General features: G+C 39.3%; 42 protein-coding genes and 1 other RNA gene (1 of these 43 running past the window's edge). 20 read left to right on the top strand and 23 right to left on the bottom strand.

Annotated elements, in window-relative coordinates:
* The 4 genes in view from BM291_RS17880 to BM291_RS17865 are tightly spaced (at most 37 nt apart) and all read right to left on the bottom strand, a layout consistent with a single transcriptional unit that may run on beyond the window.
* A protein-coding gene (locus tag BM291_RS17880) for a phage tail protein (protein ID WP_092899982.1) crosses the window boundary here: on the bottom strand, positions 1–340 show its 5' portion. Its footprint begins 116 nt before the window's first position; 340 of the gene's 456 nt are visible here — the first part of the coding sequence; its start codon is at positions 338–340; the stop codon falls past the left edge of the window.
* 37 nt (positions 341–377) lie between these two features.
* The gene (locus BM291_RS17875; RefSeq protein WP_092899980.1) at positions 378–1,964 is read right to left on the bottom strand and encodes a phage tail sheath family protein; all 1,587 of its coding nucleotides are present in this window, start codon (positions 1,962–1,964) and stop codon (positions 378–380) included.
* Positions 1,965–1,993: 29 nt separating this feature from the next.
* Positions 1,994–2,977 carry a hypothetical protein gene (locus BM291_RS17870; protein WP_092899978.1) on the bottom strand — a complete coding sequence of 328 codons (984 nt, stop codon included), beginning with the start codon at positions 2,975–2,977 and terminating at the stop codon, positions 1,994–1,996.
* A gap of 9 nt (positions 2,978–2,986) precedes the next feature.
* Entirely contained in the window at positions 2,987–3,604 is a 618-nt protein-coding gene (locus BM291_RS17865) for a Pvc16 family protein (RefSeq protein ID WP_092899976.1), read from the bottom strand.
* A gap of 276 nt (positions 3,605–3,880) precedes the next feature.
* On the opposite strand from BM291_RS17865, the gene BM291_RS22180 reads away from it, so the two are divergent.
* Positions 3,881–4,090 carry a hypothetical protein gene (locus BM291_RS22180; RefSeq protein WP_217647345.1) on the top strand — a complete coding sequence of 70 codons (210 nt, stop codon included), beginning with the start codon at positions 3,881–3,883 and terminating at the stop codon, positions 4,088–4,090.
* On the opposite strand, the gene BM291_RS17855 is transcribed toward BM291_RS22180, so the two are convergent.
* Both BM291_RS17855 and BM291_RS17850 read right to left on the bottom strand, forming a co-directional pair.
* Positions 4,085–5,443, bottom strand: a complete 1,359-nt coding sequence (locus BM291_RS17855; RefSeq protein ID WP_092899972.1) for an ATP-binding protein — start codon at positions 5,441–5,443, stop codon at positions 4,085–4,087. The two genes, BM291_RS22180 and BM291_RS17855, sit on opposite strands and share 6 nt — an antisense overlap.
* A gap of 85 nt (positions 5,444–5,528) precedes the next feature.
* Positions 5,529–7,439: an eCIS core domain-containing protein gene (locus BM291_RS17850; protein WP_092899970.1), complete on the bottom strand. Its 1,911-nt coding sequence runs from the start codon at positions 7,437–7,439 to the stop codon at positions 5,529–5,531.
* A 311-nt stretch (positions 7,440–7,750) separates the two neighbouring features.
* Between BM291_RS17850 and BM291_RS17845 the strand changes: the two genes are divergently transcribed.
* From BM291_RS17845 to BM291_RS17835, 3 genes are all read left to right on the top strand, one after another.
* On the top strand, positions 7,751–8,686 hold the full coding sequence (locus BM291_RS17845) for an FAD-binding oxidoreductase (protein WP_217647344.1): 936 nt from the start codon (positions 7,751–7,753) through the stop codon (positions 8,684–8,686).
* 26 nt (positions 8,687–8,712) lie between these two features.
* Entirely contained in the window at positions 8,713–9,096 is a 384-nt protein-coding gene (locus BM291_RS17840; protein ID WP_092899968.1) for a cupin domain-containing protein, read from the top strand.
* Between the two features lie 807 nt (positions 9,097–9,903).
* Positions 9,904–10,350, top strand: a complete 447-nt coding sequence (locus BM291_RS17835; RefSeq protein WP_092899966.1) for a hypothetical protein — start codon at positions 9,904–9,906, stop codon at positions 10,348–10,350.
* Between the two features lie 210 nt (positions 10,351–10,560).
* Here BM291_RS17835 and BM291_RS17830 read toward each other — a convergent pair whose 3' ends face one another.
* From BM291_RS17830 to BM291_RS17805, 6 genes are all read right to left on the bottom strand, one after another.
* Positions 10,561–12,516, bottom strand: a complete 1,956-nt coding sequence (locus tag BM291_RS17830; RefSeq protein ID WP_092899964.1) for an OmpA family protein — start codon at positions 12,514–12,516, stop codon at positions 10,561–10,563.
* 12 nt (positions 12,517–12,528) lie between these two features.
* Positions 12,529–13,500: a PorP/SprF family type IX secretion system membrane protein gene (locus BM291_RS17825; RefSeq protein ID WP_092899962.1), complete on the bottom strand. Its 972-nt coding sequence runs from the start codon at positions 13,498–13,500 to the stop codon at positions 12,529–12,531.
* A gap of 5 nt (positions 13,501–13,505) precedes the next feature.
* A complete protein-coding gene (locus BM291_RS17820; RefSeq protein WP_092899960.1) occupies positions 13,506–25,517 on the bottom strand; it encodes an Ig-like domain-containing protein in 12,012 nt (4,003 codons plus the stop codon).
* Complete coding sequence (locus BM291_RS22175) at positions 25,501–25,797, bottom strand: hypothetical protein (RefSeq protein WP_092899958.1); 297 nt, start codon at positions 25,795–25,797, stop codon at positions 25,501–25,503. The genes BM291_RS17820 and BM291_RS22175 overlap by 17 nt, the downstream gene beginning before the upstream one ends.
* A 193-nt stretch (positions 25,798–25,990) precedes the next feature.
* Complete coding sequence (locus BM291_RS17810) at positions 25,991–28,189, bottom strand: T9SS type A sorting domain-containing protein (protein WP_139229132.1); 2,199 nt, start codon at positions 28,187–28,189, stop codon at positions 25,991–25,993.
* A 381-nt stretch (positions 28,190–28,570) separates the two neighbouring features.
* Positions 28,571–30,943, bottom strand: a complete 2,373-nt coding sequence (locus BM291_RS17805) for an ATP-binding protein (protein WP_092899954.1) — start codon at positions 30,941–30,943, stop codon at positions 28,571–28,573.
* 91 nt (positions 30,944–31,034) lie between these two features.
* Here BM291_RS17805 and BM291_RS17800 point away from each other — a divergent pair, with 91 nt between their 5' ends.
* A complete protein-coding gene (locus BM291_RS17800) occupies positions 31,035–31,775 on the top strand; it encodes a LytR/AlgR family response regulator transcription factor (RefSeq protein WP_092899952.1) in 741 nt (246 codons plus the stop codon).
* A 293-nt stretch (positions 31,776–32,068) separates the two neighbouring features.
* Here BM291_RS17800 and BM291_RS17795 read toward each other — a convergent pair whose 3' ends face one another.
* Together BM291_RS17795 and BM291_RS17790 are read right to left on the bottom strand one after the other, a co-directional pair.
* A complete protein-coding gene (locus BM291_RS17795; RefSeq protein ID WP_092899950.1) occupies positions 32,069–32,632 on the bottom strand; it encodes a DUF3109 family protein in 564 nt (187 codons plus the stop codon).
* A gap of 39 nt (positions 32,633–32,671) precedes the next feature.
* Positions 32,672–33,151, bottom strand: a complete 480-nt coding sequence (locus tag BM291_RS17790) for a DUF4442 domain-containing protein (RefSeq protein WP_092899948.1) — start codon at positions 33,149–33,151, stop codon at positions 32,672–32,674.
* Positions 33,152–33,270: 119 nt separating this feature from the next.
* Here BM291_RS17790 and rnpB point away from each other — a divergent pair.
* Positions 33,271–33,709: RNase P RNA component class A (gene rnpB / locus BM291_RS17785), an RNA gene on the top strand.
* A gap of 17 nt (positions 33,710–33,726) precedes the next feature.
* A complete protein-coding gene (locus tag BM291_RS17780) occupies positions 33,727–34,884 on the top strand; it encodes a sigma-54-dependent transcriptional regulator (RefSeq protein ID WP_092899946.1) in 1,158 nt (385 codons plus the stop codon).
* A 188-nt stretch (positions 34,885–35,072) separates the two neighbouring features.
* On the opposite strand, the gene BM291_RS17775 is transcribed toward BM291_RS17780, so the two are convergent.
* Positions 35,073–36,068 carry a LuxE/PaaK family acyltransferase gene (locus BM291_RS17775; RefSeq protein ID WP_092899944.1) on the bottom strand — a complete coding sequence of 332 codons (996 nt, stop codon included), beginning with the start codon at positions 36,066–36,068 and terminating at the stop codon, positions 35,073–35,075.
* Positions 36,069–36,136: 68 nt separating this feature from the next.
* Here BM291_RS17775 and BM291_RS17770 point away from each other — a divergent pair, with 68 nt between their 5' ends.
* Entirely contained in the window at positions 36,137–36,814 is a 678-nt protein-coding gene (locus tag BM291_RS17770; RefSeq protein ID WP_092899942.1) for a hypothetical protein, read from the top strand.
* Between the two features lie 18 nt (positions 36,815–36,832).
* On the opposite strand, the gene BM291_RS17765 is transcribed toward BM291_RS17770, so the two are convergent.
* Genes BM291_RS17765 through BM291_RS17750 form a run of 4 tightly spaced genes read right to left on the bottom strand, consistent with a single transcriptional unit; the run spans position 36,833 to position 39,708 of the window.
* Complete coding sequence (locus BM291_RS17765) at positions 36,833–37,075, bottom strand: (2Fe-2S) ferredoxin domain-containing protein (RefSeq protein WP_092899940.1); 243 nt, start codon at positions 37,073–37,075, stop codon at positions 36,833–36,835.
* Positions 37,075–38,328 carry a DUF819 family protein gene (locus BM291_RS17760; protein WP_092899938.1) on the bottom strand — a complete coding sequence of 418 codons (1,254 nt, stop codon included), beginning with the start codon at positions 38,326–38,328 and terminating at the stop codon, positions 37,075–37,077. The genes BM291_RS17765 and BM291_RS17760 overlap by 1 nt, the downstream gene beginning before the upstream one ends.
* 56 nt (positions 38,329–38,384) lie before the next feature.
* Complete coding sequence (locus tag BM291_RS17755; RefSeq protein WP_092899936.1) at positions 38,385–39,023, bottom strand: NUDIX hydrolase; 639 nt, start codon at positions 39,021–39,023, stop codon at positions 38,385–38,387.
* A 1-nt stretch (position 39,024) separates the two neighbouring features.
* Complete coding sequence (locus tag BM291_RS17750) at positions 39,025–39,708, bottom strand: hypothetical protein (RefSeq protein ID WP_092899934.1); 684 nt, start codon at positions 39,706–39,708, stop codon at positions 39,025–39,027.
* A 316-nt stretch (positions 39,709–40,024) separates the two neighbouring features.
* On the opposite strand from BM291_RS17750, the gene aceK reads away from it, so the two are divergent.
* The 4 genes from aceK (at position 40,025) to BM291_RS17730 (ending at position 45,628) form a co-directional block, all read left to right on the top strand.
* Positions 40,025–41,752, top strand: coding sequence for a bifunctional isocitrate dehydrogenase kinase/phosphatase (aceK, locus tag BM291_RS17745; RefSeq protein WP_092899932.1), 1,728 nt, complete (start codon positions 40,025–40,027; stop codon positions 41,750–41,752).
* 78 nt (positions 41,753–41,830) lie between these two features.
* Positions 41,831–42,961 (top strand): alpha/beta hydrolase, encoded by a 1,131-nt coding sequence (locus BM291_RS17740; protein ID WP_092899930.1) that lies wholly within the window; start codon positions 41,831–41,833, stop codon positions 42,959–42,961.
* Positions 42,962–42,980: 19 nt separating this feature from the next.
* Positions 42,981–44,408 (top strand): leucyl aminopeptidase family protein, encoded by a 1,428-nt coding sequence (locus BM291_RS17735; RefSeq protein WP_092899928.1) that lies wholly within the window; start codon positions 42,981–42,983, stop codon positions 44,406–44,408.
* 2 nt (positions 44,409–44,410) lie between these two features.
* Positions 44,411–45,628, top strand: a complete 1,218-nt coding sequence (locus tag BM291_RS17730; RefSeq protein WP_092899926.1) for an ATP-grasp domain-containing protein — start codon at positions 44,411–44,413, stop codon at positions 45,626–45,628.
* Positions 45,629–45,680: 52 nt separating this feature from the next.
* Here BM291_RS17730 and BM291_RS17725 read toward each other — a convergent pair whose 3' ends face one another.
* The 3 genes from BM291_RS17725 to BM291_RS17715 form a co-directional block, all read right to left on the bottom strand.
* Positions 45,681–46,448, bottom strand: coding sequence for a TIGR02757 family protein (locus BM291_RS17725; protein WP_092900045.1), 768 nt, complete (start codon positions 46,446–46,448; stop codon positions 45,681–45,683).
* Complete coding sequence (locus BM291_RS17720; RefSeq protein WP_092899924.1) at positions 46,448–47,002, bottom strand: hypothetical protein; 555 nt, start codon at positions 47,000–47,002, stop codon at positions 46,448–46,450. The genes BM291_RS17725 and BM291_RS17720 overlap by 1 nt, the downstream gene beginning before the upstream one ends.
* Before the next feature lie 192 nt (positions 47,003–47,194).
* Positions 47,195–48,346: a DPBB and LysM peptidoglycan-binding domain-containing protein gene (locus tag BM291_RS17715; protein WP_092899922.1), complete on the bottom strand. Its 1,152-nt coding sequence runs from the start codon at positions 48,344–48,346 to the stop codon at positions 47,195–47,197.
* A gap of 371 nt (positions 48,347–48,717) precedes the next feature.
* Between BM291_RS17715 and BM291_RS17710 the strand changes: the two genes are divergently transcribed.
* From BM291_RS17710 to BM291_RS17675, 8 genes are all read left to right on the top strand, one after another.
* The gene (locus BM291_RS17710) at positions 48,718–50,073 is read left to right on the top strand and encodes an NfeD family protein (protein ID WP_092899920.1); all 1,356 of its coding nucleotides are present in this window, start codon (positions 48,718–48,720) and stop codon (positions 50,071–50,073) included.
* Between the two features lie 22 nt (positions 50,074–50,095).
* Positions 50,096–50,470 carry a globin domain-containing protein gene (locus tag BM291_RS17705; RefSeq protein ID WP_092899918.1) on the top strand — a complete coding sequence of 125 codons (375 nt, stop codon included), beginning with the start codon at positions 50,096–50,098 and terminating at the stop codon, positions 50,468–50,470.
* Positions 50,463–51,194: a lysophospholipid acyltransferase family protein gene (locus BM291_RS17700; RefSeq protein ID WP_092899916.1), complete on the top strand. Its 732-nt coding sequence runs from the start codon at positions 50,463–50,465 to the stop codon at positions 51,192–51,194. Before BM291_RS17705 ends, BM291_RS17700 begins: the two co-directional genes overlap by 8 nt.
* Positions 51,191–51,478 carry an Asp-tRNA(Asn)/Glu-tRNA(Gln) amidotransferase subunit GatC gene (gatC, locus tag BM291_RS17695; RefSeq protein WP_092899914.1) on the top strand — a complete coding sequence of 96 codons (288 nt, stop codon included), beginning with the start codon at positions 51,191–51,193 and terminating at the stop codon, positions 51,476–51,478. The genes BM291_RS17700 and gatC overlap by 4 nt, the downstream gene beginning before the upstream one ends.
* Positions 51,479–51,495: 17 nt before the next feature.
* The gene (locus tag BM291_RS17690; protein ID WP_092899912.1) at positions 51,496–54,267 is read left to right on the top strand and encodes a tetratricopeptide repeat protein; all 2,772 of its coding nucleotides are present in this window, start codon (positions 51,496–51,498) and stop codon (positions 54,265–54,267) included.
* A gap of 76 nt (positions 54,268–54,343) precedes the next feature.
* On the top strand, positions 54,344–55,060 hold the full coding sequence (locus BM291_RS17685; RefSeq protein WP_092899910.1) for an ABC transporter ATP-binding protein: 717 nt from the start codon (positions 54,344–54,346) through the stop codon (positions 55,058–55,060).
* 60 nt (positions 55,061–55,120) lie between these two features.
* On the top strand, positions 55,121–55,669 hold the full coding sequence (locus BM291_RS17680) for a cob(I)yrinic acid a,c-diamide adenosyltransferase (protein WP_092899908.1): 549 nt from the start codon (positions 55,121–55,123) through the stop codon (positions 55,667–55,669).
* Positions 55,670–55,710: 41 nt separating this feature from the next.
* The gene (locus BM291_RS17675; RefSeq protein ID WP_092899906.1) at positions 55,711–56,778 is read left to right on the top strand and encodes a branched-chain amino acid aminotransferase; all 1,068 of its coding nucleotides are present in this window, start codon (positions 55,711–55,713) and stop codon (positions 56,776–56,778) included.
* Positions 56,779–56,835: 57 nt separating this feature from the next.
* Here BM291_RS17675 and BM291_RS17670 read toward each other — a convergent pair whose 3' ends face one another.
* On the bottom strand, positions 56,836–57,222 hold the full coding sequence (locus BM291_RS17670) for a GreA/GreB family elongation factor (RefSeq protein ID WP_092899904.1): 387 nt from the start codon (positions 57,220–57,222) through the stop codon (positions 56,836–56,838).
* Between the last annotated feature and the right edge of the window lie 449 nt (positions 57,223–57,671).

The following is a 57,671-nucleotide window of genomic DNA, read 5'->3' as shown; positions in this document are numbered from 1 at the left end:
ATTGCCAGGTCATCGTTGGAGCACCGGATTCGTCCAGAAGTTTAATTACTACAGTCTGCCGTTCTATGGTGTTCATTTTGATCTTGCTATACCAATCAAAAAAGTTGTTGTCTTTTACAAAAACTCCTTTTTTCATAGTCACTTTGCCGTTTTTGACTATTCCGGGCATGTTAATCGTGGAAAAAACGGGACTGTTTCCATGCCTGTATTCTATTGGTTGAGTTTCAGTCTCTAAACCACTGATCTCTTGGAAAGACAAATTCGTATTACTACTTCCCCAATCTACCTGAAAATAAAACTTAGGTAATGGCCATACATTGTCTTGTGCTTCTCCTGCCATGATTATTTAAATTAAAAGTGTTGTTAAAATGATTTAGTTATGATTTTTGCATTTGTTGTTCAAATGTCACTACGATGAATTCAGCAGGCCTTACAATCGCCAATTTGACTGAAATCAACATTTTACCTTCTAGAATATCCAATGCTGTCATTGTAGTACCCAAGCCGATCTGAACATCGAAGGCATCATCGGTGGATGCTCCTGCCAATGCACCTTGTTTCCATTTCTCCGTAAGAAAATTATTAACCATGCTTTTCACCGTTACCCAAGTATTGGCATCATTTGGTTCAAAGACATAGGCTCTTAAAGCCAGCTTGATGGATTGCTCCAACATGATAATAGTCCTTCTTACATTGATATATTTCCAATCCAGACTATTGCCATCCAGCGTTCTGCCTCCCCAAACTAGCGTACCTACACCCGGAAAAGTCCTAATAGCATTGATAGACTTTCCTGAAAGTGCATTGACATTTAGATCCTCTTGCTGATCATGGGTAATATTAACTGATGGCTTCACTACTGCATTTAAGCTGATGTTTGCAGGGGCTTTCCATACACCTCTACTATTATCTACCATAGTGTAGATTCCAGCCATAGCTCCGGCAGTAGGCAAAAGATTCATAGTTGCACGAATCTCATCCAAAAGAGTAGAATAAGTAGGACTAGTAGCTATCAAGCCCAAATGATAATTGTTCTCTTGATTTGCTATGTATTTAGGCAATTCAAGTACTACTTCCTCATCACTAAGGTTAGGTTTGTCAGCTATAAGTTTAGCCTTGAACTCATCTTCTGTTTTTGGAAATTTGCTTACAAGATCAACAGCCCGAGCTTCTGGGAGTATTGCCGTTAGATCTATCGATTCATCAAGATTTTTGAAGGTAACCTCCGATTTAGAAACAATATTGGTTTCTAACCATGGATAATAGGCAGCAGCGTAACTGAGGTATTCTGAACCAATTTTTTCACGGAAAACATTGACGTTATTAACATCCATTTCACGAGCATTGTACCCGTCAAAAAGATCAAAAATGCCGAATCTACTTTGCATTTTCACACAGTGCGCAAGGACTTGTTTATAAACTTCATACGCATCCTCTCCAAGATGTACCGCGTCTGGAATAACCACCATAGTAGGTTCTAACTCTTTGGCCAGTTTTGCAAGCCCTCCTTCTATAATTTTATCATTGGCATCTCTAGATGTACCTAGCAGTTCTTCTTTGACAATTGGAAGACTTTCCTTGTTTGCGTAGGTCCCTACTGAAACGATATAACAGGTACCTCCCCCATTAGAATAAAATAAACGAATGCTACTATACAAGTAAAAGATGTTGTCTGTTTTGTAAGCAACGTTTTTCTCTGCTCCGTTGATTGAAACCAGATTTCTATCACCCGAAGCAGGATCAGAAAGTGTGAACTTAGGAGCAAATGCTCCACCAAACAGTGCTAAATAATCAGCAAATGAGGTTACCCGAGTAGGCTGATTAAGTAATGATTTCCCGTTTCTTGAGGCTTTTTGCGTATAACCGATAAAAGCCGGAATAGCAGTAGCAACTTCCACTACAGAACCTGGAAACCCATTTTTCTCTTCAATGTAGACTCCTGGAGTCATGAGATTTTGTGCCATGAAATAAATTGTTTAAAGATTAAAACTGGTTAAATAAAAATATGCGAAGAATCGAATTCGGACTCATTTTCTGTAGCGTGTAGCATCTCAGCGGTAGCAAGAGGTAAGCTTTTTAAAATTATCTTACTTTTTTTTGACGTAGTGTTAGATTGATCTACCAGCTGAAAACGCCTATTATCTTCTCCACAAAAAGACAAAGCTTGATTAGACACAAAGCATGTTGCTTTTATATTAGGAGAAATTTGGATTTCGGATTTAGAAAAAATAACATCAGTATTTGTCAAGTCAATTACACTCAATTTCTGGAAATTCTCATAAACCTTATCTACTAGAATATATTTCCAAAAGGTCTTTTTAGCTGTAAATTGAAGTGAATAATTTAATGGTTTAGCATTCAAAGTTTTGTGATAAAGTATTTCGGGAGAAAATGATAAAATCATATCTGGGGTTTTAAATGAATTCCCATTAATATGGTAAAAAGGAAAAAAATCACTTTTTGAAACAGTTGAAAAAAAACCTTCTTCAAAAAATCCTGATCCATAGCCAAGTGATTCTGGATAGGGAAATATCTCACCTGCTGAGTTCTTAATTTGCAAAGCAGCTCCTACGTATTTTGATACATTTTTCAGATCATTTATATTAAGAAAAATAAATTGAGAAGAAGTAAAGGTTGTATTTATACCCATAAAATAGGGTGATTTTTCATCAATAGAATTATCTAAAAACAACACATGATTTCGCTGCATAGTACTTTTCAAATCAGTATAATTCCAGAAAAAAGAATCTTTAAAATTGATATGAAAATGAATTGGAGAAATTTCATTAACTGCCAATTCTGGAGAAGAACTGAAAATATAAAAACCTGTATTATATCTCTTTATATGAAACTGGAGATTTAAAAATCTACGCTCACTCTCTGGAGATACAGTGATTTCAAATCCTGAAAAACCTGATTCAGGAAAAAATTCATGCTGAAAGCTTACCGTTGCTATATGTTGAAAAACCTGATTCAAAATTCCTTATTATTTAATTTCCCCTGATGATTTTATAGCAGGAGTATATCCTGTCATTGGACTGTCGTCTATTGGAATCAAACTGATCTTATATATAGATGAAGGCATTAACTTTGCCCCTATTGAGGACCATATATGACTCATATTATCATAGGAAAAAGTGCATAATTCCATGGAGATTTTTTGCATTTTTTTCGAAAAACCAGGAATGCTTCGAGATTCTATTAATCTATTTCTATGATAAAAACTAATAATATGTGAAAGAAAATTAAGACCTTCAAGATATTTTTTATTTCTAAAATTCACACAAAACATGACGTGCATGTTTAAATACAAAATCGAGTTTTTACTTTGAAATCCAGATCCATCAAAGGCCCCAACCCGTGATGAATTATTCTTCATAGAAGGCTCCTCACCTATTGACAATAGAGAAATCACTATTTTATTCTCTACCTCCAACCATGAAGCTCCATTTTGATCTACAATATTTGAAATTACGACAGTATGTTCGTCAAATCCATGTAGATTTTTAAAATACTGATTCAAGGAATCACGAAGGTGAATTAGTACTGCGTCAATCATAAAAATATTAAAATAAAAATTTTGACTACGAAAAATGGTAATCATTAAAAACTGTACTTGAATATTAAAAAAAAATCCTTTATAATACAAGAAGTATTCCTCTAATATTTTTAAATATTATATACTGATAATTAAAATTTTTAACACCTATTAAATACCATTATGAATACCTATTATTATCTGCTGTTTATCCTATTATTTCTGCTTGTTGTAATAATATTTTTGATGAGATCCTTTTTTACCAAGAAAATAAATTTTCTCGATCATAATCAATCACACAGAGAGCACGACCTTTCAACATTCCAAAAACAACTGCAGTTGTTGAAAGAAAAAGATCAAAATCTTCAAAGGGAATTGGACGATGAAAAATCTCAACTTGCGTTGATGGCAATTTCATTAACACAAAAAGACGCTGAAATAAATGCTTTACTGCTCATAATAGATGATCTTCAAACTAAAAATAACCAAAAAGAAGAGGAGATAATCATAGAATATTTTCCTGAGGCAAAGATAACTAAATTATCCTTATAAAATTTTTCCTTCCTTCATTTTCTCAATTTTTATCCCATTTTTCAAGTCGGTGTTGGATACTGTATTATCATTTCTTTCCAATGACTTTAATAGGCAGTATCGTAACACATTGATGATTTCTGCCGCAGTTAGCTCATGTTTTTCACTAAGGTCTTCCAAATCAACCTGAGTATCATATTTAAATTCCCCATGCAATGCTGTCTGCCAGAGTGCAAGTCGCTGAGAATTATCAGGAATGGAAAAGTTTACGACTAATTGAAACCGCCTAAAGAAAGCTTCATCAATATTATTCTTGAAATTGGAGCAAAGAATAACTAAACCGTCAAAATCCTCTATGCGCTGAAGTAAAAATGAAACCTCTTGATTAGCATAGCGATCATGTGAATCCGAAGTTTGGCTTCGTTTTCCAAATAGAGCATCTGCTTCATCGAAAAACAAGATCCAATTTTTATCAGTTGCTTGATCAAATACTCGAGCAAGATTCTTTTCTGTTTCCCCAATAAATTTGGAAACAATCATTGATAGATCGACGCGATAAACCTCCATATTACAAGTTTTACCAAGTAAACTTGCTGTCATGGTTTTCCCGGTGCCAGGCGGACCGGTAAATAGGACTTTAAATCCGGGTTTAATTCTTCTTCCAAACTTAAAGTCATCTTTTAACCTAGTCCCAAACTTTAACCAGTTCTTAATTTCCGCTATCCCCTCTAGAACTGAATCGTTAACAATAAGATCAGACCACTCCTGTTTTGTTTGAATTCTTTTCGCTGGAAATTCACCGTCAAAATTCGGAGTGAAGTTTTTCGATGTAGTTAATTTCACCTGATATTCCTTTGCTATTCTTAAGGCACCACTAAGCATAGGCTCTCCAGGAATTGAGCTTTCTATGCGAAGAATATTTTTAACTGTAAAAAAGTGATCATGCTCAAAAAGGTATAGTAGATTAAATCTACGATTCAGAGAAGTGCCTCCTAAAATAAACATTGCTGTTTCACCTGTAGGAATCATCCCCTTATGCTTTTCACCTTTTATTCCACCAAATTCAGTAAATGGGAGATCATAATTTTGATTCTTTATTTGAAGCATATCAAGAAACGCCGGCTTGATATGAGGAATCAGAGCTAACAAGAGTACGATTCGCTCATGAAAATTCATCTTAAACTGAGAAATAAGTGCTGAATAGGCACTATGGTCATCACTTATATCAGGTGGAAGCAATTTTTCAAAAGATTCTTCCGATTCGGACAATTCAAAAGTAATCCTACCCCTCAATAGCCAAAGTTGTTGCAACCAAGCCAACTCTTTCTCAATAGTATTTGCATTTTGGTTCTGCAAGGAACTTAAATCAATCATTTATTTTTAACAATAGAGTTAGATACTTAGAAATACTCCTTACTGACTTTTCAAAAGACTTTCTAATAATATGGTACCATCCTTATCACCCAAGCAGGGAACTAATTTGATGAAGTTCTCCAGTAATGGTTTTTAATTTGACCTCATCTGTGACATCAACTTTTGCAAGAAGCTCATAAAAAATCTGGGTCTCAGGACTTCGGTTACTACTTTCCTTGGCAGCAGCATCTTTTGCAATCCCTTTAGCCCATTCCAACTTTTCTTTTGGAGCCCCATGTGAGTCTATCCCCTTCCTGATTTTACTAACTCCATCAGGTGTCCAACCCCAACTGGTATATTTGCTCCAAGATTTGTCCAAAGCACCTTTTAACTCTGTGGACAAATCCTGCTGTGCGCTAGAGAGTTTAAGCTTTTTAGAGTTACTTGACTCAATTAGACTTTCCCCAACTCTTTTAACACTTCCAATCACATCAAAAAAAGAATTGTCTCTAGTAATAATTGGCCCTGAATTGCTTATCGCATCAATTGTTAGCATGCATTTATTGGGGTGCTCTTTTCTAGCTGAGTCATTCAATTCGAATCTAAATACAATACCAGGTCCATTCAAGCTCTTTAACGCATATTCTAGGGCTACTATTTCATTTTCATATCTGCTAGAATCCTCATTGTCCGCTATAGCTTCTTTCAATAGTTCCAGTCTTTTTCCAGCTACCAAAAATGCATTCTTTTGTCCCAGCATTCTCTTTTCAAAATCCCGCTCGTCCATGAATTTACCCACCTCTTCACCTACAAAGCCTCCTAATTCTCCAGCCGTGTCAGTAACTTTCGATTTTGCTTTTGCTATTTCATCCAGCACTTTTTTTCTAGCCTTATACAGCCTATAAATATCTTCCGGTTCTAAATCATTTAAAAATCCGGCACTACCAAGTTTAGGGAAATTTGAACCAGACTCACTTTTACTGGATTCAACTTGCTTTTCTTTTCTTTTTGGCTCCTCTTGACTACTTTTTTCTCGAGGTTGCTTCTCTTTTTTTGCAGAAGGTTCAGAGTTTGAACTTTGGACCAATTCCTGAATAGCTGTCCAACCATTACTGAGTAAAGATGAAAGAGCTGATCCACTCATTTTTGCTGCTTCGGAGGCCATTTGTAGTTTTTCTTCGGGAGTAAGTCTAGACCAAAGTTCCCTTAATGCTGCTTTCTTTATTTCAGCTGAATAATCTGTAGTTTCTCCCTCAAGTAAACCTTTTACCTTTTCGCTTGCTTTATCTTTACCTTGTTTTCCATAATTTTTTTCCCAGTCTTGTCCCAAAGTGCCCATAACCTGAAGTATCTCTCTAGTTTTCTGCTTCAGTTCAATTGTCCGTTGATCTAAGTATGGCCTTAATGACTCGTCTTTCACAAGCTGCGATACTTGGGAGGAAACCCCGGTCTTTATTTTAGTATCACCTTTAGATTTTGTTTGTAGAGCTTTACCTCCCATTAGTGTGGCTTCACTTTCCAAGCCAAGATCATCATTGACACTGTGTCCATTTTTGGTTTGCATGGTTGGTTTTACTCTTCCTTGTTTCTGCTGAACGACATGCCAAGCTTCATGCGGAAGATGTTGCTCTTGGCCTGGTGCAAGATGGATGTCTGTACCCTGAGCGAATGCATGAGCATTCAGTTGGGCAGGTTTGGTTGAATTTCTGTGGACATTCACATCATCAAGACCATATCCAGAGAGATTCTCTATTCCAGATTTAAGTCCATCCGGAAGTCCAGTATCATTTTTTTTCTTTTGGATAGGATCTTGAACCTCTGAAGGAGAACTAGATATATTTTGCAAATTTTCTACTTTGCGAAATTGGGCGATTTCAATGATTTTTTTTTGAAAAACTGCCTCAGGTCTATGGTCTATTTGATACGGTTTACCTGATAAAGTAGATTCTGGAAAATTGCTTTTCTTAGTGTCTGTACTGGATTTAGTCTCAGCTTTTTTGATTGGTTGATCAAACATGCATTCAGTTTTTAAAAATTAAAGAAAGACCTACATCACTTAACTATTTGATAAATAGGCAGGATAAAAAAAACTTCACATCAAAAGTCAACTTAATATTGAATCACTTGTTACTAGGAGCGACAAATTATCAGTTCAAAGGCTCCTTCTAAATATGATTCTAGTCGATAATGTATTGTAAACTACAATTAATAGTTTTAAATACAATGACTTGATAGCAAAAGCTTTATGCACTTACTGGGAAAAGTGGCGATAGGTACGACAAGGTTAATTTTATCTTTTCAGTTTCCTTCTACTAGCTAGGCTTTTTTATGCCCACTCATTTACAAGCAGTTTGGCTAACTATTGATAATTTACTGGAAGCAGACATGGTTTTGGCGGACGGAAGTTTTGTCACTGTAAATGCTGAACTGAATAAAGATTTATTCTGGGCTATTCGTGGTGGAGGTGGAAATTATGGCATTGTAACTTCATTTAAATTTCAGGCACATCCGGTAAAAACTGTTTTTGGTGGACCTACTTTATGGCCTATCGAAAAAACAGAAGAAATAATGGATTGGTATCATACATTCATTCACAACGCTGAGGATGACTTGAATGGATTCATTGCAACCCTGACAATTCCCGGCCCACCATTTCCTGAACATTTACATAACAAACAATTTTGCGGTATCGTGTGGTGCTATACTGGCGACATGAACAAGGCAAAAGAAGTGTTCAAGCCCATATTGGAAATGAATCCTTTATTTGAACATGTGAGCGAAATGCCATACCCTGCTATCCAGACCTTATTCGACGGACTTTTCCCCTCAGGATTGCAATGGTATTGGCGAGCAGATTTTTTCAATGAATTAGGCCCAGATGTAAGCAAGCAACATTTAATATTTGGTTCCTCTATTCCCACTCCCCTTTCTCAGATGCATTTATATCCAATCAGTGGAGCAGCAAGTAGAATTGGTGCTGAAGACACTCCCTGGGCGTATAGAGACACCAAGTATGCTGGAGTAATTGTGGGTGTAGATCCAGACCCAGCTAATAAAGGTTTAATCACCAATTGGTGTAAAGATTATTGGGAGGCATTACATCCCTATTCTTCGGGAGGAGCCTATTCCAATTTTATGATGGATGAAGGTCAGGAACGAGTCAAAGCCAGTTATAAGCATAACTACGACCGGCTCAGCCAAATAAAAAGGAAATTCGATCCAACTAACTTGTTCAAAATCAATCAAAATATACTACCTAAGTAATTTTCAACCTTTAAAAAACTGTAATCATGAACGTAAAAAAAGAAGATATTCCAGTTATTATGCAAGCTCCGAATACCATCATGCGAGCAATGCCAAATTGTGGTGGAATCACTGTAGGATATAGTGAATTACCAAAAGGAACTGATTTCACTCCCTTACTGAAAGGATTGAATAATGACAGTTGCCATAGCGCGCACTGGGGCTATGTGTTGGAAGGGAAAATTCTACTTATTTATGATGACGGCACCGAGGAATTAACAAGTGCTGGAGAAGCATTTTACTGGCCAGCAGGCCATACAGGTATTGTTCAGGAAGATATAACAATGTTGGAATTCAGTCCTAGTAAGGATTTTTCTGAAGTCATAGCCCATGTTGGTAAAAAAATGGCGGAGATGGAAAGTTCTACCTAAGCCTAGGCACCTATAAAAAAACATCAAAGCACAAGGTCCCATTCGATTATTCCGAAAAAATGAAAGTGACCTAAGGGCTGGGGAAGAAGAACCTTGGCCCCTTTCAAATAGTGCCCGAATGAATGTACAAAAGCATTAAGAATCAATCCTATACCGAAATGTTGATGTCAATTAAGCATCGTTGAAATAATTAAAACAATTAATTAAAAATTAAACTTCGCAGAAAAATAGTTCAGTTGCCTGATCCGAAGTGAAATTCTGTTCGTATATCTCCAAACTTCAACATTGACAAAGTTGCAATACGAATTATTGATCTATTGCCTAAAGCATTTATAAATTAAAAACTTAATCTGACTGGAAAAAAATTCCCCATCTTGAGTAAAAATACTTGTCATTTAATCCATTTTTAATTATAACTGTCTCAGAATTTTATTTTGTTTGAAATCTATCTTATTATTGTATTCATCCAATTAAGCTGCATTAGACTACTTTTGATGATGCTTTCAGGGAATTGCTAAGCGCCCAGAATCCTTAAGTCACCCAACCAAAGGATTAAAATCTTAGAAAAAAATTATCGGAATAAAACTTGATTCATCGAGCTGGAAATCATTACATCGAAAAATGATTCCCTAAGTAATTGGTATGTATAAAAACAAAACATATCGATTCAAGTTATACTTTCAAATCCTTTTTCACCCATAAAATCAACTTTCAACCCTAAACCACACAAAATCTGAATTTCATTGCACGTTAAATAAAATAGAGCTCGATCACCCTAGTCTTGCTCCTATTCACTAAACCTTAAGCATGACATATCCACAAGACTTTCACATCACCTACTCTTCTAGGGAGCAAGGAATGGATACTATTGACAGTTATGAACTGTTAGAAAACATAATTACCGAAAATGATAAATTCAATTTTCAATTTTCTATAGACAATTCCTTACCTCTCATTAAGGGAGATTCGAATTCTGTTAAGAAAATTTTGATGGGATTTATTGAAGATGCCATTAATGCCTTTAAAGGAAATAATGGCACCCTACACATCGTCTATAGGCACGATTTGGATTCTTCAATTTTAGCCTATTTTACCAAAAGTTTACAATCGACTGAAGAGAACACATCAAGTTTGGTTGAGACTGTAACAAAATTCAGTCTTGGTATTTCAAAAAATATAATCGAGCAAAAAGAAGATATTGTGAAAAGTAAATCCAAATTTATTCAGGATTTCCTAAAACCCATGTGTGTTTAAATTACAATTAACCACTTAAATACTAGAAACTTAACACCAACAAACATTCAATTTTCGCCCTATTAAACTGGTGTATTTATTAAAAAAGACCGCCTAAAATAGGCGGTCTTTTCCGTTACATAGGTCATTAGTATACTTATACCAACCATAACAATATTTTTAGTAGCTCCTTGGACGAAGTTCATAACATCCATCACTACCTACTAAGAATTAGTATTCTGTAATTTTGAATTCTGTCCTTCTATTCTCCTGATGCTGCTCATCCGTACAGGAAACGTTATTTCCACAGGAATTCAACAACTTTTCTTCCCCATACCCTACTCCCTTAAGTCTATTTTCATCAATTCCTGATTCAATCAAATAAGCGATTACAGCTTGGGCACGTTTATCAGAAAGCTTAAGATTGTAGGCATTTGTGCCTCTGGAATCTGTATGAGAGTATAATTCTATCTTAATAGTAGGATTGTCTTTAAGTATCTTAATCAAATTATTTAACTCCGGCTTTGCGTCTTCGCGGATATCCCACTTATCAAAATCGTAGTAAATGTTCTCCAGTGTATACGTTTTGCCTACTTTGATCTGATCTAAGTAAATATCTCTAGTGAGCACAGAATCTTGAAACTGAGTAGCTTTAGGCACTAAGATATCGCCTGAGGCACCAGTTAGGTATCCTGTTTTCTTTGCCTCCACATGGACCAATTGATCGAAATTGACTTTAAATCTATAGGAGCCATCCTCCTCTGAAACGTAAGTATTTTCTAGATGATTCTGATCATTATAAAGCGTTACGACTGCATCTTTCAATTTCAGTCCAGTTTCCTTATCGATAATAGAACCTTTGATAACTAGATCTTTTTGAACATTGAGGTCGGCAAAATATATATCGTCCAATCCTTTACCACCTTTTCTATCAGAAGAAAAAACAGCTTGAGTATCACTTCCCGGAACTAAGGACAAACCAAAATCATCACGGTTAGAATTTATAGGGCTTCCAAGGTTCTCTGGGTTTACATACTCACCATTTTCAAAAGAACTTCTAAAAACATCCAATCCTCCCAATCCAGCATGTCCTGAACTTGAAAAGTAAAACATACCATTTTTATCCACATAAGGAGTTCTCTCATCTCCGCTGGTATTGATTATTGACCCAAGGTTTTGGGGGGTAGACCATACTCCATTCTTCCATTCAGAGAAGTACAAATCTGCACCACCACTTCCGCCCGGCATATCAGAAGAAAAATATAGTCTGGAATCTGAAGGATCATAAAAAGGATCAGATACAGAATAAGAGAAAGCATCATTAAATGGCAATGGACTAAAAGAATCCAAATTCACATCACCGCTATCGAGCGCGAAATACAACTCTGGGAATAACGTGTAGTTTCTAGAAGTCCCTTTTCCTGATTTCTGAAATTTTTGAGCTTGAGTTATAGTCAAAAATAAATTGTCTCCTTTCTCATAAAATGGCCCAACGTGTAAGTCACTTTCCAAATTCTCGGTCACCCTAGGTGTACCCTTTACAGTCTTTTTCTTAGCATCCCAGCCTAATTCGTACATTTTCAGGAATCCATTCCCTGTCCAACCGTACACATCACTTTTAAGCGCATTATTAGGATCTATTCTGGTATTTTTTGAAATAAGTCTATCTGAAGTAAAATGAAGAACTGAATCATCTGAGATCATCGGTCCAAATTCAGAAAAAGAAGAATTGACTTCAGAAATAGGATTGATTGCTGATTCTGAAGATTTATTTAAAAATGATTTTCCCCCCAAAGCAGTTTTCCAAATAAATTCCAATTCGGGATTTGCTCGAGCTGAATCCAATCGAGAAAGTACAGCTGTAGCCTCAGAATATTTCGAATTGGCAATCAAAGCTTCTGCATAGGGTTTTAGATCCTCAGCTAGTAGTTGCTCATCTCTGTCCAACCTAGTGTACCACTCTTCAGCTTGTTCGAAATTCCTGATTTTGGAATACGCCTGAGCCAACCCTCTGGCTGTCTCAGGCTCGGGCGATTCATTCCAACTTTGCAAAAACTTCTCAATACCTGAAGAGTAATTAAGATTTTCACTCTGTTTTACTCCCTCTAAGTAATTTTTATAAGCCAAAGGCTTACAGCTCACAAAGCAAAGTAACAGGAAGCTCGTAATGTAAATTATTCTTTTCATCAGTTATTTTGCTTAAAAGAATCTTGGAGAGACCAAGCGTACACGCTTAGGCGGAAACAAGAATGCTATTGAAATATCATGAGTGGTAAAATTCCCCACTGAAAATCTTGAAAGTGTATGGTCATATGCATATCCTAACCGTAGACCTTCTCGAAGTTGTACCTGAACCATCCCCACTAATGCGGTAGATTTCTTCAATCCCTCTTGGATGTCTCTACCCGGCATATCTATACCAAACCGGTATCCTGCTCCCAACCAAAACATATCATTCAGTATCAAAGAGGCATTGATATCCATTCTGGCCGGAGCCTTGAAATCATCCATGTACATGATAGAAGGCACAAAGGAAAAATTATAGTTGAGATCAAAATGATACCCTGCAGTCATGTAGAGATGGGGATTTGGCTCAAACATTACGTCCCCCTTATCGAAATCAACTACTGAAGAAAGCACTTGATCAGCTGCGATTCCTATATAATAACGCTCGTCATATAGAAACAAACCAAGCTTCAAATCCGGGTAAGTAATTCTTTCCTTAGACAATGGAATAGATGGATCATTGTCCGTATCAGGATTCAGCATAGAACCATCCATTTGAGAATTAACGATACCTGCACCTGCTCCAAAACTCAGAAATTTAGTATCACTTAAGCGAAGATGATAGGCAACATTTCCATAGGCAGCCACCGTCCTTTGAGCTCCCAACTTATCTGTCAGAAATTGACCTCCGACTCCCAGCTGAGCTTCTTCAAGGTAAGTATCCCCTGCCACAGCAAATGTTTCAGGACTCCCCGTCACACCCGTCCACTGCTTCCTATAATAGGACTGCAAATACAGCTGCTGCTTATATCCTGCATAGGCAGGGTTTATAAATACAGGATTAAAAATGTATTGACTGTACTGAGGTACCTGTTGCCCAAAGCTGTGATTTAGAGACAGCAGCAGGCATCCAGCGAGCAAAGTAATTATCTTAAATAGTTTCATCTTGCTTACTTAATTATAGTTACGTAACCTGTCATAGTATGACTTACACCCTGACTATCTGTTAATTGGAACTGGTAGTAGTAAGTACCACCAATCAGATTTTCTCCATTCCAGTCATTTTGATAGTTTGTGGATTTATAGACTTCTACACCCCAACGGTTAACTATCATCAGTTCATTTCGCTGGAAGAATTCCTGTAGTCCTCTGACAACCCAGGTATCATTAATACCATCGCCATTCGGTGTAAAGACATTTGGTATTCTGAATACCAATTGGCTATGTGTGACTGTATCTGTGTTATCGGAAGATTCAAGTTCCTCATCGTCTGAAACAGCACTAGCAGTATTAGTGACAGATCCTTCGGAAATCGCTTTCACCTGTATAGTCATCGTTTCTACTACCATTGGATCAATGGATACCATATTCCAGCTCAGCGTTCGCGTTTCTGCGTTGTAGGATATCGAGCCTGATGATACATCTGCACCTAAGTATTCTACTGAGGTAGGTAGTACATCGGTTACCACTACGTCATTGCTGGTATTCTCTGAATTGTTGGTCACCGTGATTTTGTATTCAAAATCTGAGTCCACCTGAATCAGGCTTGAAGACACTTGTTTATCTAGTACGAGATCCACTTCATTACTTGGGTCCATAGGAGTCGTACTTGTACTTACATCAGGGATGTTTCTTCCTGAAATAAAGGCCCAGTTGACCATTGGTCCTTCATCTGCCATTACTAGTAGTTTCACTTTCACCTCAAACCAAGCACCTGCTGCAAGACTATCGACATTCCAAACAACTGTCTTGTCCGATATTTCACCTGCTGGATTTGCTTCCATTGCCATTGTTCCTGCTGGTAGGGAATCTATTACCATTAGATCATAGGCCATATAATCTCCACTATTTTCTATTCGAATAGTGAAATCAACTAGATCTCCAACCGCTACCTTATCAACATCTGTCCATTTTCTGGCGGTAATAAATGTGTTAGTATTAGTAGGTTCATCTATCACTAATACTCCATCTCTAGGATCAGACTCTGTAGGATCTTCTCCATCTCCAGGAAGATCGACAACTGCAGTGTTATAAATAATATCGCCTACTTCTACCTCATCAGTTACTTTGGTAACGAGAGTCAGCTCAATAGTTTGACCTGCTGCCAATGATGGGATTATCCACGATACTACTCCGTTATTAAATATTCCCTCTTGGTCAGAATTCAAGTACAATAATCCTTCTGGTAGCCTATCCGTTACATCTATCTCTTCCTTCACAAGGCTTGAGATGTTTGTAACTTTAATCGTATAAGTCACCTCATCACCGATTCTAGCTTCAGAGACATTAGATACTTTCTCAATTGTAAATGATAGCGGGTCTATTACCTCCACCACTTCTGGATCAGATTCTGTAGGTGGCTCTGGATCATCTGGGCTGGAGACAATTGCGATGTTGGAGATCTTAGCTCCTTTTATTACCTCCGCATTTACCTTCACATTCAAGATCAAATCAATACTTGCTCCTGCTGCCAAAGTTGGAACTGTCCAAGTCACAGTGCCTGCATTATTGATTCCGCCATTATCTGCAGAGATAAAGGTCAAGCCATCTGGCAAAGCATCTGTGATACTTAGGTTAGTAGCCTCTTTATTTCCTGCATTGCTCACCGAGATCGTATAACTAAAGTCTCCACCCGCAAGAACTGTTGAAGTACTTGCCTTTTTCGTTATAGTCAAGTCCACATCTTTTTGCACGGTCACTACTTCTGGATCAGATTCTTTAGGAGTTTCCGGATCGTCTGGACTAGAGACAATTGCTACGTTGGAGATTTCAGTTCCACCTGGCACCTCAGCATTTACCATGACATTCAATACCAGATTTACAGTTTCTCCCGCTGCCAAAGTCGGAACCGACCAAGTCACTGTTCCACCGTTATTGGTTCCGCCATTATCTGCAGAGATAAAGATCAAGCCATCTGGCAAAGCATCTGTGATATTTAGGTCAGTAGCCTCTTTATTTCCAGTATTACTCACCGAGATCGTATAACTAAAGTCTCCACCCGCAAGTACTGTTGAAGTACTTGCAGTTTTGGTAATGGTCAAGTCCACATTTTTTTGCACTGTCACCACTTCTGGATCAGATTCTTTAGGTGGTTCTGGATCATCTGGACTAGAGACAATTGCTACGTTGGAGATTTCAGTTCCACCTGCTACCTCAGCATTTACCATTACATTCAAGACCAAATTTACAGTTGCTCCCGCTGCCAAAGTCGGAACCGACCATGTCACAGTGCCTGCGTTATTTGTTCCACCATTATCTGCAGAGATAAAGGTCAAGCCATCTGGCAAAGCATCTGTGATACTTAGGTCAGTAGCCTCTTTATTTCCAGTATTACTCACTGATATCATATAGCTGAAGTCACCACCCGCAAGCACTGTTGTAACACTTGCAGTTTTGGTTATGGTCAAGTTCACGGCTTTCTCTTCCTCTTTCGTCACAGTCACTACTGCAGGTTCGGATTCTTTTGGAGAATCTGAATCATCAGTACTAGAGACAAGCGCGAGGTTAGAGATTTGAGTTCCTCCTATTACATCAGCATTTACCATCACATTCAAGATCAGATCTATACTTGCTCCAGCTACCAAAGTCGGAACCGACCAAGTCACTGTTCCATCGTTATTGGTTCCTCCATTATCCGCAGAGATAAAGGTCAAGCCATCTGGCAAAGCATCAGTAATACTAAGGCTTGTGGCATCGCTTTGTCCAGTATTGCTCACTGTGATCTTGTAGCTGAAGTCTCCACCAGCAAGGACACTGGAAACACTTGCGGTTTTAGTAATAACCAAATCCACATCTTTTTCCACGGTCACCACTTCCGGATCAGATTCTTTTGGAGAATCTGGATCATCTGGACTGGAAACAATTGCTACGTTGGAGATTTGCGTTCCTGCACTGAGATCAGATGAGGTTGAAACCCAAACGGTAAGGTCTGCTATGGAATTCGCTGGGATTGATGGAATATTCCAAGTCACTGTCCCAGCATCAAATTGTCCCGAATTACTAGATGAAACATATGTCAATCTACTGTCCAAGGCATCCGTTACTGTTACGTTTGATACAGCAGAACTATTCGTATTTCTAACTGAAATAGTATAAGTGAATGTCGCTCCAGCAAAAACTTTTTCGCTTTCAGCAATTTTTTGAATTACCAACCCATCATTGGTATTACAATTATTCAAAATCGCCTTAACCCTAGCTCGCACTATACTTTCACAATTCGTCAATGGATTAGTTTGAGTTGCGTAATACGTCACACCATTTGCAAGAGGGGTTGATAGATCAAGTGGTGAATTATCATTGGCAGATGCATACCATTTAATACCAGTTCCTACAATGGCTATTGAATTCAAAGTTGGATTATCCGTCTCACAGAAATTCTGATTAGGATTATTCACTACAGGTGCATCTGTCTTATTCACTGTCACCGTCAGCATTGCAGCATTACCCGGAGCATTTTCGCAAACACCATCTCCAGTAACTGTAACATAGTAGGTAGTAGTCACTGTTGGACTTACCGTCAGGTTAGTGATCTCTGATGTCAAACCAGCATTGGTATAGAATCGGAATACTGGATTTGCTACTGTTGTGCTACTTGCTGAAAGCGTTGTACTTTCTCCTGCACAGATCTCAACATTTGTTGTTGAAATATCAGAAGTCATTGCGCCTGGATTTACCGTTACTGTGATCGTTGCTGCATCGCCAGGTGCATTTTCATTAATTCCGTCGCCGGAAACTGTTACATAATAAGTAGACGTGGCTGCTGGACTTACAGATAGGTTAGTCACCTCTGAAGTCAGACCAGCATCCGTATAGAATCTGAATACTGGATTCGTTACTGTTGGACTAGTTGCTGAAAGCGTTGTTGTCTCTCCTTCACAAATCTCCAAATCATCAGCTGTAATATCAGCCTCCGTTGCACTCGGAATCACTTTCACAGTTATGGTTCCAATATCGCTCAGCCCGTTTTCGTCTGTTACTTCATAAGGAACTTCGAAGCTCAATGCACCAGTGTAATTAGCCGGAACAGAGACAGTGACAACACCAGCTCCATCTATAGTGAGCGTAACACCTGAAGGTACTGCACTAAGATCTGGGGTGATATCCACAATCGCGCCGCTGCCTGGAGTAATCGGCAAAGTTTCAATTAATGGTGTGCCTGGAGTAACAGTTAATGTTACATCATCCGCAACTGGTCCTCCGTTCACGGTAATCGTAATCGTTCCTATATCACTCAGACCATTCTCGTCAGTTACCTCGTAGGGAACTTCGAAACTAGCTGGACCAGCGTAGCCAGCTGGAACATTGATGGTTACGACACCTGATCCGTCAATAGTTATTGTTACACCTGCTGGGACTGCGCTAAGATCTGGTGTGATATCCACGATCGCGCTGCTACCTGGAGTAATCGGCAAGGTCTCAATTAATGGGTTGCCTGGTGTGACAGTTAATGCCACATCATCCGCAACAGGACCACCATTCACAGAAATCCTCATTGTTCCTATATCACTCAGACCATTCTCGTCAGTTACCTCGTAGGGAACTTCGAAACTAGCTGGACCAGTGTAGCCAGCTGGAACATTGATGGTTACGACACCTGATCCGTCAATAGTTATTGTTACACCTGCCGGCACTGCGCTAAGATCTGGTGTGATATCCACGATCGCGCCACTGCCTGGAGTAATCGGCAATGTTTCAATTAAAGGTGTTCCTGGTGTAACAACCAATGTCAAATCATCCGCAACTGGTGCTTCGATCACAGTCACTGTGATTGATGCAGCATCCCCTAGAGAATTTTCGCAAACCCCATCACCAGATACTGTTACATAATATGTAGTTGTTACAGATGGACTTACTGTAAGATTTGTAATTTCATTAGTAAGGTTAGAATCAGTGTAGAATCGGAAAATTGGATTCGTGACTGTGCTACTAGTTGCAGAAAGTGTAGTACTCTCTCCTTTTACAATTTCTACGTCTGAAACAATAATATCAGAAGAAGTAGCACCAGGATTAACTTTGACAGTAACTGGAATCCTTATAGGATCTTCACATCCATCTCTTACTACTGCTATATAATAGTTCTTAATACCTGCAGGTGACAAAGCAGGAGTAGTATAGCTATTGCCGCTGGCCAATAATGTCCCTGCGGTTTCTTGATCATACCATCTTAAGCTCGTGCCTGCTGCCGCTGTTGCTTCAAGCGTTGCTGTTTCTCCCTCACATACTTCTAATCCATCTGTAATAGCAGTTGGAACTGGATAGTTGATTTGAGCTTGGTAGATTCTCCAGCCACTTTCCAAAGCACCTAGAACTGGTCTGTATTCAATTCGTACTCGGTCATAAGCTCCACCAGCTACAAATCTTACCTCTCCTTTGCTATTTGCTCCAGGTAAAGTAAGGCTGATTAAGTTATTGTCTACTGTTCCTCCGTCTCCGTTGCCATTAGAACCACTATATGATTCAAACGAAAGACCACTTATAACTCCAAGGTCAATCACAGAACCAGCTGTACCGACGGTGATTACAATTGTATCTCCAGCAGCGCCTGTCTGACCAAATACCAATTCCTGCCATACTCCGCCGGTAACTGCTACAGGTGCTACAAACCTTGAGTAAGTGTTAATATTACCATCTACTGCGTTACCTGGATTTTCTACAGAACACAATACACACAAGACGTATGTCCCGTTATTCTGGGCATTTGCTACTGTACAATCAGTATCGGCCGTCAATGGCTCAACAGTAACTGTAACCCCTGTAATATCAATAGACAAACATCCTGTTACAGTATTTCTAGTTCCTGCATAATATGTATATACACCAGCAGAAAGGACTCCAGTATTGTATGAACTACCTGTTGCTAGTTCTGATCCACCCTCATTGTACCATACAATTTCTACATCAGCAGGCATTGGGTCGATGGAAGCAGTAAGCACAGTACCAAAACCTTCAGAAATAATCACATCAGAACTTGTAGATGGAACATCTGGAAGAACATTCACAGTGATAGCGGTTGTAGCCGCAGGAGTGCTAAAGCAATATCCTTCTGCTACTACAGTAACATAATAGGTGGTATTTGCGGAAGGGCTAACTTGATAATCAGCACCAGTAAAGAATGCTCCTGTCAGATTTGCATTCAAATACCATCTGAATTCAGGATTTGAAATGCTTATTCCATTTAGGCTAGCATGTAGAATAGTTGATTCACCCTCACATATTGCACTTTGATCAACTGTAAGAATAATGTCTCCCGCATCAATTACCGTACAATCAGTAGCCATGCTATGTTGGGCAGTTTCAGATGCGTTCCCACCTGTTTCATCTGTAAAAAATGCTTCCGCATTGTTAACTATAGGAGCTGATCCAGTTACTGCATCCACTTCTACGGTGAATGTAAATTCCTGCATAGCGCCTACTGCCAAAGAAGAAATATCAAAAGTCAAAGTACCAGAACCAGCTGTACCTCCACCATTATTTACGACAGTAGTATTTGCTGGAATCTGATCAACTACAGAAATATCAGTAAGTGCTTTATTACCAGTATTTGTGACAGTCAAGGTGTAAGTAATAATATCTCCTACAATGGCTTTACCATCAGAGTCAGCATTATTACTCAATCCAATTTTATCAAAATCAATAGAATGAACTGGCGTTACATCTAACACAGTACCTGGGTCAGCCGTAGTGTTTGGATCCGTCGGATTGGTATTATCTACAGGAGGGAAAGATTCTTCTCCTGGAGTCAAGTCCGCAGAACTTACAATGGCAATATTTCTGATTTCATCTATTCCAGTCAGATCTGAATCCACTTTTACAGTAAATGATCCCACATTAGTAGACTGTCCTACTGACAAACTAGCAAGTGTGTAGGAAACATCAGTACCTGTTAAAGTCCCACCAGAAACATAGCTCACTCCTGTTGGAAGTTCATCATTGATACTCAAATCTGTCAAATCCTGATTTCCAGTATTTCTTACAAAAATTGTATAAACCAATGTTTCTCCACCGCTCACGGTTGTCTGAGTCGCATCTGCATCTACAGTTACAGATTTCCATATTTCAGCTGAGAAAATAGTATCTACTGGAATGTTAGTTCCTGTATCTCCACTCTCATCAGGATCAGTAGGATTCTCATTGTCCAATGGTGGATATGTCTCTGTTCCTATATCTCCAGGATTAGATTTCACTAGAGCGACATTAGAAATAAATTCCACGTCAGTAAGGTTTTGATCAACTAGGACACTAAAGCTTACTGTCGCTGTTGCACCGGAGGCTATATCCAGATTTTCAAATGTGATAACTCCTGAATCATTTACTCCACCACTTCCATCTACATAGGTAGTGTGTGCAGGAATCGCATCTGTGATCAGGTAATCTGTCATCGGTACAGTTCCTGTGTTTCTCACATGAATAGTATATTGAACAGTTTCACCGCCTGACACAGATGTAAGAGATGCGTCACCGTCGATGATGTAGCTTTTCCAAGATTGGAAAAGTGGAGTTTCACAATCCTGCAAAACGTAATACAATCTTACATTTGGCACTGCCGTGACAGAAACCAAAGATCGTAGTCGAATGGCGATTTCGTCAACGGCTACGCCTGGAGAAATTCTAATTTCCTCATTAGCACCATTGTTAAACAGATCTACCAAATTCACACTTCCTATAACAGCATTTTCTAACGTTTCTTCGTAGACCTCTACACCATCTAAATATCCTACCACCTCTATTCTACCGAATACGCCGGCATCCAATACTCCGGAACCAACACCCAATTTAATCTTGAATGTACCACCAGCTGCAATAGTCTGTCTGAACTGGATATTTTGCTGAATTGAACCAGCTACACCTAAAGTCCCAAGGCTCAATTCTGAATAATCGTCGTTATTGTTGTTGTCTAGAGCTCTTTCGGCATTGGTCACTCCATAGCTTCCAATGGAACCTGCATCAACTGTAATCCCAGATCCATCAAAGGAAGTAGTGAATCCAGTGGCACAAGCTTCAGCACCTATATCGTAGCATAAGCCATAAATATTGATGCTATTATCCTGACCAAGCAATAGTGCATCAGTATGATCTTCAATCGTAATGCTGTTGTAAGCTGCATTTGGAGTGATCGCCAAATAATATCTACCCAAAGCATCCTGCACAATTTTGACCTGATCATTGTATCCGCCAAAGCCATTTGCACTTGAAGCAGTGAAGAGTGGAGTACCACTTGCATCATTTGCAATTACATTGAAATAATGATTACCAAGAATGACCGTATTAAGTAGATCACTTAACACCGCTCCTACACTACCACCTAAAAGTGCATCCAACAAGCTAGCATCAGTATCGATTCTCATATATGAAGTAGTTCCTGCTGGTACAGTCACACCAGTTCCAAAGCCTAGTGTCACGTGCCCCGAGAAAGCACCTAATGAACCTATCACTCCACCTTTTGAATTGATAGTTGCAAAGCTGTTAAAGTTGCCGTCAAATAGATTTGGAAGATTGTCTGCATATGCAGCATCAACCAATTCCTCTGCACATACAGGACTTAAATAAGGAGGGTCAATCACATCTGGATCTGGACATTCAGCGGAAATCCTGCTTATCCCATATAATCTAATCGGAGCACTTGTGTTAATAGCGACAAGAGACTGAAGTCCGAAACTTACGCGATCATACACTACTCCAGGCTCTATAAGTAATTCCTGAATTCCTCCAGAATTTAGAAGGCCTAACACATCCAAATTATTGATCAATGCATTCTGAAGTGACTCATTATACACTTCCTCATTACCGTTGTAAAGAATCACTCGGTATGATCCTGCAAGATCAAGGTTTAGAATTCCTGCTTCTTCCAATTGCACTCTGATTCGCAGTGCATCAGTAGTTTGTGACTTCGTTTTGAAATAAATATTCTGGTAAACCGAAGCTCCTACCCCAGCCAGTCCAAGATTGATAGTAGAATAGTTTGAGCTATTTCCATCAATAGCATATTGAGGATTAAATACTCCGCCCTGGGTGATATCCAAAAGATCTACCGCTATTCCTGATCCATCAAAATCAGTAAAAGTTGCCTGCTCGCAGAGATCAAATTCAGTTTCCCTACACATGCTAAACACATGCATGGTAGCCGTATTTTCTGCCCCAATCAAAGCAGTTAAAAAATGCTCAATTCGTACCGATTGGTATGCTTGATCCGCTGTGAAGGCAATATAGAATCTTCCAGATTCATCCCGCACTACTCTCACATCTTGGTTGCCAAAACTAGTTTGACTACTTGCTGTGTAAATATCAGTTCCTCCAGCTGTGATCGGAGTAACGGTAAAATAATGATCGCCAAGCGCTATTGTTCCTAGCAAATCAGCTAGATCTGATCCCAAACTTCCGCCGAGTAATGCATTCAACTCGTCATTTTCAAATTCTATCCGAACATATGAAGTTTCTCCAGCTGCTACTGCTGCACCATATTTCAATTCTATCTGGCTACTATATGAACCCAATCCTAAAGCAGTTCCTGCACTAGCAGATAATACTGCATAGGAATCGTTATTTCCATCAATTGCATTTAGAGGGAAATTTGTGTTTTCCCAATCCACCACTTCCACGGCACAATCAGAAGTCGTAAACGGAGGAATAGTTTCTGTAGGATCCGTCAATTCTGGATCTGGACAGTCTGCACTGAATCGCTCTATGCTAAATACTTTAAGTGGGTTTTGAATCACATTGGCACTTACTGCAGATTCAATTCCAACTGCTAATCTGTCAAAAGCAAGTCCTGGCCCAAATGGAAGATTAATCGTTCCTCCGCTTTGCAATAAACCTAACAGATCCAATCCTGAAACTAACCCATCTCTAAGCTCTTGGGAGAACACCTCAGTGTCACCTTCAAAAGCCTTAATTACAATACTTCCCAAAACTTCGGCTGTCAATACACCGCCACCTTCCATGGCAAGCTTAACTCTGAAATGATCAGCTGGCGCAGAAGATGTGTGGAAATCAACAAATTGGTAAACGCTAGCTCCAATGCCTGCTACTCCAATACTTATTTCAGAAGCTGTAGCTGGATTTCCATCTATTGCAAAACCTGCATTAGAAACTCCAGCTTCTCCCAAGCCCAATAAATCCAAAGAAATACCATTACTCTCAGAATAAGTGGCAAATGCCTGCTCGCAAGCTTCAAAACCAGCAGAAGAACATACATGATAGACATTCATGCTTCGAACTTCGCCTAGGCCTGCTATCGCACCTAAAGTTTCAGTAATTTTGATGCTCGTGTAAGGACTGTCAGGTGTTACCTCTATGTAGTAGTGGTTATTCTTATCCTGAACAATTTTAACAGGTCGATTAAAGAACCCGTTGTTGCTGGAACTTGCAAAAACTTGTGATCCATTATTCTTCACTTCTACCGTAAAGTAATGGCTTCCAAAAAGAACATTGTCCACAACTCCGCCAAGTAACTGACCTGCTGTACCATCTATCAAACCTAAAAGAACTTCTTCATCAAAATCAATTCTTACATAAGATGAAGTTCCGGCAGGTCTGGAATCAAATCCTAACTCAACAAAACCCTCGTAATCGCCAATGCCCAAAGCAATTCCAGAACTGGCACTTAAAGTCGTGTAGGTATCATTATTACCATCTACAGCATTGAATGGGAAGTTGGCATTTTCAAAAGCAAGTACATTCGCATCACAGGTACCATTGCTTAGCATAGGATCTGTTGCCGCAGGCAAAGGAAGTGGATCCGGATCAATACAAGTAGCTCCAAATCGCTGCACGTCATACAATCTGATCGGTGAATTGGATAAAGCACTGAGAGAAACCAAAGAATTGTAGCCTACTGTAATCCTGTCAAAGGAAACTCCCGGTCCAAATGGAAGTGTAACTGCATCGCCATTTTGTAATAAGGTAAGCAGGTCAAGTCCGTTGATCAATCCACCTTGAAGTTTGGTTCTGTAAACCAAATTAGACCCATTATAGGCTCGTACTTCGATACCACCTATTAGATCTGCAGTCAACACACCAGCATTTGCTATGGCTAATTTCACTTTGAAGTAATCCTCAGGAGCAGATGGTGTTTCATAATAGATTGATTGGAACATAGAAGCACCTACTCCTAATGTTCCTATGCTTATTTCCGAATAAGAATTCTGATCGGTATCAATTGCATTTTCAGCATTTTTAACTCCCGAACCCAACAAATCAAGCGATATGCCCTCTCCATCAAAAGAAGTAAACCTAAATTCACCACACGCATCATCCCCATTAAGGTAAAATGCATTGTATACATCTAGCGTATACTCTGCACCTAAACCTGCTATGGATGTCGAAGTATTAATGAGTCGTATTCTATTATAGGAAGCGCTCGGTTTGATCGCCAAAAAATAATTTCCTGCTCCATCTTGAACCAATCTAACTCGATCAGTATCAAATCCCTGAGTACTATTTCTTGATAAAACAGTAGATCCAACGCTATTTCTAGCTTGGATCTGAATTTCTTGCTGGCCCAATAAAACTGCACTAAGTACATCGCTGAGTAAATCACCCAAGCTACCACCTAATAAAGCCTGTAAGAGATTACTATCGGCTCCGATTCTCACATAAGACCAGGTGTCTGCCGGGATATTTGATCCAAAATTCAATTCTATTTCAGCACTATATTTCCCAAGCGAGGCTAATATCCCTGGACTGGCATACATCCTACTGAAATCATTATTATCTGACAGCGTGTTATTTACATTTTTAACTGTAGAACCCATGCATGGAAACAAATTACCAAAGCCGCAGCCCGTAGCGCTGTCTACTCTCTGATCAGTACTTATTACTGTTGCAGTAGTGGGATATGCCTTGCTTTGACCAAAGGTTTCTGCTCCAAAACTTACAGTAAATAACAATAAAAATGTTATTCCAAAATAAAATCTAGAACACATACCACTTAAAGTCAACATGTTATGTTTAAAGAAAGTCTTCATATGTTGCTGCTTTAAAATTTTCGCTTGAGATAGTAATTAGTGATTGAGTTGTCCAGTAATTTTTCTGCATCCAAGAAGTATCTGAGATGAAGGAAATAGTGGACTTTATATCTATCCTACACATATTAAAAAAATGATGAAAATACACTTCAAAGAAGTTATCCCAATAATTACTGAGGCAGTTTTTACCCTCTTCATAGGCTGAGTAAAAAGCGCCTAATCCCATCAAATAGGAGGTGGTAAAAACAATGATTTTGTAGTGAAAGTAATTATGCTTCATATAGAACAATTCGGTAGTAAAAATTTAACCCACATCTAAATTATAGATTAAACAGACACGTAAATTCTACGAGTTTGAATCTGTTATTTACTTGCGTAATTCTGTTATCTAAATGAAATAATATGGAAAGAGGCAGGCATTAATGAGGTTATTTATAGAAAAACAGACAAAAAGCATAGCTCAGAAACTTGAGCTATTTCTTGATCAAATGATGGGTATGAACCTGATCATTTTCTCTAATAATCAAAAAATATTGGCCAGAGGCGTGGGACTCTAAACCCGCTATCCGAAAAGGATTCTGACCAGCAATCTGGGTTGAGCCTTCCTTCAAAAGTGAGCCTTTGCCTGAATATAGAGAATAGGAAATTTCTTTAGCTTGGTCGAATTGCGCTCCTATTGTAAAAGAGTCTTCAAATTCATTCGGAAACACTAAAAAAGACTTGTCTATGGGCTGCGAATTAAAAACACGCCGAAGATTTGACACAAATTCCAATTCACCGCCTAAGCTCCTGACTACTAATCTATAATAACTATCTCCAAACAAAGGATTGGTGTCAAAAAAGCTATTTTCAGTATTTTTTGCTAATTCACCTTCCCAGATATCTTCGAAAACAAGATCACTACCCGCTCTTTGGACTACTAGTCGCTGATCCAAGCGATCAATTGCAAAATCCCACTTCACTGCTACCTCATTTCTTCCAGCAAAATGAGCATCGAAACTTTGTAGAGACACATTTAGTATTCTGGCAATAGAGCTAAGATCTATTTCTTTTGGCTCACTAGGCCCACATCCTTCTATTGGCACCCAATTCAGGTAAAATTTGTAAGGGTCTAATTCATCCCTAAACTTCAATCCAGTCATCGTTAGTTTACCACTGTCTACTTGGTAAAGAACCTCCCCTATCAAGTCGCCGTCTTGAAGCTCGATGACCATAGTTTCGTCCAAATACCATTCAAATTCTCCTTCTCCAGTCCAGCCAAGCAAAGTTGGATTAAGAGTTACAGGATTCACACCTTCATAATAGGTGTACTTTCCTTCTTCATCTATTCCTATTTCCCCGGAAGGCTGAATGTTGTAATTCGCTGCTGATGGAATTGGCTTTACTTTTACTTTAAATCTTGCCGGCTCGCTCTCCCCTGCGCAGGAAGCGCCTTGCGACTTTACCAAAAATTCGTAATCTCCAGGAATCAGATCATCTGGGGTTGTGTAAGCATCGGCTGTCCCCATAGAAATCTCAGTACTGGATTCTAATCTATACCAACTCAAATCTCCACCACTCACATTATTTGGAGTCACAGTCACGGTCTCTCCTTCACAAATAATAAATTGGCCCTCTTCTGGTATCGTATCTATTTCAGGTCTTATAGGAGCTACTGTTACACCACTGATTTGTAGGCTTCCTTCTAATAGACCTACCCCCACCAAAGAAGATACCCGTATACCAATCCGGTCTATAGTCGATGCGGCATCGCTAATTGGAAATTTGAAAAATTCGTCCGAAGCTAATAAACCCAAAACGTCCAAATCCAATAAGGATGCAGCAGAAGTAGAGCTAACAACGGCACCATTGGAATAGGCTATCAATTCAACATAGTTTAAAAGCCCCAAATCCAATAATGATTCTCCAGTAGCCATACTGATAAGGATTTCATTTCCTGGCTGAACCGGTGAATTGAAATAAATCATTTGCTCTACAGTACCTGCCACTCCCACTACTCCCAATGAAATCTCAGAAAATGTACTGTCCAAATCATCATCAATGGCCAAGTTTAAAGATGATATCTGGGCATTTAAACTCGCTACATCCAAAGTAAGTCCACTACCATCAAAGCTGGTAAATACAGGCTCTCCACCACAAGGGTCTGGCTCAAAATAAAAAGCATGGTGGACATCTAATTCGTATTCTGACCCTAAGCCTGCTACAGAGTTGGACTGATTTGTAATTCTAATTCTATCGTAGGCAGAACTAGGTTTGATCGCAATATAAAAATCACCTGAGGCATCACTTACTAACCTGACACGGTCAGTATCAAAGCCTGTAATGCTAGACCGCATTAACACGGAACTTGAGGATGTTCTAGCTTCAACGATGATATCTTGCCGTCCTAAAAGCACGGAACCCAAAACACCAGAAAGAACATCACCAAGACTCCCTCCCAATAAGGATTGAAGCAAACTTTCATCTCCGTCAATCTTTATATAGGTAGTGGTATTGGCTGGTACTTCCCCATCAAATCTCAACTCAATTTTTGATTTGTACGCACCTATACCGATCGCAATTCCAGGGCTAGCAACTAATCTCGCGTGACTTCCATTATTACTTTCTGCATTGGAAAGATTAAATATAGTAGGCTGGCAAGAGGGCTGCAAAAAACCTCCGCAGGGGGACACTCTATTTCCAATTATAGCATTAGCACTATTTGCATATATGGAACTTCCTAATGCAGAAGAACAATAAACTATAGCACATAAAGTAAGTACAATTAAAATTCCACCTACTTTGTTTAAACAAAAACTCCCCATTTGATGTATTTATCAAAAAGGAAATTTAACTCCATTATATTAAATAAAATTTACTCTAGAATTTCCAGACAATCTATTCAACATTAAATACACAAATATGTGTTCAAAAAGCATTTACACTTAATCTTATATAGTGATTATTTTAAGATCTATGTATATAATAACATATAAAAATCACAGGGTTACAAAAAACATCAGTTAGATAACAAAACCGGATTAAAGCTGCAAAAACAGGTGATTTCAGGAGAATTACTTAGTGAAACGAACGGTCACCTTGGTTCCTGTGCCTAGCTTTGATTCTATTGAGACAGTCCCTCCATGCAATTCTACAAAATTTTTAACCGCAACTAAACCAAATCCAGACCCAGGAATTCCGTTTGAATTTGAGCCACGAAAAAACGGGGTAAATACAAAAGGCAAATCCTCTTCCGTTATTCCAATTCCATAATCTGTAATCTCAATTCCAAAAAGCTCATTTTTTTGGAATGGTCGAACAACAGGTTTCCTACTTTTCCCACCATATTTTAAGGCATTGCTTACTAAGTTGGTAATGCTAGTTTGGATCAAAAACTTATCCCATTCGACAGCTTGATCAATATCTGTATCGGGGACATAATCGACTTTGTCTAAAAAATCGTGGGTTTGCAGTGTGTCTTTCACAAAATGGCTTAATGAAACCTTCTCCTTCTTTAAAACTGGGCTGTTATTTACAAATCGTTCGTAGTCGAGCGAATGAATTACCAACTTATGAAGATTATCTAATTCACGTTCAATTTTTTGTCCATGAATTTTAATGTTCTCTAATTCTGGGATTTTTCCCAAGGTTTGTAAATTATTTGTAGTCAATTTCTCCAAATAGTACTTAGTAAGTTCCACACTAGAGATCATAGTAGCCAAAGGTGTCTTGAACTCGTGAGAAACTATATTCATAAAGTCAGAGAGAAATGAATTGAACTGTTTCTCCTTTTTGAGTGAGCCAATTAGTCTTTGTTCAAAATTTATTTGAGAGGAAACATCTCTGATCACTGCTATTACTTTATGATTACTCTCTTCATAGAGGCTGGTAACATTCGATTCCACCCAATATTCGCCTTCATTCCTAATACTCATTTTGAGTCGAGATCTATACCTATCCTCAGATATCTGGTATTCAGAATTCAGCGTTTTTTTCAATAGTGCTCTAATTTTCTTTTGAATTTCCTCATTAGTAAGCCTATGGTCAAAAAACTGAGAGGCTGAGGGTGATATAAATTCAAAGCTAAATTCATCGTCCATCACTACAATTAAATCTGCGCTATGATCAGCGACTTTGGCGAGAATTTGAGCTTTTTCCATTGAATCTTTCTCAAATCGGATCTTATCCTGTTCAGATTTATAAGCTTCAATAATGACTGAATATGCCGAAATAAAGGGCTTCAAATGGGTAATATCTTGATCTGTAAATCCTTCAACTTTATTCCCTAAACCGACCAATCCTATTACCTCGTCACCTTTGAATATGGGAACTCCTAAAAAATTCTCTATCGTAGGATGACCTGGAATATGCTTCCCTTTGGCGTGAGGATTTGTTGATGGATTGTTTTCTAATATAATTTTAGACTCCACTATACAGGCTCCAAAAAGGTTATCAAAATGTCGAAATAGAAAATCATTCTTCACATGATTATGATACAGTTTGAAGGATTCCTCTCCAGTACTGGATATATCTGTGGCAGCATGTATTCTTAAAACTTGTTTCCCTTTTTCATCAAAATCAACTTTACCTACAAACCCAAGCTTTGCATCTATTACATTGAGAATATTGCTTAGTAATAAATCATAAGGATTGGCACCTTTTGATTTTGACAAGAAATGGTTCTGAACCTCCACTACCCTAGAAAGCAATTCATTGGTTCTCGTTAGTTTCTCCTCAGTCGCCTTTTGAACAGAAATATTTTTTAGAATACATAAAATTAACAATTTATCATCTGGGCTGGTTTTGAAGAGACTCAACTCATACCATGTGCCCTCTGCTTTTTCCAAATAAAGTTTAGCATCACACTGCAAAGTCGATGATTCACCTTCTGAAATCCATTTAATCACTTTCAGAAATTGCTGTTCTTCAACAAAAAAATCCTTTATAATGAAACCTGCGGCAAGTACTGAAAAAGGTTGATTTAGAAGAGGAGCTGTTGCGGCATTAACGACAATTGCGCGGGTAAGGGTCTGATTTAGTAGAATAGCAGGTGATTCCATTTTCTCAACTATCTCAACCAACGCATTATACGAGACCTCAAATATATTTTTTCGATCCTGTATAAATATAACCGAATGGAAAGTTTGCTTTTTATGATCTACCCAACTCAATTCCCTTATCAAAAATTCTACACCCTGCCAATCTAGCGTATAGTTAAATATTTGATCCCCAACTTTGTCAAAACTCCTTTCTACACCAGCAGTACCACAATCAGAGAATGTGGAAATTAATCTCTCAAAACCCACAAATGTTTGCACCTGAGAATCAAAGCTTCCCCCAAAACGCAACCTTAAACGATCACTAATCTTGATTAAATTTCCGGTCTTCAAATCGAAGATTAAATCTTCGTTTTGAAAAATTGTCACTCGAGGCGCTTTGCCAGTCATATCTGTATTTTTTATGATTTTTTCTCTAAACTATTGAATTACTCCTAATTATTCTCTTTTTTGCCTTATATAAACTTCCTCATAAGCGCGTATGAACAGAACATATACTAAAACTAAAGTATTATTAGTTGAGGATAATTATAATCTTTCTGAAAATATCAAAGAAATTTTGACGCTTCAAGGCTATGAAATCTCAGAGATTTTGGACGAAGCGGAGAATGCTTTATCAAGCATAAAAAAAATTCTTCCCGATGTAGTTTTACTTGATATAAAATTGAAAGGGATTAAAACTGGGATTGAACTTGCCGAAGAAATTAGAGAAAGTATAAATATTCCAATTGTGTTTCTCACCTCATCGTCTGGCTCAGATGTAGTAAAAAAAGTAAAACATATATGTCCTGATGGTTTTATCACCAAACCATTTACTACTAATACACTTTTGACCTCCATAGAGTTAGCTGTAGAAAATCACAAATTCAATTCTGGAAAAGCTTCAGCACCAGAAGAAAAACAACTTACAGATCTATTTATAAGAGAAAATGGATGGCTTAAAAAAATCCTAATCTGTGATATAAGTTGGATAAAAGCAGAAGGTACCTATACTCATATATTTGTCAATGAGAAACAGTATACCTTGCGAAATACGGTCAAGGATCTGATGCAAAAACTCCCTGCTAATCAATTCTCAAGAATTCATAAATCATATATAGTAAATATGAAAAAAGTAGAAGCACTTAGCTCTACTGCGGTAAAAATTGAGGACATGGAAATTCCAATTGGTCGAAACTATTATCAAGCACTATTAAAGAATATCAACAAACTTTCAAATTAAGAACTAATTCTAACTTTGTAGTCTCCCTAAAGACTCAATATATTCTGAGAGCAAAAATCAGTTTATTTTTATAACTGCTCTTTTTTTTATTATTGGAAATGCAAGTTTTCATAGCCTGAATTTAACAACAAGATATTAGTTACCTTTCCTTCAGGTGATGGATTCTCATGCAAGACCACGTTCGCTAGGACTACTATTCGATAAATAAAACCAACGTGTAATATTCAATCTACACAGTCATGGTTTTCAGCGATTCCAATTATAATGTGATAGCGCTTTTAGTTTGCAACTAACTACCCTTCGATCTCCTCTACCAAATCTGCATACCAAGCCTCACCGTATTTACGGGTCAATGCATCTTTCAGGAATTTGTAGATCGGGACTTTTAGACTTGATCCCAACTGACATGCCGGATCACAGATATGCCAGCGATCGTAATTCAATGCATCAAACTGATCGTATTTGGTGACTCTAATCGGGTACATATGACAGCTGATTGGCTTTTTATAGGTAGTCTTCCCATCAAGGTACGCTTGCTCGATTCCGCATTTCAATATCCCTCGATCATCATAGAGCGCATAGGCACATTCACGGTTGTCTCCGATTGTTGGCGTGCCTTTGTCACCGTCCTTATCAAATACCCATGTACCTTGCCTTTCAATAGCTTGACGGCCTTCCTCAGTGATGTAATCTTTGACGATTGGATAGATATCCTCGATGATTTTGGTTTCCTCATCTTCCAAAGGAGCACCAGCATCCCCTTCTACACAGCATGCGCCCTTGCAAGCTTCTAGGTCACAGACGAAAAAATTCTCTTTAATGTCATCCGAGAGCACGGTATCCCCTACTATTATCATGGTCTTCTTTGTTAGCGAGCAAAGTTAAGCAATCAAAAGCTAGGCATTCGGCTTAGCAAAGTCTTTTCTTCGCACATATACGCCTTTCTTTAGCTTTGCGATAATGTACCCCGCGCTATCTATTACCTCACAAGGGAACTCAAACACTCCTTTTCCATCTCGATCCACAGCTATTTTAATCTCCGAAATCTGAGCTTGAGAGAGCTTGAATTCAGCGTACACAGTTCCTTTTCCAGGTTTCACGAATTCAATGCTCGCCGTTTTATCCCAGACGATATACTCCTCGCCCAATTGAATCAGTAAAATAAACATGAAAAATGGATCGCACATAGCGTAGAGCGAACCTCCAAAAGCTGTTCCCATCAAATTTCTATTAAACCAGGTAAGTTTGAGCCTGGTGCGAAACATGGAGAAATCATCTGCAAAATCAACAACCTTAATCCCTGAAAATAGGAATGGTGGATACCAGTTGACCGCTCGGATCATTTTCCTAAACTTCTTGCTTTTGCTACTATCCATCTGAAAAAGATAAGCCAAAAGCCACAGAAAAAGAACGAGTTATATATGCACACCTCTTTTAGGCTGTTTGCTATCGCATATTTTTAAAACTGATAGCAAGATTTTAACGTTCTTTGCATCGTGCAAGTCGTCTTGTCGCCGTCTCATGGTAATAGTGAGGAGGAGGAAAGTCCGGGCAATATAGAGCGCCATACTTCCTAACGGGAAGGAGGCTGACTGGTGACGGTCAGTTTACAGCTAGTGCAACAGAGAATATACCGCCATTCGACTTCGGGGCTTGCCCTGATGCCGAAAGCTATCGGCACGAAGGGTAAGGGTGAAAAGGTGGAGTAAGAGCCCACCGCTCTGGCAGTGATGTCAGGGGCACGGCAAACCTTATGGGTTGAAAGATCAAATAGGTTCCGCGTCGGATTAAGTTTCGAGAAAAGTTGCTCGCTTTTATGCGGAACGGGTAGATCGATAGATCCCAACTGTGAAGTTGGGGCTAGATAAATGACAAGAAACCAATTCTGAAAATAGAAGAGGAAACAGGACCCGGCTTATAGACTTGCACTTTTTTATTTTATATTGAAACTATGTCGAAAATATTGATCATCGATGACGAGAAAGTCATCCGCGCTACACTACGCGAAATTTTAGAATACGAGAAATACATTGTTACTGAAGCTCAAGATGGCGAGGAAGGCTTGGCAAAATTGCAGGAAGATGATTACGATCTAGTTCTCTGCGATGTCAAAATGCCTAAAATGGATGGAATTGAAGTTCTGGAAAAAGCTAAGGCATTGGATAGATCTCCTCAATTCATCATGATCTCTGCTCACGGAAGTATAGAAACTGCCGTAGAAGCCACTAAAAAAGGCGCTTTCGACTTTATCCCGAAACCTCCAGATCTTAATCGCTTACTTCTAACAGTTCGAAATGCTTTAGACAAAAAGAATCTAGTCACTGAGACTAAAGTTCTGAAGAAGAAGCTTTCCAAAAAACTGGACATGGTCGGAGAATCTGATGCCATTCAGCAGGTAAAAGAAACGATCGAGAAAGTAGCTCCTACGGACGCGCGAGTTTTAATTACAGGCCCAAATGGAACGGGCAAAGAACTGGTAGCACACTGGGTGCATGCCAAAAGCAATAGAGCTTCACAGCCTTTTGTAGCAGTAAACTGTGCAGCTATTCCTTCAGAGTTAATTGAAAGTGAGCTTTTCGGACATGAAAAAGGCGCCTTCACCTCAGCTCACAAGCAGCGTCAAGGTAAATTTGAGCAAGCTCAAGGCGGCACCCTATTTCTCGATGAAATCGGTGACATGTCACTTTCAGCCCAGTCCAAAGTACTACGTGCTCTTCAGGAAAATCTGATCAATCGTGTAGGTTCGGACAAAGACATCAAAGTAGATGTACGTGTATTGGCCGCTACGAATAAGGATCTGAAAAAAGAGATTGAGGAGAATAGATTCAGAGAGGATTTGTATCACCGACTCGGTGTGATCCTCATACAGGTGCCTGCATTGAAGGATAGAAAAGATGACATCCCTTTACTTGTTAGTAAGTTTCTGGATGACATCTCTCAGGAAAATGGTGATGCTCCTAAAAGTATCAGTAAAGCAGCAATGGCAAAACTGCAGGAATATCCTTGGACAGGAAATATCCGAGAACTTCGTAATGTGGTAGAGAGATTGGTGATTTTGGGCGAACCTGAAATTAGCCTAGAGGATATAAAAAAATACGCTGACTATTAAGTCAGCGTATTTTTTTTTTAGCTATTGGCGTCCTGAGATGTAGGTGCTTTCGCGTAAGCTGGGCATGGCTTGCTGGAAGCACAAGCTCCCAAGGCTAAAATCCCAATTAATAATGCAGCTGTGGCTAATTTTTTCATGTCGTGAATTTTGTTCTGTTCAAATATGTCCAATAAATATTAAGATAGCAATTACTGAACCAAGAGATTACAACCGCGAATTTCACTGTTATCAAATCTTCCTAGCACTTCCAACATTCCATTTTCATCGTACTTACCCAAATCTTGGGTTTCGATAAATGCACAAGAATGGAAATTTGCGAGATCAATCACATTAATACCTCCTTGGGACCTTTGAGAAAGAGTAAGTGGATCATTAACATCTCTTAGAACAACACGCATAGAATTGGGTAAGGTATATTTCCCATGACCTTTGGAATAAGCCTGAGACATCAATTCCGTCATACCGTATTCAGAATGGATAGCCTCTACACCGAAAAATGGTTTGAGGACATCGTGCACTTCCTCACGAATCATCTCCTTTCTTCTCCCCTTCATCCCGCCAGTTTCCATTACGATAAGGTTTGATGGAGCATTGAACTTTTTGCCTGATTCTGCCAAATCCAATAAGGCAAAGGTGACTCCTAGAAGTATTACTTTTCGCCCTTCATTTGCCAGCAATTCCATTTTCTCCAGCAATTCATCCTGATTGTAGAGATAAAATCCAGAATGCTCCGATTTGCTTTCTCTGATAAAATGATCAGCCATGCTCACTAAGCTACTTCCTTTTCTCTCTAAATATGCAGGCAAGAGTGCCAAAACATGAAATCCCTCTAACTCTCCATACTCAGCCTCAAAGATTTGCTGTGCATGTTGTTGATACCAACTCTCAGACCAGAAATAATGCTTACTGGTAATCATCCCAGTGGTTCCACTACTGGAGAAGTATCCTTTCATTGTAGCATTCGGAGCTGAGATCACGTCATGGTCTTTGAAAAAGCGAATTGGTAAAAATGGAATTTGATCCAAGGATTTCACCGATTGCGTATTTACGTTTCGAGCTTCAAGGTATTTCCTGTAAATTGGATTAGCCTGAGCTTGGAATCGAAAAAGTTCTAATGCAAGATTTTCAAATTCTTCCCATTTCAAATTACTTAGCCTACTCGAAAAACTTTTAAAATCCTGCATCGTTTTATATTTTGCATCAATCCAACCAAAGTATTGGTTTAATTTGGTGGTAAATTTACTTTCACCCTATGCGTTTAAAAAGCTATTTAGGAATATTCTTTTTGCTGATCCTCGCAACTGCCTGTATCAATCCACCAGATAATTTCCCTTCTGTCCCTAAAATCGTCTTTGAATCAATCGAATACGCGCCAACGTCAGGTGCAGATTCTCTGATTATCGGAATTGATTTTCAAGATGCGGAGGGAGATCTAGGATTATCAGCTACTGATGACGACCCTCCTTTTCATGATGTGGATTTCCAGAGGAATTCTACCGGAGAGTTGATCACCTATAGCACCAGACCTTCTGAGGCTCCAACTTACAATCCCATAGATTGGTTAGTGAATCCTATAGTAAACAACATAGTTGTAAAAGACACTATTTGGGTAAAACAGAACCCAAATCAATTCAATATTTTCGTGAGATTCTTTATCAAAAGAAATGGGCAATTCAAGGAATTTAAATGGCAAGACCCTCCATTCTATACCACATTCAATGGTCGATTTCCAAGAATCCTTACTTCAGAAGATGGTCAGGCTGTAGAAGGAAACATCAGTTATGGAATGCTCTCCTCGGGCTGGGAATCTATTTTCAGAACAGATACTATAAGAATAGATGTATCTATTCAGGATAGAGCTTTAAATCGAAGTAATGAAGTGTCCAGTCCTGAAGTGACACTCAAGCAAATCACCAGACCAGCTAATTAGAACAAAAAGTCCTGAAATTCAGGACTTTTTTATTTGTGCCAATACTTTGTCAGCAGTCGTTTTCTTACAGAAATGATCACCTACAATTACATTTGGCGCTGTTTTACACATATCCATGCACTTGGTTTTGATGAATTTACAGGTCCCTTTGAGCGCTGGTTCATCAGTAAGACCTTTCAGTTCCTTATACAATTTTTTAGCTCCGCCTTGCTTACAATCGGATCCATTGCATATAAAAACTAGTTTTCTAGTGTGTTTCATTATCCTACCGAGATAGCCTGCATCATCAAGCCACACAGATACGCACCATACGTACCCGCAGCATATCCTAACACAGCCAAAAGTACGCCAACTGGAGCAAGTGATGCGTCAAATGCCGCCGCTACAATAGGTGCAGATGCCGCACCTCCAACATTTGCCTGTGACCCTACAGCAACATAGAAGAATGGAGCTTTGATAATAAATGCTACGATGAGCATGATGATGATATGGAAAAGCATCCATACTATCCCTACCACAAACAACAGTGGGTTGTCTAAGACGGCTCCTAGATCCATTTGCATCCCTATGGTAGCAATCAATACATATAGCAGAACACTTCCCATACGGGAAGCTCCTGCGCCTTCCAATTTCCTAACTTTAGTGAAAGACAGTAAAAGTCCTGCGGTAGTAGCTATTACCACTATCCAGAAGAAAGCTGAATCCAATGAGAACTGCTTCAGATTTGGATAATTTTCTCCAATAAATGGTGCAACAAAATCCGCTATTAAATGGGCAACTCCTGTGACACCAAAGCCAACACCGAGAATAATCATCGTATCTGATAGGGTTGGGATCTTCATGATTCCCTTTCTGAACTCTTCAATTCTATCCCGAAGCTCATAGATCTTGGTGCTATCAGCGTTGAAAAGCTTATCTATCTTCTCTGGCTTTGCAGCCCAATAAAGCAAAACTGCCATCCATAGATTTGCGACCAACACATCCACAGCAATCATCTGACTGAAAAGCGCTGGGCTAGGTCCGAAAACCTCCAACATAGCAGTTTGATTTGCTCCTCCCCCTATCCAAGAACCCGCAATAGTCGACAAGCCTCTCCAGACCTCCTCTGGACCACTACCTCCTAATAAGTCAGGGAACAATGTGCCCACAGTCAATAATGCCAGAGGACCGCCCAGCATGATCCCAACAGTTCCTGCCAGAAACATAGTAAGTGCTTTAGGACCCAATTTCAAAATCCCTTTGATATCAATACTGATGGTAAATAAAACCAAGGAGGCGGGAAGCAAATACCTACTCGCTACTTTATAAAGTGAGGAGCTTTCTCCTGATATCAATCCAAAGGAATTGGCAAGTGCGGGTATGAAATAGCAGAGCAAAACGGTCGGAACTACTCCGTAAAATTTTTTCCAAAAAGGTTTATCACTAGCTGAGGTGACAAAAATTATAGCCAAAATTGCCATAAGCAATCCAAAAACTACAGCATCATTTGTAAGCAAAGGAGTATTTTCTTCCATTATATCTGGGATAATCGACTGCAACAATACCAACAATTGTCCAAAAAGCCCAGAGTCTAACTCTTTCCGTTTTCAAGAATCTGTAGCAATTCACTTAAAATCATCGCTGTCGCGCCCCAGACCATCTCTTGATCTACTTCAAAATAGGGAGTGTCCAAGCGGAAATTATTGCTGAATTCTAGGATCTTCTGCTTGCGAATACTGGGCTCATATAGTGTACTGACTGCAGCTTGGATAATTCTAGCTACTTCTTTTTCTTCAGGGACAAAATCTGGAACAACCTCGGAATAACCCAAAACAGGGCTTACCAAAAAATTACTAGTTGGAATAAATAAATCACTCATTCTACCAATCAATTTGACTTGCTCAGGCAGAATCCCTACTTCCTCCCAAGCTTCCCGAAGTGCCGTATCCACTTCGTCTCCGTCTTCTTCCTCCATTTTACCTCCGGGAAATGCAATCTGTCCACTATGAACTCCCTGATAAACTGGTCTTTTGATCAAAGGAAAAAATGCTTTGTTTTTGTATGGGTAAAGCAATATTAATACAGCCCCTTTTCTATGGTTATCTGGAAGTTTTGGATCAAACCTTCTCATATCTACAGGATTTGGAGACATAGAAAGTTGCGCTTCTTTGCCAGGCAAAGGATGTTTCATCCCATTTTCCAACAAATTGAGCACGCTTTCAAAATCCATATTAGCCCAAATCTACCTGTTTGATTTTTGAATTGATATACGATTGTGGCACATAGGATTCTGAAACTTTATTCATCTGAAATTGTCTCAGGGTATGATTCTCAACATTGATCAGCCAAGCCATAGGTCTATAGCCAGCTTCTTCCTGAAAAAAACCAAGTACTAAAAACTCACTTTCGCTCAGCCAAAGTCCTTCCTCAAACATACCTGAAGGTCCCATAAAGAGTAAGCGTTCTTTCATCCCATCTTCCTTATACCAGACGACTTCGGAATCTGGATTAAGGAAGGGAGTATCTATAGCATCCTGCGCTTCGACTTTGTAACTATAAATATCTATCGTCCCGTTCCCAGTTGGATGAGGCATTTGATATGGAAACAACGGGTCACCCTTAAGAATTGGATTACGTTCAGGCATTTCCATGGGATCAATAGAGTCTGTCATCACCAACTCGAACTGAGAAGCATCAAACATTCCTAGGTCACTGCTCCAGTGCGTATACCAATTCTTATTTTGCGCAAATGCCAAATCTATTTGAGATCTGTTTCGATCTAGTTCTTCTTCGTCCAGCGTAATATTTTCTATGCGTTCATTAGTGCTCTTTTCACTAGAATCACAAGAAAAAAGTGAGATTAAGGCAACGCTAAAAGCTGCTAAATAAGTAAGTGTAAATTTCGGACTCCCCATAGAAGTTTTAATTGAGAAGGTTAAGCTAAGTCTTGATGACTAAAAATCAAAAAAGGTTGGGACATTGACCCAACCTTTTCCTGCTCTCAAACCTATTAAACCTATTGTAGATATTCGTTTTATGAATACCTCCGAAAATTATAAAATGTTTTCATATACTCCAAACAATCGATTGCGAAAGATTTTCGAAATTTTATTTCCCCAAAGATTTTCTGAGATAAACCCTTAAAAATCAACGAAATTATATCTTAGCAAACGCCAAAAATATTTTCAATTAAATTTGAGCTTTACATTAAGTTTCAGCGAATAAACTTTTATGCCCTTAACACTTCCGAAACAATTAGCTGAGAAAATTGAAACTGGCTTCATTACTTACATGGAGCTTTTCAACACCTACACTCGATTAGCACCCAAATATTTTAGCGAAAAAGCCTGGCATGCAACTCATTTAAATAACAAGCAAAGGCTTCGACTCTACAAAGATTTACTATTTCCCCTCGCACAGGAGTGCAAAGAAATGCTGGGTGATCAGGCATCTGATTTCTCGAGTTGGAAGGAAATAAAGTTTCAGTATCAATTACTGATTACCAAAAGACCTGATCTCGAACTTGCAGAAACATTTTTCAACTCAGTCATCCGGAAAGCCTATCCTAAATTGACAATCGATGAGGACTTGATGTTTGTCATGGAAGGTTTCGATTCCTGTACAGTGAGAGAGTCCGAGGAACTGCTCAGGACTTACCCTTCCTTTCTTGGATTGGAAAAAAATATCAGGCAAATACTGGATGATTATGACTTTGGCGCTCCATTCATGGATAAGGAACAGGACATCAAATTCTTAATAGCCAGTGTTAAAAAAGTTATTTTAACTAGATATAGGGTCGGTCCTGAGACGAAAACTCAGATTTTGAAATCCGTTTTTTACCGAAATAAGGCTGCCTATTTAATAGGAAGGACTTTTCTAGGACATAAATGGATGCCTTTCATCATCCCAGTGGTACACGGAAAAAAGGGAGTTTTCGTAGATACTTTGATTTTTGATCCAAATCTGATGAGTAGCATGTTCAGCTTTACCAGATCATATTTCATGGTCGAAGCCGAAATCCCATCCCAAGTAGTCGGATTCCTCAACTCAGTTATCCCGCACAAGAAAATCCACGAACTCTACAATGCTATCGGATTCAACAAGCATGGAAAAACCTTATTCTATAGAGATTTTCTCCATCACTTAGAAGCTAGTGATGATCAATTTGAAGTAGCTGCAGGAATTAAAGGAATGGTAATGACAGTATTCACGTTGCCTTCCTTGAACATTGTATTCAAAATGATCAAGGATCATTTTGAACCTCCAAAAACCATGACTAGGCAAGAAGTTCGTGGCAAGTATAAGCTGGTTTCTCTACATGATCGGGTAGGAAGAATGGCAGATACACACGAGTTTGAATATTTTAAGATACCTATCGGTAGGATCAGTGCTGATTTGATGATAGAACTCCGAAAAACTACCAATTCTCACCTAATTGTCACCGACTCTCATCTAATCATCAAGCACTTATATACAGAGCGTAGAATGGAACCTTTAAATCTATTCTTGGAGCATTGCAGCACTGAGGAAGGAATGAAAGCGGCTGAAGACTATGGAAGATCTATCCTACAACTGGCTCAGGCAAATATTTTCCCGGGCGACATGATGACCAAAAACTTCGGCCTTACCCGCCAAAAGCGGGTGATTTTCTATGATTATGATGAAATAGAATTTCTGACGGATATGAACTTTCGAGTCAAGCCTAAAGCTGAAACCTATGAGCAGATATATGCTCCAGAGCCATGGTACTCCATTGCAAAAAATGACGTTTTCCCGGAAGACTTCAAGCGATGGATGATAGGAAGGAAAGATATTAAGGATCATTTTCTGGATTACCACAAAGATCTTTTTGATCCAGTTTATTGGCAAGGAGTCCAACAAAGAATAGCGGCTGGTGAGTTGATACATGCTTTCCCCTACCCTGATGAGATTCGTTTCCGCCCTGATGAAAAGATTTAAGAACAGAAGTTTTTTTCATTGGTATGCCTGCAACCCTTATTTTTGCAATCTGGGTTTAGCCCATAATCACCCAATTGAATGAATTCTGAATCACAATCGAATATAAACACCCCACAAGCCACAAAGACGAAAACCATAATTCTGAATACCCCTATTGACGATGAAAGGCCTGTTTATATCTCAGGTAATTTCAATAATTGGGCAACTCAGGATCGTCGTTATCTGATGAAAAAATGTGCCAAAGGAAAGTATGAGTTTACTTTTCCTCCTAGTTCAGAATTTGAAAAAGAGCTTATCTATAAATTCACCAAAGGTGATTGGTCAGAAGTAGAGATCGATCGCTATGGCAATAGAACTCCAAATAGATCTTGGGATGACGATAAGGACACCAAGGTCGAAAAAGTAGCAAAATGGCGTAAAAACTGGCTACCCTATCGGCCAAGTCAGCTTCCAATCATACGTTTGATTTCTGAGGAATTTGAAATCCCGCAACTCAATAAGACACGCAAAGTTTGGGCTCTACTACCGCACGATTATAACAGCAGCGATGAAACTTATCCAGTTCTTTACCTGCATGATGCTCAGAACCTTTTCAATGAAAATGCTGCATTTGGCAATTGGCAGATAGACAAGAAACTCGCTGTAATGTCTGACTACGGCATTGGCAAAATCATCGTCATCGCTGTAGAACATGGGGAGTCCGAGCGTTTGCAGGAATATAACGTAGGCAAAACTGTGCTAGGCGCAGGAAGTGGTAAGAAGTATATTCGATTCATCACGGACACTCTGAAACCTTTTGTAGACAATACCTATCGAACTAAGACCGAGCGGGAATTCACTGGAATTGGCGGCAGTTCCATGGGAGGTTTGGTGAGTATTTTCTCAGGCCTTATTTATCCAGAGGTTTTTGGGAAACTAATGGTTTTCTCTCCCTCACTTTGGGTGATACCTAAAATCAAACTGGGTTTTCTTGATATTTTCGAACCTCAGGACACCAGGCTTTACCTCTATGCAGGTGGCGATGAGAGTGAAACTATGGTAAAACATGTTCTCAAATTCCGTAAACGCTTACTCAAAAGAGAAAGCTTAAAAGGTAAAATGAAAGTTCATCTCAGCATCAATGAAGAAGGCAAGCACAACGAGACTTATTGGAGCGACGAGTTCCCGAAAGCCATAGAATGGCTATTTTTCAGTAATAAAGAAGATTAATCAGCGAAAGCAACAAACTATGCAGTTCAATATACAATCAGACTCAAGCACCAATTCAAGCCTTCTTATCATCCCAATTTTGGGCACAAACCCAGAAGCAGTTCTCAAAGAAAAACTTGCAGGCTTTACTGTAAATCCTTCACTTTTCTCTGGTAAAAAGGATACTTCCTATCAATTGGAAATTGATGGGCGGTTGATATTACTTATAGGATTGGGAGATAAACCTGATGTTGCTAGCATAGAAAAGTCATTCCGTAGAGTGCTTTCCAAAAACAAAGATCTGGTAGAAACTTCTGCTACTATTGATTTCTCTGATGACTTTTCTACAGAATTAATTGAAAGTGCTCTGGTTGGTTTTCAGCTTGGCGCGTACAGCATTGGCTTTTTTAAGCAAAAGAAAGAAGGTCAGAAAGACTTCTCAAACTTAGAAATCAATGTCATCTCCTCTTCTCAAGGAATAGATAAAACATGTGATCGCGCGGCGAAAATTGCTGCTGCTAAAATCGAAGGATTCAAATTAGTTGATCTTCCTCCCAATGTCGTTACACCAGAATATTTGGCGAACTGGGCTGTGGAGCAAGGTGCAGAACATGGCTTTACTGTCACCATATTTGACGAAGAAAAAGCTAAATCAGAAGGATTGGATGCCTTTTTGGCTGTTGCTCGAGGCAGTGCAAAAGCACCAAAATTCATCATCATGGAGTACAGAAATCCTGAAGCCAAATCCCACGTAGGTTTAGTGGGAAAGGGAGTCACTTTTGACACTGGAGGATTGAATATCAAAACACAGGGCATGGTGTACATGAAATCTGATATGGGTGGTGCCGCTGCTGTTCTAGCTGCAACTCAGCTAATCGCTGCACTCAAGCTTCCTATCAATCTTACCGCCATCGTCCCAGCCGTAGAAAACTCTGTAGACAAGGATGCTTACCTCCCATCCCAAGTCATCGGTTCTCATGCAGGATTGAGCATAGAAGTAATCGATACGGATGCCGAAGGTCGATTGATATTAGCGGATGGTCTTTCTTACCTAGTTAAGAACTACCAAGTGGATCAGCTAATCGATTTGGCAACTTTGACAGGAAGTAGTGTTGGCACTTTCGGCTACGAATGCGGAGCTCTTTTCTCTAATTCTGATGCTATTTCAAATTCACTTCGTGAAGCAGGCATGCAATCAGGCGAGAAAGTTTGGCCACTTCCGATGTGGGAAAGCTACCGCTCAGAAATGGATTCAGAAATCGCAGATATTAAAAATTACCATGGAAAACCAATCGCTGGAGCTATTACAGCGGCCAAATTTCTAGAAGCTTTTATCCATGAGCATCCTTCTTGGGCGCATTTGGATATTGCTGGAGTAGCTTTTGGCGATAGCGAATTTACCAAAACTAAGTCTGGGACTGCTTTTGGAGTGCAATTATTACTTAAATTCATCGAAAATCAATTGTAATTATGGACGATCAGGGCAAGACTTTTCTCTGCATTTCTAACTTTTTCAAGGGAAATGCATTTTTAACTCAGTTGAAAAAGCAAGGCAATCGTGTCTTTTTAGTCACTTCTGAAAAACTGAAAAACAAGCCCTGGGCATTCGAATACATAGATGAGATCTTCTATATGCCTGGTCAGGATTTGGACTGGGACCTTGAGCTTTTGATGAAAGGCGTAGGTGGGTTGATGAAAAATCATAAGATCGAAAGCATCGTTGCTCTCGATGATTATGACGTGGAAAAAGCTACTTATCTCCGCGAAAACCTTAGAATTCCAGGAATGGGTCAGACTACGGGGCGATTTTTCCGGGACAAGCTGGCCATGCGTATCAAAGCACATGACTCAGACATCAAAGTTCCAGCCTTTGCACCGCTATTCAATGACGACGACATCAATCAGTTTGCTGATCACATCCCTGCGCCATGGGTGTTAAAACCTCGTTCCGAAGCTTCTGCGCATGGAATCATCAAGGTTCACGACAAAGACTCGCTTTGGGAAAACATCCATGAATTAGGAGATAATAGACTGTATTATTTAGTAGAACAATTCAAACCAGGTGATGTCTATCATGTGGATGGGTTGATGCTGGATGGGAAAAACCTCTTCAGCTCCGTGTCGAGATATTTGTCCACGCCGATGGAAATTTCCTTAGGTGGCGGGATCTTCCGCTCGGCGAATTTGAAGTATGGATCTGACGATGAAAAAGCGATCAAAAAAGCGAATGCTGCGATCATGAAAGCATTCGGCATGAAGTCAGGAGCAACGCATACAGAATTCATCAAATCACGTGAGGATGGAGAGATTTACTTCCTCGAAACATCCTCCCGTGTAGGAGGAGCACATTTGGCAGAAATGGTGGAAGCAGCAACAGATATCAATCTCTGGGCTGAATGGGCGAAAATCGAAGATTCTCTCGCCAAAGACTACACTTACAAACTACCGAAAGTTGCCAAGAACTACGCAGGAATCTTGCTGACACTTTCTAAATTTGAACATCCTGATTTGAGTAGTTTCGATGATCCTGAGGTTTACTTTAGAGTTCCACTGGAATACCATGCTGGCTTGATTGTGAAGTCTAAAAATCAGGATCGAGTGATGCAACTCCTGGATGATTATGCAGAACGAATCGCTAGAGAATTTTCCACAGTGGCAGATGCTCCTGAGTTGAAGAAATTTCATTAAGGCTGCTCTACAATAGAAGGTTGTCTGGTTCTTTTAATTAATCAGACAGCCCTCAAAACTTCTCTTCCACTCCCAGCCCAAAAAGAGCAAAGTCATATTTGACAGGATCAGCTGCGTCAAACTCCCGAAGTTTCGCTGTTAACTCCAAAGCAGTCAACCAATCGGTTTGCTTTCTGGAAATCATCCCAAGCTTCCTCCCTACTCTATCCACGTGCAGATCACAAGGGCAAATCAATTGCGAGGGTGAGATCTTCTTCCAAATCCCAAAATCGACTCCTTTATCATCATCTCTCACCATCCAACGCAAGTACATATTAATACGCTTACATGCAGCCTTACGACTTGGTGTGGCAATATGCTTTCGGGTGCGATGTGGAGAATCTGGAATTGAAAAGAAGAATTCTTGAAATCTTGTCAGAATAGATTGCATGGCATCTATTTCGCCTGTCTGCCCAAGTAGAAAGGCTTCTTCAAGGGAATCATGCTTTTTGTAAAACCAACTTAAGAAGTGAATAAAATATAAAGTATCGATGTCATTGAAGGTTCTATGCTTGAAGTTCAAAAACGGTTTCAGATCATCTTCTTGATGATTCAGCAAAAAGTCATGCGGTGAATTGTCCATCATCTGAAACAATTCTATGCATTTATTAATGATTGTCTTGCGCTGCCCCCAAGCCAAAATAGCAGCAAAGAAACCAGAAATTTCAATATCCTCCTTTTTGGAAAATCGATGTGGAATTGATATTGGATCAAGCGTGATAAATCCAGGACGATTGTATTGTTCTACTTTCTCGTCTAAAAAATCCTTTAGGTTATGCATCAAATAGCCACTTTCACTTCCCCACCTTGTGTACCATCAAACCATTTGAAGCACAACTCATTTTCTACTTTCTCTGAAACGTGCCAGTCAAAACATTTGATATTAGTAAGAGAGCGAAGTGAATCTTCATCTGGATCATAAAGGCAAATATCAAAATCTGGCAAATCCTTAGAATCCGTACTATTCCATTTCTCTAAAAGAAATCCTTCTTCAAGCACTCTTACTTTTTTTCCAAACACGAAATCAGAGAGAATAGAGGGCACTCCATCTTTTCTCCTAAACTGGAATCCAGCAGGACCAAATACAATTTGCTTGATCAGTTTGGCTTCCAACAATTCACCAGAATATGGTAAATCCTCCCATTCAGATTGCTTCAAAACAACTTTATTCCCTTCAGGTCTAAGTCTATTCAAAAACCGAGAGAGCAAAGAAAACACATAGGTCACTCCTATAAATAGTAAGCCGAAACTTGCCAAAATCGGATAGGAAATAATAAAAATCAAATTCCAGATAAATCGGAAAATGTGGTGGAATATGAGTTGGACTTTATTCATAGCTGGAATGCAAAATTAGCAGTGGCTTTCCGGAAACCAAAATTCCCTCTTAAAACCTAAGGAGTAAACTATAGGTTCAAAACGCAAGAAGACCGCCAAATCTGACGGTCTTCTAAATATAAGTATGTTGGGGATATTGTAGTCTTTCATTGGAAAGCTACTTCTGTCTCCTGTCTTCGGTCTTCCAGCTTCTTAATACATCACTTCAACAGGGAATCTACCATTCACAGCTTTCAACTGATCAAATGCTGCCTGAGAAAGCTTAATCACTAATTTACTATTGTCGCCAGTTTGTGGAAGAGTACCTACTACTCTAGCGAAAATCGTCACGTCATTCTCTTCATTTTTCACTCTCATGATCGTACCGACTGGAGCAGTTCTGTGAAGCACTAGATATTTTTTATGGCCACCTGTACCTTCAATAAGTTCAGCTTGGCCTGTTTCTTTAATATTTTTAAAACCTCCAGAAGCATCTGCAGGCTCCACCATCATTTCATCTACACTGGAAACTACTCTTGGAGTGCCGATCACCGGAACAGTAGACTCTTCCATTGCACCGCGACCCACTTTCAATACTTGGCCTTGCTGCAGATTATTTGACGTCAATGCATTCCATGTAATCAAATCTTCAACCCGAGCTGAATGCTGACTAGCAATAGAAAAAAGTGTTTCTCCACTTTGAACAGTATGAGATCTCCACTCACCGGGCACCATTGGCTTACTTGTTTTGGCAACAGTCTCAGGATATGCAGCTTTTACCGCTTCAGGTTTAGGAGTAGGCTCCACTTTCTCTTTCACTTTCGGAGCTTCCTCTACTTTTTTAGCAGGTTTTTCTTTTGCCTTACCCTCTGTTGTGGTCGTGGTAGTAGCAACAACAACTGGTTCTTTTGCGACAGCAATTGGAACAGCCGGCTCAATAATCAAGGACTGACCTACACTTAGATCATTACCTTTCATACCATTGTCCTTCATCACACTTTCTACAGATACTCCATACTTCTTTGAAATGGAGAAAAGCGTTTCGCCAGGAACTACATTATGCAATACAGAACCAGCAGGAAGTTCAGCCATCGAAACAAAAGGTACTTTGATCGTTTGGCCAATCTTCAACCCTTCTTTCAAAACAGGATTAGCATTGACAATATCACTTACAGCTGCTTTATATCGGCGGGAAATCCCGAAAAGAGTCTCCTTTGGATCAACTTCATGAAGAATGTAAGACTGATCTCCTATACGCTGCACTCCCACCGAATCGATAGAAGTAAGCTCGGAAGCCATTGATAATGATGAAGTAAATGAGAAAACAAGAAGAAAGGACCAGAAAAACTGTGATCTATTATTCATAGGGTTGTACTGAGTTGGGAGTAAACGAATTAGAAATAAAAGATTAATTTCCAAAGTCAAGTGGCGCAAGAATTATGCTAGAAATCGAGCATGACACAAGTGACACTAATACGGATGATTATAAATCCTGCGAGATTCCCCGTCCGACTGGCATTAGCCGGGCTAGCATGTGGCCTTTTAAAAGAAAGTAATAAAAGCATGAAAAGAAATCGAGCAATACTGATACTGTATTCCTAGCAAAGATCGAAGAATAGTCCAAGAATCGGAATTTATAAACAGATATTACATCAATAAATCATAGCTAAGCGAAGAAAAGAATCACTTTTTATGTGTATTTCGTATCTTTTATCATTCGTACATGCAATCCAAAAATGAAAATCTATTTCAGTTCATTTCTACTATTACTCCTACTTTCTTCTCAACTGGTTCTAGGCCAAACTGATACTGGTGATGACAAGAAGGTTTTCACCTTCAAAATCGACACGGATATTGATCCTGCCATGACTCGTCGGGTGAAACTGGCGCTTGAAAAAGCCGAATTAGAAGAAGTTGATCTGATTATAATTGACATGGACACCTATGGTGGAGCGGTAAATGATGCAGATGCCATACGAACAATGATTCTCAATTCAACCATCCCTATTTATGTCTTTATTAATAAAGATGCTGCCTCCGCAGGAGCATTGATTTCCATTGCTACAGACAGTATTTACATGGCACCTGGTGCAAGTATAGGGGCAGCTACGGTAGTTAACGGTACAGATGGAGCTGCGGCCCCCGACAAATACCAATCTTATATGCGTTCGATGATGAGAAGTACTGCTGAAGCGCAGGGTCGTGACCCAAAAATAGCAGAAGCGATGGTAGATGAGAAAATCGAAATTGAAGGAATATCAGAAGCTGGTTCTGTGATTACTTTCTCTGCTAATGAGGCTGAAAAATATGGTTTTAGCGAAGGCCAATACGACACGATAGAAGCAATTCTTGCGTCTCAAAACCTTGCAAACGCCGAAATAATAGCATATGAGACTGATGCCGCAGAACAGATAATCGCCTTCTTCTTAAATCCCGCTGTAAGCGGATTTTTGATCTTGATCATTATCGGCGGTTTATATTTCGAATTACAAACTCCAGGTATAGGTTTCCCTATTCTTGCCTCTGTAGTTGCAGTATTCCTATACTTCATTCCCTACTATCTCAATGGTTTGGCTGAAAACTGGGAGATTCTGGTCTTTTTTATTGGAGTCATTCTTTTAGCCGTAGAACTATTTGTCATACCTGGTTTTGGGATTTTCGGCGTATTGGGAATCATCGGGATTTTGACAGGATTGGTACTAGGTATGATCCCAAATCAGAATTTCAACTTTGATTTTGTGCCTGCTGCAGACCTATTCGGGGCTTTACTCACCGTTATATTAGCTGCAATTGCCTCCGTTGGCTTAGTCTTTTGGCTTACTCCAAAAGTCAATGAATGGGGAGCTTTCAAAACTATCACACTTGCCACTACCCAGCAAAGAAGTGATGGCTATACTTCCTCTTTCTATGCAGACTCACTCAAAGGTCAAACTGGAGTAGTTCATTCCAGATTAAGACCAAGTGGAAAAATCGAAATAAATGGAGACATCTATGACGCCTATTCCCGAGGGGAATTTATTGATCAGGGTGAAAACATCATCGTTATTTCCACGGAAGGCACGTCGCTGAAAGTGAAAAAATGGGAGGCTTGATAGAAATTGGTAAGTTTGCTCCATGAATACTTCTCAGACGATATACGACCTGATCGGCGAAGAAAAAATCCGCTTACTCACCTACTATTTCTATCAGGAAGTTTCCAAAAATGAAGCTCTGAAAAAACTGTATCCGGATGATTTGGCTCCCGCCGAAGAGCGTTTGTTTCTCTTTTTACTCCAAGTATTCGGAGGCCCTGAGACCTATTCTGAGCAGCGAGGTCATCCACGTCTCAGAATGAGGCATGCCAAATGGAAAATAGATGCTGCCATGCGTGATCATTGGATGAATTCCATGCTTGTGGCGCTGGACCAAGTTGAGCTAGAAACGAATATTAAGGAAGCTATGATGAGTTATTTCGTCAAGGCTGCAAACCATATGATCAATCATGAATAACCTGCTTGCAAGGCTGTATTCGATCTATGCCTCAATAATCTTCATTCTTAGCTTTCTTATAATCTTCCCTTTTATTCTGATTTGCATCTGGGTTCCTAGTTGGAACAAATACGGCAGAAAAATCAATCGCTACTGGGCAAGAGGCTATTTCACGTGCATTTTCCTTCCTGTGAAATTTGAGAAAACCGAGAAGATTGAAAAAGGCAAACCCTACATTTATCTAGCAAATCACTTCAGCTACTTAGACATCGCTATGATGGGATTTATTCCTGGTGATGTGCTATTTGTTGGAAAAGCTTCCATTAGAAAAGCACCACTTTTCGGCTATTATTTTAAGAATCTTCATATTGCAGTGGATAGGGATAGATTGAGAAGCAGAGCAGAAACGATGAAACGAACTGATCGAGCACTTGAATCAGGAAGTTCAGTGATCATTTTTCCAGAAGGGGGAATCTTTACCAAAAACCCTCCCGAGATGATTCCCTTCAAAAACGGGGCTTTTCGGATGGCTAAAGACAAACAAATCCCCATTATCCCTGCCACTTTATCCTATAATCATCTAATTTTACCCGATGACGGGAAGTTACTGTTTCATTGGAGATCAGCAAAAATGGTTCTCCACGAGCCATTGCTTCCCGAGAATTTTGATTCTGAGAAGGCTTTGAAAGAAAAATGCTTTCAAGTAATCCAGACTCAACTCGACCTAGATAATCTAAACATATGAAAATAGATACCAATTCAATCAAGAAAATCGCTCACTTAGCGAGGTTGGAATTTGACGAAAGCAGTGCTGAGAAAATGTCAAAGGACATGAGTCAAATTCTCGACTGGGTAGAAAAATTGGATGAAATTGACACAGAGAATATTGAACCTCTGACCACCATGTCTTCAGAAGTGAATGTGATGCGTGAGGATAAAGTAGGACATCAACTGGACCATGAATCTGGGCTTAAAAATGCTCCTAAAAGAGACTCTGACTACTTCCGCGTACCTAAAGTAATGGAATAGTACTTTTGAAAAACACATTGAAAACCTCCCTAGCATTTAAAATCTTAGCCCTCCTATTCATAATTTCAGGAGGGCTTTTTGCGCTTTATTACCTGATTTTTGACCCTCAACCTTATGTCAATATTCAGGCAGGCTCATTTCTGGATACCATTGCAATACCATTTGATTGGGTTCAGATTGGACCCATTTCCTTTCCGATTAAAGTAGATAATTACCTGGTGTTTCAGGAATTTCAAGCATTAACCCCTGAAATTCATCTAACAGAATCTTACATCTATGCTGGCATAGTCTGGCTCGGCGTTGTTTCAGTACTGACTTTAATTACTGAGTTCAAAAAGGTTTTCTTCATTATAGGAGGAATAGTATGGATAGTGTTACTCACACTAAGCAATTTCAATGGTCTGAATATCGGAGGTCAAAGTGCTAATTACCCCCTAATTATTCTTTTAGCAGGGACGCTAATCCCATTGATATACTTTCACCTTTGGGGCCAAAAAACGCATTTGGCAATCAAATGGCTAACGATTTTTGCAGGGACATTTTCTGGTCTTGCCATACTCATCACCCAAAGCCCAATCACAAATCCAGAAATTTATATAGCAGAGCATAGTCTGACCATTGGTTTTTGTCTGGCACTTGCTTGGGTACTTTGGAACGGACACGGCATAATTTCCGGGGTTTACATTTTGCTTGCACGAGCCAATCGTAATCTTAATCTGAACATCACTGTACAGATCAGCTTTATAGCTATAATCTATTTGGTCACACTTTTCTTCATTCTCCTGGACTTGCAGGGAGACTTAAACTTCCCTTTCCCGGTCTTCTCTGCACTGTTCCTTCTCATACCTCTAGGGATTTTTGGTTGGATTTCTATTGGAGGAAAAGTGAATCAAAGTGAGCAATTAGTCTCAACTCCTGCAGTCATTAAAGCACTTCATTTAATAGGATTTGGACTCTCTTTGTGGCTTGTCTGGAAATTGAAACTCTCAGGAAATCAGCCAGGAGAAGAACTTTTCAAACATCTCCTTGTCTATTCGCAGTTTGGTTTCAGTTTATTTTTCTTCATCTACCTAATGGCAAATTTCATGTCTGTCATGAACTCAGGTAAGGCGATTGACACAATAATTTACAAACCACATTCTCTCATTTATTACCATGTTAGGATTGGTGGACTAATCACAATTCTGGTCATTACAACATATGCTGAGGGAATAGTAGGCGTTCAGGCTAACGGGATGACCAGTAATATTCTTGCTGATTATTACTATCAAATTGACAAGAAATTAGAGGCCAGTATTTTATACGAAAATGCCTGGATGCGCTACCGCAAAAACCCCAAAGCCAAGTTTGCTACCGCCAAATTACTGTTGGATCTGAAGCAGCCTACCTTGGCAAAGCAGAATTTGGAAGAAAGCATTACAGAAGCTCCACAAGTCGACAATATTTTGCTTTTGAGCGAAAGACTTCACTTGGAAAACAAAGTGTTTGATGCGATTTATTACTTAGAAAAAGGTCTCACTATTTTCCCTAACGAGCCACATTTAGTCAACAACCTGAGCTTGCTTTACACCAAGGTCAACAAGTCGACCGAAGCATTGGAATTGATGTCTCAGATCGAAAGTGATGATCCCGTCTTGAATTCCAATCTGACCGCTTTACAAACCAAGCTTGGCCAGCCAGAAGTTAATGTAGCTCAACCAATAGATCTGATATCGCAACTCAATCAACTTGCAGCATCAAATGCCCTGGCTAATATTCCATCAGAAGAACTAGTCAAATCGATAAAAGAAAAACTACAGCAAGAATCCTCTCCTATGCTTATCAATGCAGGATGGAGAAATCTGATGTCTGAAATCAACAGGAATGATCCCAATTCAGATCTTGCATTTTTAGATAGTATTGGGCAACAGCCTGAAATGCTAGACTACCTTATGTCTCTGCAAGAAACCGCCGTTATTAGAAGTTTGGCAGCTGGAAGAGTAACTGAAGCAGTGAAAAATCTAAATGGTTTGGCATTCAGAAATCCAAATGATGCTGCTTACTACTTGCAACTTTCTGGAAGTATTTTAGCTCAAAATCTGGATTTCCAAAAAGCTGCTAATGAATTTATTGCTGCTGAAGAAAAAGGTTTTCAAGGATTCAGCACACATCACTGGAGTATATTTGGGCTGGCTGGAATGCCTGCAAAATCAGTAGAGATCCGAGAAAAATATCAAGTTAGACTTCCTAGCTACGTATCAAATCAAGACACTACTATTCATAAGTATTTGAATATAATTGGTCGCTTTCACCAAACATTGCCTCAAATCCTATTGCATCAATGGCGGACACTTCCTGAAAATGAATTGAAAACGGACATTGCAATTCGTTTGATAGTATTCAAAGCACACGGGCTTGGCAAAGAAGATTTAAAAGAATTAGAAAAATATATTACGGATATAATTGGCCCACAAGAACACCTAACAATATTTGCCAACAATCCAGACTTGAAAAATATAGATTCTGTAAACGCATTCATTTCATGGATAAAGGCTAGCAACGAACTTACAGCAAACCCTTACCTTAGTCCGCTGATAATTAGCGCAGTAGACATAAATACTGATCCGCTTACTCAATACGAAATATTAAATGCTGCTACCGAATTTAACCAAGATCCCATTCTTTGGTTCAAAAAAATCAAGGCAGCCAGAGAGAGTGGACTTGATAACTATGCAGATCAATCCTTAGAGATTTTAAAACTATGGACAAGTCCAGAAGAGCTTGAACTCCTCCAAAACATGAACTATTGAAACCCATTAACGTTTTTTGTGTAGGCGGAAATCCAATTTCCAACCCAAAATATTAACTTTAGCAAAACCCCCAGCCATGACGAAAATTATAGAAACCAGCGAAATCAACAAAACATACAGAATGGGCTCTGAAATTATTCAGGCTCTAAAGTCTGTCTCCATATCAGTAGATAAAGGAGAATATGTAGCTTTCATGGGACCTTCTGGTTCGGGAAAATCAACGTTGATGAATATCATTGGTTGTCTAGACACGCCTACTTCAGGTACTTATATCTTGAACAATAAAGATGTTTCTGATATGACCGAGAATGAATTGGCAGAAATTAGAAATAAAGAAATTGGATTTGTCTTTCAGACGTTCAACCTTCTTCCAAGAGCAAGCTGCTTAGAAAATGTAGCGCTTCCATTGGTCTACGCAGGTATGAGCAAATCTGATCGAGAAGATATTGCTTTTCAAGCTCTGTCAAATGTAGGACTTGGGGATAGAACTAAGCACCGCCCAAATGAACTTTCTGGTGGTCAGCGTCAGCGTGTGGCCATTGCTAGAGCATTAGTAAACACACCAAGTATCATTCTTGCCGATGAGCCTACAGGTAACTTGGATTCAAAGACATCCCATGATATCATGGAGCTTTTTCATGAATTACACTCCAAAGGCAATACCATAATTATGGTAACGCACGAAGATGACATTGCACATTATGCACACAGAATTGTAAGATTGCGTGATGGATTGGTAGAATCGGACACTGTAAACCCGAATCCTACCCGAGGAATTGCAATGCACGCCTAATCACACCTTATAATTTCAAATAGATTCTTATTTTTGTCCTTAGAGAAACAGGGCAAAGAGATGAAAATTTATACGAAAACAGGCGACGAAGGACAAACCTCACTATTGGGAGGAACGAGAGTTCCTAAATTCGATATAAGAATCGATGCGTATGGCACCGTGGACGAGCTTAATTCGTACATTGGAATGCTCCGAGATCAAGAGGTTAATTGGATGAGAGCTGAAGTCTTGAAGGAAATTCAAGATAGGCTGTTCATTATCGGTGCAGATCTGGCTACAGATCCTGCCAAGCAAAATGTGAAAAAGCCTGATTTGCTGGAAACTGACATTGAAATGCTGGAAAAGCAAATCGATGAAATGGAAAAACCACTTCCTCCTCTGAAATCGTTTATACTTCCCGGCGGTCATCCTTCTGTTTCTTTTGGCCATCTGGCTAGGACTGTCTGCAGGAGATGCGAAAGAATAGTGACCGAACTGGCAGCTATGGAAGAAGTCTCCGACTTAGTAATTCAATATCTCAACAGGCTTTCTGACTACCTCTTTGTGCTATGCAGAAAGATGGCTCAAGAACTTAATGTAAATGAAGTTATCTGGAATCCCAGAAAATAATTAATAGCTACCTTGGCTCAGCCAGATTAAAGGCAAAACAAATGAAGACACAACTTGCCCTACCGATAACTAAAGTTCAGAACTCTAGATTAGCGGAAACAGATTTCTCCAACTTAGTATTTGGACGCACGATCAGTGATCACATGTTTGTGGCGGATTACAAAAATGGTGAATGGTCTGATCTTAGAATTGTGCCTTATGCACCACTTAGCTTGAACCCAGCTAACGCGACACTTCACTATGGACAATCAATTTTTGAAGGATTAAAAGCCTACAAAAATGAAGAAGGAAAAGTCATCGTCTTTCGTGCGGATGCCAACTGGAGGCGATTGAATGAATCAGCCGAAAGAATGTGCATGCCGTACCTTCCTGAAGAAATCTTTATGGAAGGAATGACCCAACTACTGGATCTCGAAAGAGACTGGGTGCCTACTGCAAAAGGAGCATCACTTTATGTGAGACCTTACATGTTTGCTACAGATGATTACATCGGAGTAAAACCTTCTGACACATACAAATTCATCATTTTCACTTGCCCAGTAGGAAATTACTATAACAAACCGGTGAGTGTAAAAGTAGAAACTACATTTACACGAGCGACTGAAGGTGGCACTGGAGCAGCTAAAACGGCGGGTAACTATGCTGCATCACTCTATCCTGCTCGTCAAGCTCAAAAGGCCGGGTACGACCAACTTCTATGGACTGATGGGAAGTCTCACAGCAAAATCGAAGAGAGTGGGACTATGAATATCATGTTCAAGATCGACGGCAAGCTGATCACTGCACCTACGAATACAGGAACCATCCTTAAAGGTATCACCAGAGATTCTGTCATTCAATTGGCTAAAGATTGGAATGAACCATTAGAGGAAAGATTCCTAACCGTTTCAGAACTAGAGACTGCCTTAATTGACGGTACGCTGGAAGAAGCTTTTGGAACTGGGACTGCTGCAACTATCGCTCATGTACAGCGCATAAATGTCAATGGCAAAGATTATATGCTTCCTGCAAAATCTGAGGATGCATTTTCCTATAGAGTTCTAGCTGAGCTTGATGGTATTAAATATGCTGAAATCGCCGATCCACATAATTGGATTATTACTATTTAAAAAATCGGTTTTATAATTTGCAAAAAAGGCTGTCTATTCAAAATAGACAGCCTTTTTTTATTCTGTTAGAACTGGTGTATCAACTCTTAATATTTTAAGTTTTTTGAGACCTCCTGGTAGTGCCCATTCAATCTCCATCCCCTCTTGAAACCCAATCATAGCAACCCCCAAAGGTGAAAGTATAGAAAGCCTCTTTTCCGCAATATTCCCAAACTTAGGCAAAGTCAATTGGAATTTCAAAAGTTGGCCAGAAGCTACATCCTGAACTTCAAAATGAGAATTGAGTCGAATTATATGAGATTCGATTTTGGCATCAGGAACAAGTTTGGCTTTTTCAATTTCCCTTGCCAACAAAGAGATTTCTTTGGTGATCAAGTGTGAAGGCGTATTGACTATTAGGTCCTTAATGGTGTTGTAATCTGATTTAGTGAGTATAGGCTTCATGATTTATAAAATAAATAAGTGAACCCGGCACAAATTGCACAGGGTAAAGGATAGTGAGAAGTCTGGTAAATTGCCCTCCTTACGTAATACTAAAAATCACTGAGGGCTAAGAAATAAAGGCTTTGTTCTTTTGGCAAAACACACAAATATTCGGGCCAATAGCCGGAGCTATAGGGAATTTACCGAAGGATTTATATGACAATTGAGATTTCAAGCGAGGCCAGATTTTAAAAAATAGCAAAATCTAAAATGATCGCTATTTGTAGAACTTATAACACTTACGTTCATCCAGAGATAAGGTTGAAAATTCAGCAGAAAAAATAGATGAAATAACCTTAGTATTCAGAATGTGAAATTCTTTAAACTGACTCTACGGGATTTTGCACGTAGCCAAATATTATTTGACAGCTTGTGACAAGTAGTTCCTAAATAGGTCGAATTGGTTTTCC

It is taken from the genome of Algoriphagus aquimarinus, assembly GCF_900112005.1.
Taxonomy (GTDB): Bacteria; Bacteroidota; Bacteroidia; order Cytophagales; family Cyclobacteriaceae; genus Algoriphagus; species Algoriphagus aquimarinus.
This window is presented reverse-complemented; position numbering and strand designations above follow the sequence as displayed.

What these genes read in the sequence shown, in the direction of transcription:
- BM291_RS17875 (WP_092899980.1), bottom strand. Translation starts at nt 1,964, where the DNA reads ATGGCACAAAATCTCATGACTCCAGGAGTCTACATTGAAGAGAAAAAT.
- BM291_RS17865 (WP_092899976.1), bottom strand. Translation starts at nt 3,604, where the DNA reads ATGATTACCATTTTTCGTAGTCAAAATTTTTATTTTAATATTTTTATG.
- BM291_RS17855 (WP_092899972.1), bottom strand. Translation starts at nt 5,443, where the DNA reads ATGATTGATTTAAGTTCCTTGCAGAACCAAAATGCAAATACTATTGAG.
- BM291_RS17850 (WP_092899970.1), bottom strand. Translation starts at nt 7,439, where the DNA reads ATGTTTGATCAACCAATCAAAAAAGCTGAGACTAAATCCAGTACAGAC.
- BM291_RS17845 (WP_217647344.1), top strand. Translation starts at nt 7,751, where the DNA reads ATGCCCACTCATTTACAAGCAGTTTGGCTAACTATTGATAATTTACTG.
- BM291_RS17840 (WP_092899968.1), top strand. Translation starts at nt 8,713, where the DNA reads ATGAACGTAAAAAAAGAAGATATTCCAGTTATTATGCAAGCTCCGAAT.
- BM291_RS17835 (WP_092899966.1), top strand. Translation starts at nt 9,904, where the DNA reads ATGACATATCCACAAGACTTTCACATCACCTACTCTTCTAGGGAGCAA.
- BM291_RS17830 (WP_092899964.1), bottom strand. Translation starts at nt 12,516, where the DNA reads ATGAAAAGAATAATTTACATTACGAGCTTCCTGTTACTTTGCTTTGTG.
- BM291_RS17825 (WP_092899962.1), bottom strand. Translation starts at nt 13,500, where the DNA reads ATGAAACTATTTAAGATAATTACTTTGCTCGCTGGATGCCTGCTGCTG.
- BM291_RS17820 (WP_092899960.1), bottom strand. Translation starts at nt 25,517, where the DNA reads ATGAAGACTTTCTTTAAACATAACATGTTGACTTTAAGTGGTATGTGT.
- BM291_RS22175 (WP_092899958.1), bottom strand. Translation starts at nt 25,797, where the DNA reads ATGAAGCATAATTACTTTCACTACAAAATCATTGTTTTTACCACCTCC.
- BM291_RS17805 (WP_092899954.1), bottom strand. Translation starts at nt 30,943, where the DNA reads ATGACTGGCAAAGCGCCTCGAGTGACAATTTTTCAAAACGAAGATTTA.
- BM291_RS17800 (WP_092899952.1), top strand. Translation starts at nt 31,035, where the DNA reads ATGAACAGAACATATACTAAAACTAAAGTATTATTAGTTGAGGATAAT.
- BM291_RS17795 (WP_092899950.1), bottom strand. Translation starts at nt 32,632, where the DNA reads ATGATAATAGTAGGGGATACCGTGCTCTCGGATGACATTAAAGAGAAT.
- BM291_RS17790 (WP_092899948.1), bottom strand. Translation starts at nt 33,151, where the DNA reads ATGGATAGTAGCAAAAGCAAGAAGTTTAGGAAAATGATCCGAGCGGTC.
- BM291_RS17780 (WP_092899946.1), top strand. Translation starts at nt 33,727, where the DNA reads ATGTCGAAAATATTGATCATCGATGACGAGAAAGTCATCCGCGCTACA.
- BM291_RS17775 (WP_092899944.1), bottom strand. Translation starts at nt 36,068, where the DNA reads ATGCAGGATTTTAAAAGTTTTTCGAGTAGGCTAAGTAATTTGAAATGG.
- BM291_RS17770 (WP_092899942.1), top strand. Translation starts at nt 36,137, where the DNA reads ATGCGTTTAAAAAGCTATTTAGGAATATTCTTTTTGCTGATCCTCGCA.
- BM291_RS17765 (WP_092899940.1), bottom strand. Translation starts at nt 37,075, where the DNA reads ATGAAACACACTAGAAAACTAGTTTTTATATGCAATGGATCCGATTGT.
- BM291_RS17760 (WP_092899938.1), bottom strand. Translation starts at nt 38,328, where the DNA reads ATGGAAGAAAATACTCCTTTGCTTACAAATGATGCTGTAGTTTTTGGA.
- BM291_RS17755 (WP_092899936.1), bottom strand. Translation starts at nt 39,023, where the DNA reads ATGGATTTTGAAAGCGTGCTCAATTTGTTGGAAAATGGGATGAAACAT.
- BM291_RS17750 (WP_092899934.1), bottom strand. Translation starts at nt 39,708, where the DNA reads ATGGGGAGTCCGAAATTTACACTTACTTATTTAGCAGCTTTTAGCGTT.
- aceK (WP_092899932.1), top strand. Translation starts at nt 40,025, where the DNA reads ATGCCCTTAACACTTCCGAAACAATTAGCTGAGAAAATTGAAACTGGC.
- BM291_RS17740 (WP_092899930.1), top strand. Translation starts at nt 41,831, where the DNA reads ATGAATTCTGAATCACAATCGAATATAAACACCCCACAAGCCACAAAG.
- BM291_RS17735 (WP_092899928.1), top strand. Translation starts at nt 42,981, where the DNA reads ATGCAGTTCAATATACAATCAGACTCAAGCACCAATTCAAGCCTTCTT.
- BM291_RS17730 (WP_092899926.1), top strand. Translation starts at nt 44,411, where the DNA reads ATGGACGATCAGGGCAAGACTTTTCTCTGCATTTCTAACTTTTTCAAG.
- BM291_RS17725 (WP_092900045.1), bottom strand. Translation starts at nt 46,448, where the DNA reads ATGCATAACCTAAAGGATTTTTTAGACGAGAAAGTAGAACAATACAAT.
- BM291_RS17720 (WP_092899924.1), bottom strand. Translation starts at nt 47,002, where the DNA reads ATGAATAAAGTCCAACTCATATTCCACCACATTTTCCGATTTATCTGG.
- BM291_RS17715 (WP_092899922.1), bottom strand. Translation starts at nt 48,346, where the DNA reads ATGAATAATAGATCACAGTTTTTCTGGTCCTTTCTTCTTGTTTTCTCA.
- BM291_RS17710 (WP_092899920.1), top strand. Translation starts at nt 48,718, where the DNA reads ATGAAAATCTATTTCAGTTCATTTCTACTATTACTCCTACTTTCTTCT.
- BM291_RS17705 (WP_092899918.1), top strand. Translation starts at nt 50,096, where the DNA reads ATGAATACTTCTCAGACGATATACGACCTGATCGGCGAAGAAAAAATC.
- BM291_RS17700 (WP_092899916.1), top strand. Translation starts at nt 50,463, where the DNA reads ATGAATAACCTGCTTGCAAGGCTGTATTCGATCTATGCCTCAATAATC.
- gatC (WP_092899914.1), top strand. Translation starts at nt 51,191, where the DNA reads ATGAAAATAGATACCAATTCAATCAAGAAAATCGCTCACTTAGCGAGG.
- BM291_RS17685 (WP_092899910.1), top strand. Translation starts at nt 54,344, where the DNA reads ATGACGAAAATTATAGAAACCAGCGAAATCAACAAAACATACAGAATG.
- BM291_RS17680 (WP_092899908.1), top strand. Translation starts at nt 55,121, where the DNA reads ATGAAAATTTATACGAAAACAGGCGACGAAGGACAAACCTCACTATTG.
- BM291_RS17675 (WP_092899906.1), top strand. Translation starts at nt 55,711, where the DNA reads ATGAAGACACAACTTGCCCTACCGATAACTAAAGTTCAGAACTCTAGA.
- BM291_RS17670 (WP_092899904.1), bottom strand. Translation starts at nt 57,222, where the DNA reads ATGAAGCCTATACTCACTAAATCAGATTACAACACCATTAAGGACCTA.